Annotated in this window: 50 protein-coding genes and 2 tRNA genes (2 of these 52 running past the window's edge); 35 read left to right on the forward strand and 17 right to left on the reverse strand. The window is 38.2% G+C overall.

The features are described from left to right. On the forward strand, positions 1-695 hold the 3' portion of the coding sequence (locus AABB81_RS14940; protein WP_342161362.1) for a mechanosensitive ion channel family protein. Its footprint begins 136 nt before the window's first position; the window shows 695 of its 831 coding nt (coding positions 137-831); the start codon falls outside the window, past its left edge; it ends in the stop codon at positions 693-695. A 15-nt stretch (positions 696-710) separates the two neighbouring features. Here the strand turns inward: AABB81_RS14940 and AABB81_RS14945 are convergent, their stop codons facing one another. The 3 genes from AABB81_RS14945 to AABB81_RS14955 all read right to left on the reverse strand — a co-directional run bounded on the left by AABB81_RS14945 (position 711) and on the right by AABB81_RS14955 (position 4249). Then, positions 711-1505, reverse strand: coding sequence for an SDR family NAD(P)-dependent oxidoreductase (locus AABB81_RS14945; RefSeq protein WP_342161363.1), 795 nt, complete (start codon positions 1503-1505; stop codon positions 711-713). 1 nt (position 1506) lies between these two features. Further along, positions 1507-3195 (reverse strand): sodium:solute symporter, encoded by a 1689-nt coding sequence (locus AABB81_RS14950; protein WP_342161364.1) that lies wholly within the window; start codon positions 3193-3195, stop codon positions 1507-1509. Between the two features lie 70 nt (positions 3196-3265). Beyond that, on the reverse strand, positions 3266-4249 hold the full coding sequence (locus tag AABB81_RS14955; protein ID WP_342161365.1) for a phytanoyl-CoA dioxygenase family protein: 984 nt from the start codon (positions 4247-4249) through the stop codon (positions 3266-3268). A gap of 156 nt (positions 4250-4405) precedes the next feature. Here AABB81_RS14955 and AABB81_RS14960 point away from each other — a divergent pair, with 156 nt between their 5' ends. After that, complete coding sequence (locus AABB81_RS14960) at positions 4406-5251, forward strand: helix-turn-helix transcriptional regulator (RefSeq protein WP_342161366.1); 846 nt, start codon at positions 4406-4408, stop codon at positions 5249-5251. An 82-nt stretch (positions 5252-5333) separates the two neighbouring features. Here the strand turns inward: AABB81_RS14960 and AABB81_RS14965 are convergent, their stop codons facing one another. Beyond that, positions 5334-6488, reverse strand: a complete 1155-nt coding sequence (locus AABB81_RS14965) for a tetratricopeptide repeat protein (protein ID WP_342161367.1) — start codon at positions 6486-6488, stop codon at positions 5334-5336. Between the two features lie 291 nt (positions 6489-6779). Between AABB81_RS14965 and AABB81_RS14970 the strand changes: the two genes are divergently transcribed. From AABB81_RS14970 to AABB81_RS14990, 5 genes are all read left to right on the forward strand, one after another. Next, a complete protein-coding gene (locus AABB81_RS14970) occupies positions 6780-8546 on the forward strand; it encodes a cyclic nucleotide-binding domain-containing protein (RefSeq protein ID WP_342161368.1) in 1767 nt (588 codons plus the stop codon). 279 nt (positions 8547-8825) lie between these two features. Continuing rightward, complete coding sequence (locus tag AABB81_RS14975; protein WP_342161369.1) at positions 8826-13688, forward strand: S8 family serine peptidase; 4863 nt, start codon at positions 8826-8828, stop codon at positions 13686-13688. A gap of 15 nt (positions 13689-13703) precedes the next feature. Next, a complete protein-coding gene (locus AABB81_RS14980; RefSeq protein ID WP_342161371.1) occupies positions 13704-15683 on the forward strand; it encodes an adenylate/guanylate cyclase domain-containing protein in 1980 nt (659 codons plus the stop codon). Positions 15684-15785: 102 nt separating this feature from the next. Further along, the gene (locus AABB81_RS14985) at positions 15786-16388 is read left to right on the forward strand and encodes an HD domain-containing protein (protein ID WP_342161372.1); all 603 of its coding nucleotides are present in this window, start codon (positions 15786-15788) and stop codon (positions 16386-16388) included. A gap of 383 nt (positions 16389-16771) precedes the next feature. Next, the gene (locus tag AABB81_RS14990) at positions 16772-17641 is read left to right on the forward strand and encodes an SDR family oxidoreductase (RefSeq protein WP_342161373.1); all 870 of its coding nucleotides are present in this window, start codon (positions 16772-16774) and stop codon (positions 17639-17641) included. A 294-nt stretch (positions 17642-17935) separates the two neighbouring features. Here AABB81_RS14990 and AABB81_RS14995 read toward each other — a convergent pair whose 3' ends face one another. Beyond that, complete coding sequence (locus AABB81_RS14995; RefSeq protein ID WP_342161374.1) at positions 17936-18733, reverse strand: hypothetical protein; 798 nt, start codon at positions 18731-18733, stop codon at positions 17936-17938. A gap of 503 nt (positions 18734-19236) precedes the next feature. On the opposite strand from AABB81_RS14995, the gene AABB81_RS15000 reads away from it, so the two are divergent. The 9 genes from AABB81_RS15000 (at position 19237) to AABB81_RS15040 (ending at position 28372) form a co-directional block, all read left to right on the forward strand. Beyond that, positions 19237-20850 (forward strand): hypothetical protein, encoded by a 1614-nt coding sequence (locus tag AABB81_RS15000; RefSeq protein WP_342161375.1) that lies wholly within the window; start codon positions 19237-19239, stop codon positions 20848-20850. Positions 20851-20860: 10 nt separating this feature from the next. After that, positions 20861-22072, forward strand: coding sequence for a radical SAM protein (locus AABB81_RS15005; protein ID WP_342161376.1), 1212 nt, complete (start codon positions 20861-20863; stop codon positions 22070-22072). Between the two features lie 722 nt (positions 22073-22794). Then, the gene (locus AABB81_RS15010) at positions 22795-23226 is read left to right on the forward strand and encodes a carboxymuconolactone decarboxylase family protein (protein WP_342161377.1); all 432 of its coding nucleotides are present in this window, start codon (positions 22795-22797) and stop codon (positions 23224-23226) included. A gap of 531 nt (positions 23227-23757) precedes the next feature. Further along, complete coding sequence (locus AABB81_RS15015; RefSeq protein ID WP_342161379.1) at positions 23758-24270, forward strand: DUF3124 domain-containing protein; 513 nt, start codon at positions 23758-23760, stop codon at positions 24268-24270. A gap of 133 nt (positions 24271-24403) precedes the next feature. Next, the gene (locus tag AABB81_RS15020) at positions 24404-25093 is read left to right on the forward strand and encodes a DUF1538 family protein (RefSeq protein WP_342161380.1); all 690 of its coding nucleotides are present in this window, start codon (positions 24404-24406) and stop codon (positions 25091-25093) included. Between the two features lie 15 nt (positions 25094-25108). Beyond that, on the forward strand, positions 25109-25897 hold the full coding sequence (locus AABB81_RS15025) for a DUF1538 domain-containing protein (RefSeq protein WP_342161381.1): 789 nt from the start codon (positions 25109-25111) through the stop codon (positions 25895-25897). Continuing rightward, a complete protein-coding gene (locus AABB81_RS15030) occupies positions 25887-26234 on the forward strand; it encodes a P-II family nitrogen regulator (protein ID WP_342161382.1) in 348 nt (115 codons plus the stop codon). The genes AABB81_RS15025 and AABB81_RS15030 overlap by 11 nt, the downstream gene beginning before the upstream one ends. 111 nt (positions 26235-26345) lie before the next feature. After that, positions 26346-26747 (forward strand): CBS domain-containing protein, encoded by a 402-nt coding sequence (locus tag AABB81_RS15035; RefSeq protein WP_342161383.1) that lies wholly within the window; start codon positions 26346-26348, stop codon positions 26745-26747. 593 nt (positions 26748-27340) lie between these two features. Continuing rightward, positions 27341-28372, forward strand: a complete 1032-nt coding sequence (locus tag AABB81_RS15040) for a phosphotriesterase family protein (protein ID WP_342161384.1) — start codon at positions 27341-27343, stop codon at positions 28370-28372. 758 nt (positions 28373-29130) lie between these two features. Here AABB81_RS15040 and AABB81_RS15045 read toward each other — a convergent pair. Next, positions 29131-29216: transfer RNA gene (locus AABB81_RS15045), tRNA-Leu, on the reverse strand. A gap of 63 nt (positions 29217-29279) precedes the next feature. Continuing rightward, a tRNA-Gly gene (locus AABB81_RS15050) sits at positions 29280-29351 on the reverse strand. A gap of 205 nt (positions 29352-29556) precedes the next feature. Here AABB81_RS15050 and cyoE point away from each other — a divergent pair. The 7 genes from cyoE (at position 29557) to AABB81_RS15085 (ending at position 34377) form a co-directional block, all read left to right on the forward strand. Next, on the forward strand, positions 29557-30441 hold the full coding sequence (gene cyoE, locus AABB81_RS15055) for a heme o synthase (protein ID WP_342161385.1): 885 nt from the start codon (positions 29557-29559) through the stop codon (positions 30439-30441). A 6-nt stretch (positions 30442-30447) separates the two neighbouring features. Beyond that, the gene (locus AABB81_RS15060; protein WP_342161386.1) at positions 30448-31008 is read left to right on the forward strand and encodes a cytochrome c oxidase subunit 3; all 561 of its coding nucleotides are present in this window, start codon (positions 30448-30450) and stop codon (positions 31006-31008) included. A 124-nt stretch (positions 31009-31132) separates the two neighbouring features. Continuing rightward, complete coding sequence (locus AABB81_RS15065; RefSeq protein ID WP_342161387.1) at positions 31133-32110, forward strand: cytochrome c oxidase subunit 3; 978 nt, start codon at positions 31133-31135, stop codon at positions 32108-32110. Between the two features lie 16 nt (positions 32111-32126). Further along, complete coding sequence (locus tag AABB81_RS15070; protein WP_342161388.1) at positions 32127-32474, forward strand: cytochrome C oxidase subunit IV family protein; 348 nt, start codon at positions 32127-32129, stop codon at positions 32472-32474. Between the two features lie 65 nt (positions 32475-32539). Further along, entirely contained in the window at positions 32540-33190 is a 651-nt protein-coding gene (locus AABB81_RS15075; RefSeq protein ID WP_342161389.1) for a hypothetical protein, read from the forward strand. A 25-nt stretch (positions 33191-33215) separates the two neighbouring features. Continuing rightward, positions 33216-33851: an SCO family protein gene (locus AABB81_RS15080; RefSeq protein ID WP_425287349.1), complete on the forward strand. Its 636-nt coding sequence runs from the start codon at positions 33216-33218 to the stop codon at positions 33849-33851. 7 nt (positions 33852-33858) lie between these two features. Further along, entirely contained in the window at positions 33859-34377 is a 519-nt protein-coding gene (locus AABB81_RS15085) for a DUF420 domain-containing protein (RefSeq protein WP_342161390.1), read from the forward strand. Positions 34378-34421: 44 nt separating this feature from the next. Here AABB81_RS15085 and AABB81_RS15090 read toward each other — a convergent pair whose 3' ends face one another. Next, entirely contained in the window at positions 34422-35210 is a 789-nt protein-coding gene (locus tag AABB81_RS15090; RefSeq protein WP_342161391.1) for a hypothetical protein, read from the reverse strand. Between the two features lie 158 nt (positions 35211-35368). On the opposite strand from AABB81_RS15090, the gene AABB81_RS15095 reads away from it, so the two are divergent. From AABB81_RS15095 to tsaB, 4 genes are all read left to right on the forward strand, one after another. Continuing rightward, positions 35369-37063 carry a tetratricopeptide repeat protein gene (locus AABB81_RS15095; RefSeq protein WP_342161392.1) on the forward strand — a complete coding sequence of 565 codons (1695 nt, stop codon included), beginning with the start codon at positions 35369-35371 and terminating at the stop codon, positions 37061-37063. Positions 37064-37196: 133 nt separating this feature from the next. Next, entirely contained in the window at positions 37197-37412 is a 216-nt protein-coding gene (locus AABB81_RS15100; RefSeq protein WP_342161393.1) for a hypothetical protein, read from the forward strand. Between the two features lie 76 nt (positions 37413-37488). Beyond that, positions 37489-38937 (forward strand): TolC family protein, encoded by a 1449-nt coding sequence (locus AABB81_RS15105; RefSeq protein ID WP_342161394.1) that lies wholly within the window; start codon positions 37489-37491, stop codon positions 38935-38937. Positions 38938-38959: 22 nt separating this feature from the next. Then, positions 38960-39655, forward strand: a complete 696-nt coding sequence (gene tsaB / locus AABB81_RS15110) for a tRNA (adenosine(37)-N6)-threonylcarbamoyltransferase complex dimerization subunit type 1 TsaB (RefSeq protein WP_342161395.1) — start codon at positions 38960-38962, stop codon at positions 39653-39655. A 66-nt stretch (positions 39656-39721) separates the two neighbouring features. Here the strand turns inward: tsaB and AABB81_RS15115 are convergent, their stop codons facing one another. Together AABB81_RS15115 and AABB81_RS15120 are read right to left on the reverse strand one after the other, a co-directional pair. Continuing rightward, the gene (locus AABB81_RS15115) at positions 39722-40072 is read right to left on the reverse strand and encodes a DUF1304 domain-containing protein (protein WP_342161396.1); all 351 of its coding nucleotides are present in this window, start codon (positions 40070-40072) and stop codon (positions 39722-39724) included. Positions 40073-40083: 11 nt separating this feature from the next. Continuing rightward, on the reverse strand, positions 40084-42207 hold the full coding sequence (locus tag AABB81_RS15120; RefSeq protein WP_342161397.1) for a thioredoxin domain-containing protein: 2124 nt from the start codon (positions 42205-42207) through the stop codon (positions 40084-40086). Between the two features lie 257 nt (positions 42208-42464). Here AABB81_RS15120 and AABB81_RS15125 point away from each other — a divergent pair, with 257 nt between their 5' ends. Together AABB81_RS15125 and trxA are read left to right on the forward strand one after the other, a co-directional pair. Next, entirely contained in the window at positions 42465-44729 is a 2265-nt protein-coding gene (locus AABB81_RS15125; protein ID WP_342161398.1) for an inorganic phosphate transporter, read from the forward strand. A 234-nt stretch (positions 44730-44963) separates the two neighbouring features. Next, positions 44964-45323 (forward strand): thioredoxin, encoded by a 360-nt coding sequence (gene trxA, locus AABB81_RS15130; RefSeq protein WP_342161399.1) that lies wholly within the window; start codon positions 44964-44966, stop codon positions 45321-45323. A 67-nt stretch (positions 45324-45390) separates the two neighbouring features. Here the strand turns inward: trxA and AABB81_RS15135 are convergent, their stop codons facing one another. Further along, a complete protein-coding gene (locus tag AABB81_RS15135; RefSeq protein WP_342161401.1) occupies positions 45391-46380 on the reverse strand; it encodes an aspartate-semialdehyde dehydrogenase in 990 nt (329 codons plus the stop codon). A 199-nt stretch (positions 46381-46579) separates the two neighbouring features. Between AABB81_RS15135 and AABB81_RS15140 the strand changes: the two genes are divergently transcribed. Continuing rightward, the gene (locus tag AABB81_RS15140; protein WP_342161402.1) at positions 46580-47848 is read left to right on the forward strand and encodes a peptidase U32 family protein; all 1269 of its coding nucleotides are present in this window, start codon (positions 46580-46582) and stop codon (positions 47846-47848) included. Positions 47849-47883: 35 nt separating this feature from the next. Here the strand turns inward: AABB81_RS15140 and AABB81_RS15145 are convergent, their stop codons facing one another. Next, positions 47884-48069, reverse strand: coding sequence for a hypothetical protein (locus tag AABB81_RS15145; protein WP_342161403.1), 186 nt, complete (start codon positions 48067-48069; stop codon positions 47884-47886). A gap of 35 nt (positions 48070-48104) precedes the next feature. On the opposite strand from AABB81_RS15145, the gene AABB81_RS15150 reads away from it, so the two are divergent. Together AABB81_RS15150 and AABB81_RS15155 are read left to right on the forward strand one after the other, a co-directional pair. Beyond that, positions 48105-48827, forward strand: a complete 723-nt coding sequence (locus AABB81_RS15150; protein ID WP_342161404.1) for an SDR family NAD(P)-dependent oxidoreductase — start codon at positions 48105-48107, stop codon at positions 48825-48827. A 6-nt stretch (positions 48828-48833) separates the two neighbouring features. After that, positions 48834-49226, forward strand: a complete 393-nt coding sequence (locus tag AABB81_RS15155) for a pyrophosphohydrolase domain-containing protein (RefSeq protein ID WP_342161405.1) — start codon at positions 48834-48836, stop codon at positions 49224-49226. A 43-nt stretch (positions 49227-49269) separates the two neighbouring features. Here AABB81_RS15155 and AABB81_RS15160 read toward each other — a convergent pair whose 3' ends face one another. Continuing rightward, positions 49270-50340 carry a branched-chain amino acid aminotransferase gene (locus AABB81_RS15160; RefSeq protein ID WP_342161406.1) on the reverse strand — a complete coding sequence of 357 codons (1071 nt, stop codon included), beginning with the start codon at positions 50338-50340 and terminating at the stop codon, positions 49270-49272. Between the two features lie 215 nt (positions 50341-50555). On the opposite strand from AABB81_RS15160, the gene mnmC2 reads away from it, so the two are divergent. The 3 genes from mnmC2 to AABB81_RS15175 are packed head-to-tail and all read left to right on the forward strand — an operon-like array spanning position 50556 to position 53468. Continuing rightward, complete coding sequence (mnmC2, locus tag AABB81_RS15165) at positions 50556-51233, forward strand: tRNA (5-methylaminomethyl-2-thiouridine)(34)-methyltransferase MnmC2 (RefSeq protein ID WP_342161407.1); 678 nt, start codon at positions 50556-50558, stop codon at positions 51231-51233. Between the two features lie 38 nt (positions 51234-51271). Continuing rightward, positions 51272-51946, forward strand: coding sequence for a phosphatase PAP2 family protein (locus AABB81_RS15170; RefSeq protein ID WP_342161408.1), 675 nt, complete (start codon positions 51272-51274; stop codon positions 51944-51946). Then, positions 51936-53468, forward strand: coding sequence for an ArnT family glycosyltransferase (locus AABB81_RS15175; RefSeq protein WP_342161410.1), 1533 nt, complete (start codon positions 51936-51938; stop codon positions 53466-53468). The genes AABB81_RS15170 and AABB81_RS15175 overlap by 11 nt, the downstream gene beginning before the upstream one ends. Positions 53469-53690: 222 nt before the next feature. On the opposite strand, the gene obgE is transcribed toward AABB81_RS15175, so the two are convergent. The 4 genes from obgE to secDF form a co-directional block, all read right to left on the reverse strand. Next, positions 53691-54692 (reverse strand): GTPase ObgE, encoded by a 1002-nt coding sequence (gene obgE / locus AABB81_RS15180; protein ID WP_342161411.1) that lies wholly within the window; start codon positions 54690-54692, stop codon positions 53691-53693. A gap of 41 nt (positions 54693-54733) precedes the next feature. Then, a complete protein-coding gene (locus AABB81_RS15185) occupies positions 54734-55306 on the reverse strand; it encodes an adenylate kinase (RefSeq protein WP_342161412.1) in 573 nt (190 codons plus the stop codon). 42 nt (positions 55307-55348) lie between these two features. Continuing rightward, positions 55349-55888 (reverse strand): phosphoribosyltransferase, encoded by a 540-nt coding sequence (locus tag AABB81_RS15190; protein ID WP_342161413.1) that lies wholly within the window; start codon positions 55886-55888, stop codon positions 55349-55351. A 140-nt stretch (positions 55889-56028) separates the two neighbouring features. Beyond that, positions 56029-57671: the 3' portion of a protein translocase subunit SecDF gene (secDF, locus tag AABB81_RS15195; RefSeq protein WP_342161414.1), read on the reverse strand. The gene runs 1330 nt beyond the window's last position; 1643 of the gene's 2973 nt are visible here — the last part of the coding sequence; its start codon lies beyond the right edge, outside the window; it ends in the stop codon at positions 56029-56031.

Consider the following 57671-nt stretch of genomic DNA (forward strand, 5'->3'; position numbering starts at 1 on the left):
TGATGAGAAAACAAGTGGTCAAAAAATTTGATACAGGTACTGCTTATGCCATTTATCAGATCATCAAGTATTTTATTTGGGTGATCGCTTTTGGATTAATTCTTGAGAGTATTGGAATCCGTGTAACTGTTTTGATTGCAGGTTCGGCGGCGTTACTGGTGGGTGTTGGTTTGGGCTTACAGCAAACTTTTAACGACGTTATTTCGGGAGTTATCCTACTATCAGAAAGATCCATTAAAATAGATGATATCCTTGAGATTGACGGGGATATTGTAAAGATACAGGACATCGGTCTCAGAACGTCCAAAGGATTAAACCGCGATCAGATTTCCATTATTATCCCTAATTCTCTGATCACGACCAATAAAGTGATCAATTGGAGCCATCAGACCAGGCACAATCGCTTTAGAATAAATGTAGGTGTTGCATACGGGTCTGATGTTGACCTGGTATCAGAAGTGCTTAAAAGCAGTGCTTTGGAAAACAAAAACGTAGATCAAATAGACGGGGTTGAGGTGCAGTTGTTGGATTTTGCTGATTCCTCCCTCAATTTTCAGTTGTTGTTTTACAGTGATGAAATTTTTAGAATAGAAAGGATCAAAAGCGACATCAGAAAGGTCATTGCAAGAAAATTTAAGGAGAACAACATCGTGATTCCGTTCCCTCAAAGAGATCTGCATATCAAAAAGGACTAAACCTTGTTGGTAAAATCACAATATACCCGGCACAGAACCTCCATCGACTTTAATGGCAGCTCCGTTTGTGGCAGCACTCAAGGGGCTGGCTAAAAAAAGTGCCATATCTGCTATTTCTTTGGGTTGGGCGAAGCGCTGAAGAAGACTGGTTGTTCTGGTTTGTTTAAAAAATTCCATGGCCACTTCCTTCTCTGTTTTGTTTTCCAATCTCGCCCTGTCGCTTAAAAATTTAACCGCGCCTTCGGTTAAAGTAGATCCAGGAATCAGTGAATTCACGGTGACTTTAGTGCCTTTGGTGGTTTGGGCCAGGCCCCTCGATAGTGTCAACAACGCGGCTTTTGTGGCACTGTAGGCAATGAGGTCTTCAGGAACCAGTTGGGCACATTCACTCGAAACAAAGAGAATTCTACCCCAGTTTTTGTCAAGCATTTTAGGCAAAAAATATCTTGATAATTTCACGGCGCTCATCACATTGACCCGGAACATTTCCAACCAGTCCGAATCGCTTGTTTCCTCAAAACTTTTAGAGGCAAAAATCCCTACATTATTAACGAGAATATCGACACGGTCAAGCTGCTGTTTGATTTGATCGATTGCTTTAGGATCATTAAAATCAGCGACAATTCCCGAAACCGAAGCCGTGGATACAGATTGCTTTAACTTTGAAATGGCTGCCCTTAATCTGTCGCCACTTCTGCCGTTAATGACTACTTCGGCACCTTCGTCCAAAAACCCCTGGGCCATGGCAAAACCTATGCCAGACGTCGAACCTGAAATAAATACCTTTTTATGCTTAAGTTGTAATTCCATATTAATTGATTATTCCCAAGGGGCTGAATACGATCCAGAGCAGCAAAACACAGGCAATTAGAATTAGCGTGAGTACTGTATCGGTAGACCATTTGAATTTAACATTCAATTCATTTTTACTAAAAGTCACCAGTTTTAGGAGTTCTTCTTTTTTAGGAGTTCCCCATTTGCTAAAAAGCATGAGTACCAAAACGCTAAAAATAAATAAAAAGATAGCATAATGCAGAAAGTTGATGTCGAGCATCAATTGCAATAAACTGCCTGATTTAATTTCCAGGAGGCCTTCCTTGCTCATATATTCGGTAAACAGGCGTAGCATCCCCAGGGCAAACCCAGACCATAAAGCGATGATGGCACCTCTGGCATTGATCCATTTAAAAAACAGCCCAAAAAGAAAAACAGCAGCGATAGGCGGTGAGATATAGGCCTGTACACTTTGCAAGTAATGGAACAGTCCTCCGCCCATTAGGGTTTTCATAAAAGGAATCCATATAAAACTGGCGATTACCAAAATAAGCGTTGCCACTTGACCTACCCAGACAAGTTCTTTTTCACTGGCGCCAGGCTTATATTGTTTGTAAAAATCAAAAGTGATCAAAGTCGAAGAAGAATTAAAGGCCGAAGACAGGGAACTCATCAGGGCAGCAAGTAATCCTGAAATAGCCAGGCCTTTCAGACCAATCGGTAAAAAGTTATTGATCATGGCAGGTAAGGCATGATCGGGATTTTCAAGCGAAAAGCTGAGCATTCCTTTCTGAGCCAATGCATAGGCTATGACTCCCGGGATAAAAAATATAAAGACAGGAAGCAGTTTCAGGAAGCCTGCAAAAAGGGAACCTTTTCGGGCATTACTGATGTCTTTAGCCGATAAGGTACGTTGCACGATAAACTGATCGGTACACCAATACCAGACCCCTAAAATCGGAGCGCCAAAAAGCATGCCTGTCCAAGGATAGGAGCTGTCGTCAGCCGGTCTCCATAAATTAAAGAAACTTTCTACCGGAGGATTTTCAGGCTTGGTTGCCGCCTGGGCAATGGTATCAAGCATGGAATCCCAGCCTCCTATCTGCATCAAACCAAAATAGGTTACGGCGCCCGTTCCTGCCAAGAGAATAAAGGTCTGGATCATATCGGTATAGATGACTGCCTTTAGGCCCCCAAGCACGGTATAGAAACCTGTGGCCACTATGGTGATGATGGCTCCGGTCCAAAAGGAAATGCCCATGGTCTCAAAAACCAGGGCACCGGCAAAGATGATCAGTGAGATCTTGGTAATGACATAGGCAAGAATTGAAACTACCGAGAGATAATTCCTGCATGCTTTGGAATATCTGATTTCGAGAAATTCGGGCATGGTATACACACCCGATCTAAGGTAGAAGGGTACAAATACCCAGCCTAAGAGTATCAACATAAGGGCAGCGATGATCTCAAAATTAGCCTGAGGCATTTCGGCCCTGGCCCCTGCACCCGAGACGCCGATGATGATCTCAGAACCTATATTTGAGGCGAACAAGGAGGCGCCGATAACGAACCAGCCGGCACTTTTACCTGCCAGAAAATAGTCCTTGGAATCCCTCTCGCCTTTATTTTTACCACTTCCCCTGGATACCCACCAGGCGATCCATAATATAAGAGCAAAATAAAGGAGAATGATGCCCAGATCAACAAAGTGCAGGTTTCCCAACATGAATGAGGTTTTAAAAGTTTGGTTCAGTGTATGTTAAAGTAAATGTAGGAATTATTTATGAATTTATCTCCTACCAGTTTTTCAGTCCCAGCAACTTTTCACCTAATTCATTTAATTCAGCACGCTCGTATTTTAGCTGTTCAAAATTCCTTGGATCACCCGGGAAAGCGTAACCACTGGGTGCAATTCTGTTTTTCCAGGAATTGATTCGCCATTGTCTTAATTCCTCATTTTCTTCCTCTGCGGGCATCATAGAAATATACTGAGCGATTCTCACCTTGTCTTTTGAGTGATTTGGCCTGATCCCGTGTGGTTCTGTACTGTTAAAGATTAATAGATCTCCGGCATTGAGTTTCACTTTAACGATGTGTTCTTGCAAATTGCTTACATCGGGTTTAAAATGATCCCTGTCTTCGGGCTGGCTGAGTTTCCAGCTGTCATAATTTCTATACAACCATGGAATACATTGAAAACCACCCATTTCTTCGTCATTCTGATCAGCGAGGGCCAAAACGCCCTGAACATTTTGAGGCTTGGTTTCGGGATCATAATCCCAATGAATAAATCCTTTGTATTCATACCCCGGCCTGATTGGAAAGTTCAGGTTGGCGCGATCTATCGTGACCCAAAGTTTATCGGTACCCCAGATATCGGTAAAGGCCTCATAAACTCTTTGATTTTGCCTGTTGTTCCAAAGTGCCTGATTGTTGTATACCTCTACCATCCCTGTTCCGGCAAGTTCTTTCATTTCAATCTCGGCCCGTGGAGCCTCATACCAGGTGTCAGGATCATTTTTATCTTTTTCTTCAAATTCCCAGAGAAAATCAGCAGTTTGCGTGGCTTGCTCTTTTGAAACGGCATTTCTGATGATTACATAACCGTTTTCAAGCCAGAATTCCCAGTCCGCCTCAGAAAGTACTTTAAGGGGCCTGCCATTTGAACGGTCATTTAATTTTTGAACACTGCTTGTAGCGGTAGATGGATTGCCTGGAATCTCTTTGTGATTTTGATTAGGGCTCTCCCTTTCATTGATTTTTTCGTTTTGATACTGCATAAGTCATCCTTTTTAAGTTTCACATCATCGTTAATATGTCAAAGATATACTCAGATAATTTATATGGCTACGCCTATAATGATTCTAATTTGAACTATATTAACATTTTTAGTAGAATGAATATTGATATTAGTGAATAATGTTTAAATTACGGTTATGAAAACCGAATTGGAACATATTAATCCTGAAAAGGGAAGTTCGATTAGCCTTATGGTAAACCCGGATTTAAGCGATTTTTTCTTTTGGCACTTCCATCCCGAATACGAATTGGTTTTTATCGAAGGTGCCGACGGGAACCGGCATGTAGGAAATCATATTTCCCGATTCAAGGGCAGCGATCTGGTGTTGATTGGATCTTACATTCCCCATCTGAATTTTGACTATGGTATCAAAACACCCTATGAAAAGATCGTTGTCCATATACAACCTGAATTTTTAAAAACAGCTTTTACCACGACACCGGAACTTTTTCCAATTCATGAACTCATGATGCTATCCAGACATGGAATCGCATTTGGAGAAGAGACCAAGACTCGTATTGGTGAGAGGTTAAAAAAACTGAACGGGCTAAACAGGTTTGAACAGTTTTTAGACTTGCTAGACATACTTCATATCCTGGCGGAGGCAGATGATAAAATCATATTACACCCTGAGCCGGTCAAAAATCAATTTAATACCAAGGACAAAGATCGCTTGGATAAAATTCATGCCTTTATCGACGAGCATTACCAAAGAAAGATTGATATAGATGAAGTCGCTGATCTAAGCCATTTATCCAAGCCTGCGTTCTGCCGTTATTTTAAGAAGATGACCCGGCTTACTTTTACGCAATTCGTGAACCATTACCGTATTGATAAATCAAAAAAACTTTTGCTTTCCGGAAAGAATGTTACAGAAACTTGTTATTCGAGTGGGTTTGAGAGTTTGTCTTATTTTAACCGGACCTTTAAAAAGATCACTGGAATGAACCCCATTTCTTTTCGCTCAAGGTATCAAACCTGAGGGTATGGGAAGTGAGGTGATCAGCTCCCATCGCCTCGGAGCTGATCACCTCACCTCCGAGGCGATGAGAGTTCTAAATCAATCAATAGTTCCTGTAAAAGGCTAGCAACCTGCTGTGCAGTTGTTGATGTATAGGTTTTGTAAATTCAACGAATAGTTGTTGCGGCGGGGCAGGGTTGATCATTTTGTTGTTACAGATGGCAACCTGTTCATTGGTAAGGGCGCGTTGATCGCCGTTGTACTGACCCCATTCGTGGAACCATACAAACTCGCCGGGAAAATCCTGATACACTAAATCCTTGTCATCCATGCCATTTTTGGTAATAGACAGATTTACAAGCCCTCTGGAGATTACCTCCATTCTAAAGAGGGCTACTTCAGCATTTACACTTCCGATTACTTCTTTTTTTCGCCCGCTGTCGAGCGTGATTTCACCGACTACGACACTGTCTCGTTCCATTTTTTCTATACGTTCTTTGGTGTGTGTTTCGCCAACAATAAAATCCTCAAAATTCACTTCAAGTATTTGATCGGGGTTTTGAAGGTTGTTTTTTGCGGCTTGTTCGGGCGTATAGAAACGGATAAACTCGTTATTTTCTATTTGCTTTAAGGTATTTTCAACCTGCCTGTAAAAAACATCGGCACTTATTTCGTAGGTTCTGGATTGTACAGGCTTTAGATTGGCTACCACATGTAAAATGGATCTGTGGTATGCTTCATCTATTTTTTCGCCTACGTTTTTATACCCGGGAATAAACTTATCCGCCTCCAGAAAATAGTAATAGGCCTTTTTCGCATTTTCTCTGTTGCCCATTGACAATTGATACATTCCGGCATCATATTGCTCTTCGGCGGCGTCGGGTTTAATTTTATCCAGTGTTTTATAATATTTTTTAGGATTGCTGATCACCTGTTTTGCTCCCGGCGAACGTTGAATGCTTTCATACATTTTATTCAGCCTCTGATAAGTATACACGGCTTTTGAAAACTTAAAATCAATATTTGCCTGATCTTCATTTTCCAGCTTATCCATCAAGGTATTAATCGCTTGAGGATATGCATTTGCCAGTGTTTCGCGTGCTGTCTTGTTATTAGGGCTTTTGCGCAGTTTTTCAACCGAACGCATCACTGAATCGTAATAATTTCCTTTTTCATATTGACTTTTTGCAGTAGTACAAGCGACTGTAACTGCGATCAAAAAGATCAGCATGCCCAATATATTCTTTAAAGACTTCATCTTTTCTATATTTAAAATAGGTTCATTTTACTAATGTCAACTTTTTAGATAACGAAAAGGATGTTCATATATTGAATAGCGGAAAAAAAATTCCATAAAATATTGGTTTACTAATTTTTAGGAAAATATTTTATGACAAAAGTCATAAAAAGGGAAAATTACTTTTTATAATTTTAAAAAGCTGATTGTCGGCTTGTTCTAAGTGTTATCATTGTATAATATTTACCCTGTAATTTGATGTTGAAATTCATTTCAGTTCTCCAGGGATTTTAATCTATTAAACTCTCCTCTATGGCCAGTGGATCGAAAATGGAATTTGAGCTTGTAAATGGATCAAGTATTGCCGTTATCGGTGGAGGGCCTGCAGGGAGTTTTTTTACATATTACGCTTTGGATTTTGCCAGCCGTCTTGATCTGGATATCCGGATAGATGTGTATGAGGCAAAGAATTTCTCCAAAGTCGGATCAGGGGGTTGTAATCATTGCGGAGGGATTATTTCTGAATCTTTGGTTCAAAAGTTATCCACCGACGGGGTTATCATACCTTCTGAGATCGTCCAAAAGACCATTAATTCATATACGTTACATGTTGAACAGGGTGATGCCATTATTCACACCCCAAGTAACGAGCATCGCATCGCTTCAGTGTTCAGGGGATGCGGGCCTAAAGGTTGCACAGATACTTCCAAAAGAGGTTTCGATCATTTTTTGTTGGGGCTTTGCGAAAAAAAAGGTGCCAATGTAATCAGGGAAAAGGTGTCAGCCCTTGAAAGGATGGAAGACGGAATCATTGTGAAATCCAGAAATTCTGAAAATAAAAAATATGATCTGGTTGTCGGAGGTGTAGGCCTTGGCAAACAGGCTTTGACTATGTTCAAAAAAATCTGCCCTGAATTTATTCCGCCTAAAGTCACCAAGGCCTATATCAGTGAATTCTTTTTGAAAAAGGACGAGGTCAGCAGTCATATTGGAGAGTCGATGCATGTATTCTTGTTGGATTTACCCCAAATAACCTTTGGAGCCTTGATCCCGAAAGAGAACTATGTGACCCTGGTTTTATTGGGTAAGGATGTGGACCAGGATGTAGTTGAAAAATTTATTTCCAGCGATCAGGTAAAGGGTCTTTTCCCCAAAGGCATAGTGTTGAAAGATACTGCACCATGTAAGTGTTATCCTCAAATCAATATAAAACATGCCCTGCATCCCTATGATGACAGGGTTGTGCTCATTGGAGATTCAGCTTCCTCCAAACTGTATAAAAATGGCATTGGAGCAGCTTATATTACCGGAAGGGCCGCGGCAAAAACAGCTATTTTTAAAGGAGTTAGTAAAAAAAGTTTCAAAAAATTCTATGCGCCTGTTTGTCGTGACCTGGATGTAGACAACCTGGTTGGAAAATTTATTTTTCTTGTTACCAGGGTCATTCAAAAATCTTCTTTTTTGAAAAAAGGATTGCTGCATCTTGTCATGAAAGAACAAGCAAGCAAAAACAGTAAACGATTGATGAGTACTGCCCTGTGGGATACGTTTACAGGAAGTGCCGGCTATAGGAATATACTTCGGCGCTTTTTAAATCCTGTGCTGCTTTTCAATTACCTAAGAAGCATATCTTCGTCAACCTTGACTTTCCGCCAGTCAAAACATGAAATGCATCAAAAAGCAATTGGACATTTGTATAAAAATGGAGAAGTGATCATAAAACAGGGAACAACAGGTGACTGTCTTTTTGTGATCCAGGAAGGAAAAGTTGAAGTCATCTTTGAAAAAGAGCAAGGTGAAGTTAAGATCGCCGAATTGGGCAAAACTGAATTTTTTGGGGAAATGGGCCTGTTTGAAAAAGATGTTCGCTCATGCACAGTAAGGGCTTTGGGAGATGCGATGGTTTTAACTGTAGACAAAAAGAATTTTTATAAATCGATTCAGGAGGATGCTTCACTGGCATACAGACTTTTAGAAAAAATGTCGAACAGGTTAAGAGAGGCTAATATGAAGGCTTACAGCAGAAACCTGGATCAGGATAGTGAGGTCTTCCTTGAGAAGGAAAAGGAGCTACAGTGAGGATTGGTTACAATTGATAACAGTATCGTTATTCTTATCAAGCCAGTCTTCCTGATTGATTACAAATAAAGGATTATCAATTCATTTAAAGAATGAATGTGCGATCCGTTTGAACGGTTAGAAAATTAAAAGCAGGGTTTGGGATAACTAAATCGTGATTTCGTCCTATATGACTTTGAACGCTGCTTTTTATTTTCTTTATTGTATCTTGATTATTGGTACAAATGATTTAACATACATAAATATTTTTGCTATTAATGACCTAAATCCCCCTCAAAAATGACAAATTACTACTCATTACTTAAAAGCAGAGCAATTTCCTGTGGTAGTATGTTTTCAAATTACCCCCTGGCTCTTTTGAATAAGAATTGGATTTTTACCTTCCTTCTTTTATCATGTTTTACTTTTTCGGGATATGCCCAAAAAGATAAAGACATCAAACCTGTTCTTTATTGCGTGAAGGATCTTGGAAACGGATTGTATCAGGCAAGTTTTAGCTATGAAAACCCCACCAATAAGGAAGTTGTCATCGATGAGAATGGAAGTATCATCAAGTCGAATAATGGAAAAAAAGTAGCAAAAGGCTTAAATAAATTTAAACCTGGGGCTCATGACAAGGTCTTTACAAAAGAATTTGGCCCGAATGATTATGTTGAGTGGACCATAAACAGTAACGGCAACTCCCATACCGTCACGGCAAACGCAAATTCTGCAAAAAAATGCGAACCTGATGACGGATTTATTTTCCCGGTGATAGGAAATGGAAAGTCATTTGATATTATTGGCCAGGAACTTACATCACTCTGTGAAGGAATTGCAGGGGAAGCACCATCGCCTTTTATTTTTCAACTGGATAATGACGGCAAGGTGCTTGTTGAAATCATACCGACTGAAGGCGAGTTTGATACTGTCATTGATTTATTGGTAGATGGAATTACTCCAAATTGTTCTACGATTCCTTCTCCCTTTAGTATAGACAAAAAAGATTTTTTATTGTACAATGACGACCCAAATACAACTCTAAAAGATGATTTGGCTGGCTTAACAGCAATTGATGTATTTATGGCCAAGAACGTATTATGTTATTTAAACGATTATTCATGCGTGATAAACTTTGCAAGACCCGTATATCCGGCCTTTAATAATTCTGGATTGGCACTTTCTCAGGGTGATGCCGCTCAGACCTCCGATATGGTCCGCGAGTCCTTCAGAATGATCAACAGTGAAGGAGAGATTGTTCCGGTAGATGGAGCCGGTATTAAAGTAGGAGTTATGTCAAATAGTTATGACAAACAACCTGCCACCGAACAACTCTCAAAGGCCTCTGTTGATGTGCAAATTAATGGTGACCTTCCAGGGACAGGCAACAAGTACGGATATACAACTGTTGTAGATGTAAAGAAAGAGAGTTCAAATGATAATGAATCTGATGAAGGAAGAGCTATGTTGCACATTTTACACGATGTGGCTCCTGGGGCAGAATTGGCGTTTCACACAGCCACTGCCTCTCCTCGTGAATTCGAGAATGGTTTTAACAGCTTAGCCACTGACTGCGATATCATTGTTGATGATATCACTTTCATTACAGAACCTTTTTTCGGGACAGGTCGTATTTCGAAAGCAATTCAAACTTTTGTCGGCAATCCGGGAAAATTTCATTTTACCTCAGCAGGAAATTTTGCCAACAAAGGTTATGATAGCAGATTCAATGCTTCTTTAACTGCACCTCTTACCAATTTTACTTTTTCAGAAAGTGAAACCAAAGCCCATGTTTTTGGAATTAACCCTGACGGATCTGAAGACTATCTGCAGAAAATAAGCGTGGAGCCCGGAACGTATTTAATTGCCTTGCAATGGAAAGAAGGAGTGGCTTCACAGGTAAATAGTGAAGGCGCGCTTCAAGATTTAGATATTTATATTGTTGATGATTTTGGCCGATTGCTTGTTGGGAATAACAGGGTCAATGATGAAGGAGACCCAACCGAAGTTATTGTTTTCCGGGCCACCGGAACAGGAACGGCCAATATATTAATAACCAGTGCGAATGGCGCTACTAATGTGCCTTTTAGATATATTGCTTTTCGAACTATGTCAGATGATTTTCAACCTGATGGACTTAAATTTGATCAATATTTTGGAAATGGAGCATCTACTGTAAGTGGTCATGCTATGACACCTGAATCGATAACGGTAGGAGCCGTCGATTTCAATGAAGCTGAGAACCCGGTTGCAGAAGTTTTTTCTTCTTTTGGCGGACCACTTTCGGATGGGTCATATAATGAAATTGATTTAGCTGCGCCGGATAGAGGGAATACCAATGTTGGGTCTATCGGATCAGACCTTGAAGGCGATGGCTATCCAAACTTCATAGGAACTTCAGCTTCAGCTCCTCATGCTGCGGGTGCCGTTGCATTGCTAATGTCTGCATTACCAAACTGGTATCCGGATGGATTAGATTATGTTACCGGATCATCTAAGAACAATCTGTTGTCTGATGAGTCATTTAAAGTCTTACAATTGTTTAAAGAAACGGCTTCATTATCGGGCGCTAATGATCCTTTACTTGGGTCCGGATTGATCAATGCGAATAAAGCATTTAAGAGAATTGCTGCACAAACTGCAAGAATCAATTACCTGACAATTTTGCCAAACCCGGATGGTAGCGACCCTGATCCGGGAGCAAAGCCGGTCACAGTGAGTATAATTGGAGAGTTTTTCCCGGATACACCTATTGTTAAATTTGACGGAGAGCCAATAGTTATTGTTGAGATTATCGAAAATGAAGATGGCACGACAGAAATCAAAGCTGAAGTTCCTGAATTCACTGGAAACCCTGATCTCGTTGTTTACACAGAACCATTGAATGACGGACTTGCAGGGGGAGGTGATTCTAATCCTAAAAAATTATTGCCGGATGGCACTATTGCTTTAAATATCATTGCGAATGATGTTGCCATTGAATACGGGCAGGAAATAATTTATGGATATACTGTTGAAGGGCTGCCGGTAGATGAGAATGGAGAATTAGTATCCTTTGAGTCATTATGGGATGACCCGTCTGAAGTACCGCTTGTTCAGTTTACCCCTCAGGTCACAGAATTGACATATCTTGACGTAAATAATTATGCCATCACACCTACTTTTGAATCACCCCTGACAGATGAGCAAAAAGCCAGATTTAAAATCAAATTTATAAACGGCGAATTAGCTGTTTCCAAAAAAGATCTGACAATTGTCCCTGATGATGAGACCTATACTTACGGACAACCAATTAATATTAAACTCAACTATGTGTTTAATACAGAAGGATTAGCTGATGAGTTGGATTTTTATCAACTCATTGAAAACAAACATCAATTAGATTTTTATTCATCTGAAACCGTATCAGCAGGAAATAGTTACCTGTTATTTAATGAATTCAGAGCCTTGATAAATGAATTCAGGGCACTTATAAATGATTATAACATAGAAGCTTTCTTAGAAGGCACGAGTTGGTTGACAACGGAGAAAACAATAGAAAATGAATTCAGGGCACTTATAAATGGTGTTGGGGTTATAGGGCTGGACAGAGACCATTTCACCAATTATTTGGATTCCCCGGAAGGAGGAATAAATAATGAATTCAGGCCTTTAATAAATGAATTCAGGGCATTAATAAATACTGCAGACTTATTTTATGGAGTAGTTTATCTGGAAAATGAATTCAGACCCCTTATTAATGAATTCAGGCCTTTAATAAATGAATTCAGGCCATTGATAAATGATGGCTCACCAGAACCTCAAACTAATAATACGTCATTTTCAATTGTTCATGTAGAGGATGGTCCGACAGATGATGAACCGGAACGTGAGCTTTCAGACCTTTATTCTTCAAACTTGATTACAGGGATAGATGTTTATGAAGAAAGCCATTATATTTTTCCGGGTACGGTCCTCAATGAAATAGAAGCTAATTTCAATATTAACTATGCTTCCGGAAGATTGACCATTGAGCCCGCAGTTTTGTCTGTAATGACTGATAATTTCAATATTTCGTATGGCGAGACACTAACGGTAGAAAATTTGGTGCAACATACAGTTTTTGACGGTTGGGTTTATGAAGAAGACATATGGACAGTTTTTCCCGATGATGAGGTTCCCTATGAATTTGTTAAGGATGATGTCACTTATCAGTTGAGTGAGCTAAATGTACTGGAACCCGGTAACTATGAAATTAAAATTAAGGATCTCAAGAACTACAATGTTCAATATACAGAGAATCACGGATTTTTAACGATTATTCCGGCCACATTGCATGTAGCGATAACACCTGATAACCTGACCATTACACAAGGTGATATTCCACAATTTTCGACTTCTATTACAGGTTACGCCAACGAAGATGGGGAAAATGACGTTTTTCCCGATGGAATTCATTATTATTACATTGGTATGGATAAAGATAACTTTGAAATTCATGACACCAGCGTTCCCGGATCTTATATCGTAAAAATTAAAGATCCTGCTTCTGAAAATTACCAGATAGTATATGATAGTGAAAATCTTGTATTCATTAACTCGATTGATGCTATAAGGAAAATAAGAACATATGCAGATTGCGTGAGTTATGATCCTGATCATGAAAGTGGTTTAGACTATAAGGTAATTTATCGTTATGAAAACGACAATAGTGATGCTGTTTATGTTCTTACAGGCCCCGACAATAAACTAACCGGTGGGTCGTTTGCAGGTGAATTGCCAATCCTCTTTATGCCGGGCAGTGGAACTTTTGAAATTCGATTTGATGGAAATCAACTAACATGGAGTCTTACAACCAACGGAAGTACAAACAATAGTTCGGTCTCGTCATTAAATAATGATGGAACGGGTGAATGCGATGCTAAAATTGATAACTCCTATGAGATTTACCCAAATCCACTGATGGATCCATATTTATTGACAATTAAGCAAAATACACCTGAAGAAGCCCAGATATATGTTTTAAATCTTTATGGAATTATGGTAACGGAGGCCTTGAGCTTTGATGGAATTAATCTTGAAATGAATATTGATTTGTCGTCTGAATTAATACACCCCGGTATGTATTTTATAAAAATAAGCAGTGCTTCAGGAACAAAAACATACACGATTTTAAAAGAATAAAAATGTATAGTAGTTATGTTTAATAAAACAACTCTTGTTTTTTTAATTCTTTTTTTACAGGGATTTGTTCTTGCTTTTTCACAAAACAACAGAATAGACAGCCTGAAAGGTTTGGTTGATAAACAATCAAAAGATACTTCAATGGTAACTGCTCTAAATGCACTTTGCGTTGAATACCTGACTGAAGGAAATTTTGCAGAGTCATTTAAATATGGAGCTGAAGCCAACGAACTTGCCACAAAATTGAATGATCTTGAGGGTAAGGCCTATGCCTTGAAAAATATTGGTATAGGTTACTATTATCAGGGAGAATACATTACCGTTTTTGATTATTGGACACAATCTTTGGAAACTTTTGAGGCCATGCGCGACACTTTGGGAATGTCAAATATGTTGAATAATTTGGGAGGTGTTTATTTAAGCCAAGGAAGCAGTGATAAAGCCTTGGAGTATTTTTTAAAGTCCCTGAGTTTTGCTGAGGCAATGAATGATCCATTGAGAATTACTTCAGTTCTTCCAAACATTGGTGCCGTGTATGGGCAGATGGGAGACTATGAAAAAGCGATTAAATATTTTAACCAAATGGAGCAATATTTGGAGATTCTGGATGACCCTCAAATTACTACTTATTATTTGATGGGGATAGGAGAGATTTATGTAAAAATGAATAATTATGAAAAGGCTTTGAAATATTATGAAGATGCTTTGGTTTTGAATAAAGATTCTGAAAGATATCCTCATAATTTGACCATGTTGGGAACCATTGAATCTAATTTAGGCAATGATGAAAAAGCAATTGATTATATGAAACTGGCCTATCAAGAAGCTACAAGCCGAAACCAGCAATGGGATGTGGTTGAAGCATTAATAGCTTTGGGTAGAATTTATCAAGACAAAGATTTTGAATTATCTGTTAGTAGTTTTGAAGAAGCTGAAGAATTGGCTAATGAAAATCCAATAAACAGATCATTGCGGGATATATATCAAGGGTTGGCTCAAAGTTATTCCAATCACGGGGATTATGCAAATGCATTCAAATACCAAACAAAGTATCTTGCCCAAAAAGATTCCTTATTTAATTTAGAAACAGACGATAAAATTCGCGGTTTGCAATTTGATTTTGATTTGTCTAAAAAGGAAGATGAAATAGGGTTGTTGGAAAAGGAGGCCGAAATACAGGAATTACAGAAAAGGAGACAAAAGAATGTGATTTATGCAACCGGAATCGCCTTATTCTTAATTGTTTTACTTGCATTAAGTCTGTACCGAAGGTATAAATTTACTCAGGAAACAAACCTGATCATTGAAACAGAGAAGAACCGTTCCGAAAGCCTTTTACTGAATATTCTACCTGAGGAAACGGCTCAGGAACTGAAAGAAAACGGAAAAGTAACAGCCAAAAGTTTTGAAGCGGTTACCGTTTTGTTCACTGATTTTGTTGGTTTCACGGCATATGCGAAAAACCTGAAACCGGAAGAACTGGTAAACAGCGTGGATTATTATTTCTCGAAGTTTGACGAGATCATAGAAAGACACGATATAGAAAAGATAAAAACAATCGGAGATGCCTATATGTGTGCAGGAGGATTGCCCGAGCCTGACGAGAACCATGTTTTTAACGTAATAGAGGCGGCTTTTGAAATAATCGAATTTATTAATCAGGCCAAGAGTACCGATTTGATGGGCCACCAGGCATTCGATATCAGGATAGGGGTCAACACAGGCCCTATTGTTGCAGGGGTGGTGGGAACAAAGAAATTTGCCTATGATATATGGGGAGATACGGTAAATGTTGCATCTCGTATGGAGACTAAATCGGAACCGGGGAAGATAAATGTGTCGGAAAGTACTTATGAGCTGATCAAGGATAAATATGAATGTGAATACAGAGGTGAAATTGATGTGAAGAACAAGGGAATGATGAAGATGTTTTTTGTAAACGGACCTAAGAAACCGGCGAGTGAAAAGACCAAAACTCAAGAACAAAGAGTTTAGATTGTTCCAGTGAGTTAAAATATAATGGCATAAAGTGCCGTTAATTTATTTTGGACTGTCCTGATTATAGAATGGGCATATGCGAATTCTAAAATTATAAAAATGAAAGGTTACAACAAACTGAGAAAAAAATCCTGGGATTTGTTGAATTCAGGCCTTCCTCAGGAGCTTTATTATCACAGTATTCGTCACACGAAAAGTGCATTAAAGAATTGTGAGGCCTACATCAGTTATTTTAACATAAACAGTTATGATTCAAAATTGTTAAGGATAGGCATTTTGTTACACGACATCGGATTTACCGTTTCAATTGACAATCATGAGGTAGAGGGAGCTAAGATTGCTGCCAAGCTGATGAGACAATATGATTTTTCTAAAAATGACATTGAGGTAGTCACAGGGCTCATTATGGCCACCAGGATGCCTCAGCGTCCGACAAACCTGATGCAAAGGATCATTTGTGATGTAGACCTCGACTATTTGGGCAGAAAGGATTTTTATGAAATAAGTGACCTTCTTTACCGTGAATTGCTGGAAAGATCTGAATTATTTGACAGGTTGCAATGGAACAGGATCCAGATAGAATTCCTCGAAAAGCATTCTTATCATACTGAATTTGCTAAAAAAAGAAGACAGGGCCCAAAGGAAAGACGCATAGCAGAATTAAAATACATGGTCTCTTCAAGCAGAAGAAAAATAGTTTGAAGTGAATCGAATTAGTCTTTAATTATTTTTCTTTATAAAGGCCGTATTCCATAAAGAAGGCTTCGAATGATTGCATTCGTTTTTCTGATTAATGTACTGTCAGCCTTCTTTTGTTTTTTTGGCCGACAACCAGCATTTGTATTTTGAGATCTTAAAATCCCTCGACTTTGATGTGCCTTTAAAGTCTGATTAGGCTTAAAAATGCGTGCGTGATTTCTATAGACTTATTAAAAAGTGCTTTTTGATAAAAATTTGGTGAAGCTCGGACAATATTTTATGACTTTGGTCCTAGATGAGTTGAAATGGCATCGAAAATCATATATTTTCAATATTTCATTAAAACAAGATCATTATCAAGCACATTAATATCTAAAACAAAATATATGAAATCAGTAATTATTACAGGAGCAAACAGAGGAATCGGACTTGACACAACGCTGGCATTTGCCAAAGCAGGTTATAAAGTATATGCAACCATGAGGAACCCTGACGGAGCTACTGCTTTATATAAAAAAGTAAAGGAAGACTCGCTTAGTGTTATTATGATGGCCATGGATGTGAATTCTGATGAATCGGTAAATGAATGTATTGATCATATTCAAAGAGAGAATGGTCCGGTTGATGTTATCGTAAACAATGCGGGTATAGAACGACATGGGGCAATAGAAGAAATGGATTTATCGGTATTTAGAGAAGTCATGGAAACAAATTACTTTGGTGTTATTCGATGTGTCAAAGCGGTATTGCCTTTAATGCGTGAATCCAAAAAAGGATGTATCATAAACGTGGCATCAGTAGCGGGCCATATTTCAAATTCTCCCCTGGCGCCTTATTCAGCATCAAAGTTTGCACTGGAAGCCTTTAGCGAGGCATTGGCACAAGAGGTAAAATCGTTTAATTTAAGAGTAGCCATTATAGAACCTGGAATTATCAATACCGATATGGCCAATGACATCAAGCACGGAGAACCTAATTCGCTATATCCTCAATCTTTTAGATTTGGAGGAATGTTCAGTGCTTCACTTGAACATCCTACCCCACCAACTTTAGTAGCCGATACGATTCTTGAAGTTGCCGAAAGTGGAACCTGGAAACTGCGACATCCGGTTGGACCCGACGCTCAGCCATTCCTTGAATGGAGGGCTTCAATGACCGATGAACAATGGGTAGACTGGAATGCCGCTTCCGATGAGGAATGGTATAATGCAGTGCAGGAAAGCTTTGGTTTAGACGCCAGGGCCAAAGTGAAATAAAAACAAACCCGATCATAGAAATTAATCAGGAATTGATCCGGATAATCATTAAGGTATCCTCCGGCTTTGAAAAAGGCTTGGGGATACTTTTGTGTAATATGACTTTTATCGCATGAATATCATCAGGTTCCTCATAGGCAAGGGTCATTTAGCTTTTTTACATCCGGTATGACCCGTCTTCAGAAGCGGTCCGGGTAGAATCAAATCGAAAAAGAAGTCTGCAGTTCGGCAAAATGCCAAGCCAAAAAAGCTTAGAGAAGCTTTAGGGTAATTTTTGACCGACACGTAAAAGGATTATAGGATTGAATCGATTGACTGTTTTTCTTTTATGTTCAGATGGAACATGGTTTCTTTTGGTTTTATGATATTCGAAGATGAGTTTTTGATCTTTTTTCTTGTCATCTTCAAACGCAGATCGACCAGAATAGCTCCCAGAAGATAACCTACTAAAAAGAATAAACCCGATATCACAACAATAAGCAACATTTGATTCCAGAAAAAGTCAATATTCATTTCGGCAGTTTCCTTAACCTCGATCCAGCCATATTTATCCAAAACGAAAAACGGGAATTTAAAATATTGAGCCGTAGCTGTTCCCATTGATTCAAAATTCAAAACCATAAAGCGAATTGAAGAAAAGATATAGGCAATAATCGCTACTCCAAACCCAATCATCGGGGCATAAACATTTTTGAATGCTAACCAAATGGAATCGTTTAAATGGGCTTCTTCCAATTTGCTTTTGCCTCTAAACCACTTTTTTAAACTAAAATTACGCCGGAATATTTTAATATACTTATATGAAAACAGGATCCAGAAATAAACCAAAACAATAGGGGTAATCACCACCAAGAACGTGGTAACATACAAGAGGAATACAGTGACAAGATCAGCGATGGATTGATAATTAAGCTTGGCGGATTTAGAATTCTGTTTCTCCAAATATTGAATGGAAGAAATAAACATCAAAGAATTTTCGGCAGTTTGAACAGGAGCTTCCTGAATATGCATTAAATTCAAAGATCTGATTTGAAGAGCGCTGCAATTTGAATTTGCAGTAATGATAAAAAATATGACGAATGCCCACTTCATGTAGTCAATTTTATATTCTTCAAGTTAAGTCTATTTAAAAGAATTTACAAATCAAACAGGACCAATGGCCCCATTTCCTTAACCAAAGTATGTGTTTACTTATCGAAGGAGGTTTGTTGAGGTTTCGATGTGTCGTTATAAAGCCTGTCCTGAAATGGAATCTTCTCATTAAATATGGTTGAAATTTCGAATACGATTCGCGTGAAGCTGTTTTTTAAAAGCTTATAAAAGTCAAAAAAGTAAAAAGTCAGGCCAGTATTTGCAGAAAGCATCAAATCAATTTTACTGTTTTATGGCCTTTATAAAGACAGTTGATTGATGCTTATCAATTGTTCCATTGATCAGGATCACTCTTTTTTTTACGCTTAACGCCTACTTTTAATCATCTGCTTATACCAAATATTTATGGTGAGGTTTAAAAGAGAACAGAATAACTTTATAAATACTTTACATGGTATGAAGGTAATCAAAGAGATAAGAAATCATAATGTAAACAGTAAATCATGAAATCAAAAAGTACTTTTATACGTCATAAAATTACACCCTGCTTCTTGATGCTTTTGGTATTGTTCCATTCGGTTGGATGTAAATATTACAAAGTAGATTCGGTTGAAACAGAAGAGTTCGTAAACATTCTGAATATGGGAGAAATCCATAAGTATTTTGTAGTTCACTCTGGCAATGTGTTGTATTCTCTAAGTAAAATCGAGGCAGATGCCTCTGCAATTTCAGGTAATCTTCAAGCTGCTCATGACGACGTTTATTATACTGAAGAAAGAAAGAACCGCATCAAGAACAATGAGAAAAATATCGTAAACGAAGTTCATATTTACCTGAAAAAAGAAACTGATCAAATAAGTCCCGGCTATGTTGAATTACCCCTCACTGACATTGATGAGATTAGGATTATTGATCGCAATACCGGGAAAGAAATTGCGGTTTATGCACTTGTTACAGTTGGAGCCATTGCCATCGTTTCAGCGATTGTGGCGCTTACTAAAAGTTCCTGCCCTTATGTATATGTGAACAATGGCGAATTATTTGTTTTTGAAGGAGAAACTTTTGGTGGAGCAATTGCAAAGAACCTGGAGAGAGAAGATTATATGCCCCTGCCATCTATCAAGGCTACCGATGGTACTTACAGCATCAGGATAAGCAATGAGCTCAAAGAAAGGCAGTACACTAACTTGCTTGAATTGGTGGTTGTGGAACACGCATCTGAACAAGATGTTTTATTGGATAAGAGTGGTAACCCTCAATTAATAGGAAATATAAGTAAGCCTTTTTTAGCGAATTCCTCCAGCGGTGAAGATATACTTCCTTTACTGGATAGAAAGGACGCTAAGGTCCATCTTTTTAATGATCATGACTACTCAAAAAATGAAGTGCTTATGAAGTTTAAAAAACCGGAAAATGCCTCACAAGCGAAACTCGTTATAAAAGGGAAAAACACATTATGGTTTGATTATTTATTTGGTGAGTTTCTCAAAATATTTGGAGGATATTATGCTGATTGGATGCAAAAACAGGCAGAATCATCAACAGCCTACAGAATGCAGAACATTATTGATAATGATTTCCCTCTTTTTATATCAATAAAGAAAAATGGAGAGTGGCAGTTGGTGGATTACCTGTTAACAGTTGGGCCTCTGGCTCCAAGGGAATTCGTTGTACCGGTTGAAATTTCCGATATACCAAGCGATGAAATTGAGATCAAACTGCATACAGGATTTATGTTTTGGGAACTTGATTATGCAGGTGTTGATTTTAGCGAAAATACAGATTTGAAAAAAAGGGTCATAAAGCCTTACCTGGCAGTAGGAACGGGATCAATGGACTGGAAAGCTGCATTGGAAAATGCTGACGATACATATATGGTTCAAGAAAATACAGGTGACGTAACGGAGATACTGTTTGAAATACCGGTTTCTCTTCAGGTACAACCACACAGTACCTTTCTTAAAACACAAGGATATTATGAATTGATCCGTGATTTTGAAGGGCTTCCCGAACTTGTACAACTGAAAAAATTTAAAACACCGGGCCATTTTTCAGATTTTTCAAGAGAAAGGTACTTAAACGTTGTCAACATAGAATACGGTTTAGCCAGTAATTAAATTGACCGATATGAGAATTATGGAAGCTCAAAATCTTGCTGCAAATTCGGAAATTGATCAACTACCTCAGCCTTCACCCATTATAGTGAATAAAGCATCCTTAAGAACATTGAAAAGAAAGGTTTTTCTGCAATTGTTTAGAATTCTCAATCAAAAAACCAGAAACCCGATTAAATCAATGCTTTTATTGGATCAATTCAAAAAGAAATATCAGTCAATTTTTGGAGAAACTATGTTGTCAAAGGCTTCCAAGGTAGACAATCGATTCTATTTCAGATTAGGGTCCCCGGGGTTTCCTTCAACAGCCTCAAAAAGGGTGCATCAAAATGAAATTTCGAGATTGCTCTCTCCAGGATCAAATTATGGCCTGCGAACACTTTTTATTGCTATTACAAAACAGTGCCCTTTGGATTGCGAACATTGTTTTGAGTGGGATAATTTAAATAAAATGGATCAACTCAGTACCTCCGATATAATCCGGATTGTTCATGAATACCAAAATTACGGAACAACGCAGATTATGTTTAGTGGCGGCGAACCGATGATGAGGAAAAATGACCTTTACAAGATTTTGGATAAAGCATTACCGGGAACTGATTTTTGGATCATAACCTCTGGGCTGGGCCTGACTTTGGAAACTGCCCAAGTTCTTAAAAAGCATGGTTTGACCGGGGTGATGGTGAGTTTAGATCATCATAAAGCAGAAAAGCATAATCAGTTCAGGGGGAATAAGAATGCGTATAAATGGGCTACGGAAGCTGTGATGAATTCAAACAAAGCAGGATTGGTAACGACTCTTTCTCTGTGTGCTGCAAGAGAATTTGTGAATGAAGGCAATTTCTCAGGCTATATGAACCTGGCAAAGGACCTCGGCGTTACTTTTGTTCAGATTCTAGAGCCAAGGGCCGCAGGAAGATATAAGGGGCTTGATGTAAAGCTTGGCGATAAGGAATTGGAAATATTGGATCATATTTATTTGACATATAACTCCTCCTCAAAATTCAGGGAATATCCCATTGTTAATTCTTTGGGTTACCACCAGCGAAAGGTTGGTTGTTTTGGAGGAGGAAATCGCTTCTTTTATATAGATACAGATGGGGATGCTCATATATGCCCCTATTGCACGGAGAAAACCGTAAGCGTACTCCAAAATACTCCTGAAGAAGTAATCGGGAAAATGGCAGAAAAGTCCTGTCATGTTTTTGAAAAAAGTGTGGTATAACACCACAACTTTTGAATAAACAGGTTGTTAAGGATTTTCCCTTTTTACCAACAAGTTTTGCAACTCGCTTTTCATTATTTCATAGATCTGGTCTACAAACCCTTCATTATACTCCATTAACTTGGTTACCTGGTCATTTGCAAATTTAAGATGAGCAACACTGTTAGGTGTCGTCAGCAACAGTTCCTTTGAAACAGTTTCCTGGGCATGGGCCTGAATACCAACACAGAGAAATGTAAATCAAGAAAAAGAGGGTCATAAATTTTTTCATGGTACGTCAATTTCAGTGAGGCAAAAATTTAATAAAATTTGTACACTAAATTAAAAATATAAAACCGGCTCGCTACGCGTGTTTTTTTTGTCATCCTGGTAAATTGTATTGAAAATTTAGGCAAATAATTATTTGTAACGATTATAAACTACTAAAATATAGGCTTTTAGGCTATTAATTTTACAGAATATTTGTACCTTAAGAACACTTTATACTTAAAGTATTTATTCCTTTGAATTATTCAATAAAATGACATAAAAAAAATCACTGCTTTTTGTTTGCTTGGAGAAGAAAATAGCATCTAATTTGAACCTTTATCTTAAATGAAAGGTTAATACTTCTCATTTATTATATAGTTAAGTTTTATTAAATATTCTTTTTCACATAATTAAACGATTTAAAAATGAAACAACTAATCAAAAAAACAGTCCAAGGATCAATTTTTATTATTATGTTATTCTTAATTACAGCTAATTTATCCGCACAGGAAACAGAGGCATATAAAAAGGCTAAAACTGAAATTGAGCAAACTTTTGGCGCTTTCCCATCATGGTTTGCGGCCTACCCTGAACACGCCCTTCCGGAAGCTTGGGAGCTCTACAAGACATTAAAAGGACCTAAGAGCAGTATTTCTTCGAAAAATGCTGAGTTAATTCAACTTGCTGTAGCTTCTCAAATACCTTGTGTATATTGTGTTTATTTTCATAGAATTAGCGCTAAAGCCTTTGGCGCCACTGATGAAGAAATAAATGAAGCGATAGCGTTAGGAGCAGAAACAAGGCATTGGAGTATGATACTGCAAGGGTCAGGAATTTCTTTTGAGGAATTCAAAGCTGAATTTGATGAAGCCATGAAATATATGGCCGAAAAGGAGAAAAAATAGTTTCTTTTCTTAATTCTCCAAGAATAAATTTTCTTAAAATCGCAAAAAGCAAAAAGACCAAGCTGAATAAGCTTGGTCTTTTATCATTAGTACTCCAAACGCATCAATTCTCGAACTGTTTTTATGAAAACCTAAGTGAATTCTATAATCTTAAACTATTGTTGGCAAGTGAAAGGGTTTTTATAAATGAGTCTGAATCAACCATTTTAACTGATAATCCAAAGAATAAGAATACACCATTAGAGAATTAAACCAGATTATAGTAGTTATTATCTGCATTGTAAAAAACACATTAGACAGAAATAGCTAATGAACACAACATTAATTAGCGCATTTTTATTCGTCTAAAAATCGATCTATAACAAGCTGAAAATAAATAGAGAATAAGCCATAATAAAGCTGAAATTTAACATCATTTTGCACAGTTGGTTCATATACAATACCGACGTGTTTTTTGAAAACGAGCCTTAGAAATTCAATTATCTATTTGAATATGATTTGTATCTTTAAGAATAATTAAAAAAGTATAAAATGAGAAAAATTATAAAACTTTTATTTTTATCCTTGGTTTTTCTTTCTTGTGAAAATAACGACGATAAAAGCCTTGATAAACAGGCAGATTGGAAGAGTAGGAAATCAGATATTACCAATTTCAATGATTACATTCAGGGTAAGACCTATCTTCCGGTTTATTCGCATATTTACCATATCCACGAGCATAAAACTTTTGACCTTACAATTACAATCAGTATTCGCAATGTGTCTATGACTGATTCAGTTTATATTTTGAAAGCTGATTATTACAATACTGTTGGAATGAACGTCAGGCGATATTTAAAAGATCCAATTTTTTTACAACCGTTGGAAACTGTTGAAATAATTATCGAAGATCGTGATATGGAAGGGGGTTCTGGTGCTAATTTTATATTTGACTGGGCAGTGGAAAATGATAAAAACCCTCCTTTGTTTGAGGCAGTTATGATTTCACCATATGAGCAACAAGGATTAGCATTTTCAACAAGAGGTGTAATAATATTTGAATAAAATTAACCAATTAGTTAAAAGTTTAATTCTTGTAGTTGGCCCTTGGGTATGCTTACGGTAATTAAAGTAAAGAAAAAAATTGAAGTATAAACATTACACCTTAGCCATACTGAAAAAATTGAGACTTTCGCTTATGGATTTGATTCCTATAATCGTGGTGGTTGTGTTTTTTCAAAGTGTTGTTATCCGGCAGCCATTTCCTCAAATTGGAGAAGTTATATTCGGGTTCCTGTTTGTAATAGTAGGTTTGATGTTGTTCATTGAAGGTTTGGAGATTGGATTGTTTCCAATTGGTGAGTCTATGGCTTATGCGCTAGCAAAGAAGGGAAGCCTTGTATGGCTATTGATTTTTTCCTTTGCCCTTGGGTTTTCTACAACAATAGCCGAACCGGCCTTAATTGCAGTGGCAAAAGAGGCTTCGGTAATATCTTCGAGTGCAGGATTAATTGAAAGTGATGAAAAAACGATGTATTATTATGCTATGGGTTTGCGATTGACTGTTGCTTTTTCAGTTGGCTTAGCCATCGTAATTGGAGTATTGCGGATTCTTAAGGGTTGGCCTTTGTATTATTTAATTATCGGTGGATATATTTTGGTTATGTTGATGACTATAATAGCTCCCAAAGAGATCATTGGTTTGGCATATGACGCAGGAGGGGTTACGACCTCTACAATTACTGTTCCGTTAGTGACCGCTTTAGGGGTTGGACTTGCTACTGTGATCAAGGGAAGAAGTCCGTTAACAGATGGTTTTGGACTGATTGCATTTGCTTCACTTCTGCCAATGATCTTTGTGATGGTATATGGGTTATTTTGGTTTTAAGAAATAGATAGAATAATGATAGATTATGTGATGGATTTTGTTCTGGTATTGTTTGCTACACTGAGAGATGTATTGCCTATTTTGGTGGTGATCCTTTTTTTTCAAATAGTAGTGCTAAAACAACCCATACCACATCTTAAAAAAGTGATTCTTGGAGGGATTTATGTAATAATTGGACTTGCTCTTTTTTTAATGGGATTAGATAAAGCTCTTTTCCCCATAGGCCAGATCATGGCAACTCAATTATCTGATCCAGAATTTATAGGAACCACATTAGGCGGGCCCTCAGATTGGCGATCGTACTACTGGATTTATATTTTTGCGGCATTAATAGGTTTTTCTACGACTATTGCTGAACCGTCGCTTATTGCCGTTGCAATAAAAGCCGATGAGGTTTCTGCCGGAACAATAAGTCAAATAGGGCTTCGTGTTACAGTGGCATTAGGAGTAGCTTTTGCATTGGCGCTCGGAACATTCAGGATTGTTACAGGAACTTCATTGTTTGTATACATCATGGCAGGATATATTATAGTAATTATTCAGACATTTTTTGCTCCTAAAAAGTTGATTGCCCTGGCCTATGATTCTGGAGGAGTTACTACGTCAACTGTAACTGTTCCGTTAGTTGCAGCACTTGGATTAGGATTGTCGAGCTCAGTGCCAGGTAGAAACCCCGCGATTGACGGATTTGGGCTCATCGCATTTGCCAGCTTGTTTCCAATTATTACAGTATTGGGATATGCACAAATCATGGAATTAAAAACACGATTATTCAAAATAAAAATAAAAAAAGATGAAATTTAAATTAATAATGGCCTTTGTCAAGCCCAACATTACTGATACTGTCGTTGACTCGATGAAAGAAGCAGGAGCCACAGGAGCGACTATTATACCTGCCCGAGGCACAGGTATGCATGAAGCAAAGTCCTTTTTTGGGCTTAGTATTGAGGATAAAACTGATATTCTTGTGTTTCTTGTAGAGGAACACGTAGTAGAAAAGCTTATGAAAGTTATACAGTTAGCGGGTAAATTTGATGAGCCGGGAACGGGTATTGCTCTTGTTTTACCCATTGAACATATAGCTGGCCTCGATAGTCAAATGAAAAAGTTCAAAGATCAGGCTCGTGATAAGTATTTTTAGAGCAAATGAATATAGTATTTCTCATCTATTAATTGCGTGAAATGCATAGATCAACGTTTTAGCTTTTTCAGAAAAAACATAAACGGATATAACTAAAAAAATAGAATATATATGGATACAAAAAGAAGTTTTCAGAGTGCCAAGGATGTCATGACGAAAAACATAGTTTTCGTAGATGGTATGGCTACTGCCAAAGAGGCGGTTGAAATAATGCGTCAAAAAAATGTTGAAGCGTTAATAGTAAAAAAGAGACATAAACAAGATGCCTATGGGATTGTGATAGTTCATGATTTTATAAAAGGTGTTATTATAGCCGAAAAAACTTCAGAGGAGGTTAATATCTTTGAGATTATGACCAAGCCAGCGATAAGCGTACCGGCTAATATGGACGTACGCTATGTTGCAAGTTTACTTATGAAGGTTGGTCTCAGGATGGCTCCTGTTGAAGAAAATGGTGAATATATAGGAATGGTATCGCTGTCCCATCTGATTTTGGACAACTTACTATTCTAATATTTAAAACTACTGAAAACAAAATTTCAGTACTGATATATAAAAGGAAAGGGGTTGTTGAAAAATGCATACTATCAGTAATTATCGTATGCTCCAGATGACTATTCCTTCGCTGAGTCCCTGTCCGAACGAAGTTAGAAAAAAGACACATCCGCTGCACGTCTGATTTTTTTTAATCACAGGGTTAATAGAAAGTGAAGAATTTTACTTAAATCAGCTGAAAAGCCCTGTAATAAGTGAAAATATGATGATTAATAACTTACCAAAACTCACCTATTAGTCTCAATAGGCAGGCGCCCAGCAGAAAAGATAGTATTTAGTTAGATTCAAAATGAGCTAAAATAATTACTGGTTATTTATCATCATCTTTATCGTAGATCGATTCATACGGTCTACATAAAGAAATGAACGAAGGCTTCACGTTTTTTATAATGGTTAACTCAATTTAAAAATCAATAATTCATTTGGGACATTTTTTATTTCCCTATAAATATCAAATGTTATATAATTCTTGAAAATGAGATCTTAACTTTACAGGCCTGATCTAAATGGTTTTTTATAGATTCTTAAATTTAAAATAAAAGCACCTTTCAATGAATAAGCAAATAAAATTCAATACTTTATTTTTTATATTATTAATAAGCTTCGGATCTTCAATAGATGCTCAAAAACTATTAATACAAGATGTAAGAGAAGTTCACCCAGTAGACTCAAATGCAGTATGGTTAGCACACGAGCATATTTTAGTTGACTTTATAGGGGCAGACAGTATACAACCAAATAGCTGGAACCATGATTCAATACTTGATGAAGTAATTCCTTCTCTTGAAGAACTGAAAGAATTTAATGTAAATTATTTTGTTGATGCCACTCCTAATTACTTAGGAAGAGATGTATTGCTTCTTGAAAAAATTGCTCATAAAACAGGAATTAGGATAGTCACAAATACAGGTCTCTATGGCGCTCGAAACAATAAATTTATCCCTAATTATGTTAGGGAAATAACAGCAGATAATCTTGCTAAAAAGTGGATAGAGGAATATCAAAATGGAATAGATGGAACTTCTATTAAACCTGGCTTTATTAAGATTGGCATCGATGACACTATTCCATTGAATGCTATACATCAAAAGTTAGTAAAAGCTGCTGCCCTGACTCATTTAAAAACTGGTTTAACAATAGCATCACACACCGGGAGAGCGATAGGTTTATGGCCACAATTGAACATACTAAAAGAAATGGGAGTTTCACCAGAGTCTTTTATTTGGGTGCATGCCCAAGAAGAAAACAACAATGACAATTATCTAATAGCTGCCGAGATGGGATGCTGGATAAGTCTTGATGGCTTAGGCTGGGAAATAGAAAAACATGTTGAAAAAATAGTATATGCTAAGAGAAACGGAATTTTAGATAGAATTTTAATTTCGCAAGACTCAGGGTGGTATGATCCGCAAAAAGATAATCAAACTATCAGGCCTTATACAAATATTTTTAAGAAACTATATCCAGAGCTAAAATCTAATGGGTTCACAGATGATGAATTCAACTTATTGATTTCAATCAATCCGTCAAAAGCATTCTCTATAAAAGTGAGAAACCAACCTTTAGATAAAAATAATGACTAATACTTCTCAAAATGGCAGATCATATAATGATTGGGGAGTTAAAGCCCCACAGGCTGTATAAAAGACACATCCGCTGCGCGTCTGATTTTTTTCTTTTTATCCAAGATTTGCAGGTTTGTTGAGAAATGTTACGGGAATTAGCTTCGCTGAGTCCCTGTCGGGTAAATTAACAAAAGAAGATCCAGCCGCTATGCGTCTGGATTTTTTTGTTTCCATTCACGCTTTGCAGGTTAGATTAGGACGTATTGCTGGAATTAGCTTCGCTGAGTCCCTGTCGGGTAAATTAACAAAAGAAGATCCAGCCGCTATGCGTCTGTATTTTTTTGTTTCCATTCACGCTTTGTAGGCTAGATTAGGACGTATTGCGGGAATTAGCTTCGCTGAGTCCCTGTCGGGTAAATTAACAAAAGAAGATCCAGCCGCTATGCGTCTGTATTTTTTTCTTTTTATCCAAGATTTGTAGGTTAGATAGAAGGCATTGCGGGAATTAGCTTCGCTGAGTCCCAGTCCGAACGAAGTCAAACAAAAGACGCATCCGCTGCGCGTCTGTAATTTTTTGTTTCCATTCACGCTTTGTAGGTTAGATAGAAGGCATTGCGGGAATTAGCTTCGCTGAGTCCCAGTCCGAACGAAGTCAAACAAAAGACGCATCCGCTGCGCGTCTGTATTTTTTTGTTTCCTCTAAGCCCTTAAAAGCAAGCTTTACGGTCTTTTCAGAAACAAAAAAACCAGGTTAAAAAACCTGGTCTTCTTTCATGTACTCGGAGCGGGACTTGAACCCGCACGAACATTACTGCTCATTGGATTTTAAGTCCAACGTGTCTACCAATTCCACCATCCGAGCCTATTGAATTGGTTGTTTTACATTGAGCTGAAGATAAAATATAGAATCACTTCAAACTCTGTGAGCGAAAGACGGGATTTGAACCCGCGACCCTCACCTTGGCAAGGTGATGCTCTACCCCTGAGCTACTTTCGCATTAGTTTTAGTCAATGAACGCACAATTTTTAAACTGCTTACCTAACATTCAACTTATATACAGCATCCGGATAGGCAGGCGCAAATTTAAAACATTTTCATAAATCCCAAAGCTTTTTCGCTCATATTTTTAATATTTTTTTATGCGGTTAATCTTAATTAATGGATATATTTGCAGCGATTTTAAAAACAGGCATTTACCAACTTGGAAACGGCAGTCGTCAGACATAATATCATAGATGATCTCAAACAATTAACAAAGTTTGGATTGTCTTTAAGCGTGGTTTTTTCTTCCATTGCGGGATACCTGCTGGCAGCTGATATCGTCGATTTTAAAACGGTTTTTTTATTATCCATAGGAGGATATTGTATGGTTGGCGCCTCCAATGCTTTTAATCAGATCATTGAAAGGGTGCCGGATGCGATTATGAAAAGAACAATGGACAGGCCTATTCCTGCCGGAAGGATTTCTGTTAACCTGGCCATGTTTATTGCTGTTACCATGACTATTGCAGGATTGGTGATTTTATACAGTATTAATGAAAGGACCGCCTTATTCGGAGCTATCTCCATTTTTCTCTATACTAGTGCCTATACGCCCTTGAAGCCCATTACACCTTTATCGGTATTTGTGGGTGCTATTCCGGGGGCCATACCTTTTATGCTGGGTTGGGTTGCTGCAACGGGTCAGTTTGGGATTGAACCGGGAATGCTTTTTATGATACAATTTTTCTGGCAGTTTCCCCATTTCTGGGCTATAGGCTGGCTTCAATTTGACGAATATAAAAAAGCGGGCTTCAATTTGATGCCAACAGGTGAAAAAAATAAAAAAGCTTCAAAACTGATCATCATTTATACGGTTTTGATGTTGATCGTTTCGATCTTTCCTGTTTTTGGCTTAACAGGCAGCCTTTATCTATTACCGGCATCTGCAGTAATCATTTTTGCATTAGGCCTGGTCATGCTGTATTACGGAGTTAAACTGCATCAGGAGCAGTCTGATAAAATGGCGAGAAAATTGATGCTTTCAAGTGTTTTATATATAACTTTGATCCAGATTATTTTTGTGATCGATAAATTTTTACACTAGCAAACTATGGAACAAAAAACAAAAGAGAAGGCGTATAAGCAGATGCTGTGGATATCCATGATCAGCATGACCATGATGTTCGCCGGCCTTACAAGCGCCTATGTGGTCAGTAAGGCAAGAGAAGACTGGGTTAGTTTCGAGTTGCCAAGTGCATTTTACATCAGTACACTGTTTATCCTTATGAGCAGTTTAAGTCTTTTTCTGGCTAAAAAAACGCTTTATAATGGTGATCAGGGGAAAACTACAAGTTTACTGGCCCTGACCTTGCTCTTGGGCATTGGTTTTGTATTTTATCAATTCAATGGTTTTAACCAGCTTATCGAAGCGGGTCTTTATACAACGGGTCCGCAAAGTAATGTAGCTTCATCTTTTCTCTATGTGATCACCGGGGCACATTTGCTTCACATTTTTGTGGGGATTATTGTTTTGTCAAGGATGCTATATCGCAATATGACCGGAAAGTACACTGTTCAGGACCATTTGGGGTTTTCTTTGGGTTCGATTTTCTGGCATTTTGTGGATGCTTTATGGATTTATCTTTTTATCTTCTTCTATTTTATCCGCTAAAGCCAACATTTTTGCCTTATTGATTCTATTTATCAATTATTTTTATATTTTTGCTGCTCGGGATAAAACATGATAAATATCAGTTTTATCGTATATAAAAGATCAATTAAATTAAACTTTTTATATGGAGGCAATTGTTGCTGACTCCCCTAAGGGAGGCGCTTGGAGCGGAGGAGGAAGTCAACCTTTCGGTTCGAGTTATGGTAAAATGATGATGTGGTTTTTTATCATGTCTGATGCCCTTACGTTTTCAGGATTTTTAGGAGCGTATGGTTTGATACGTTTCAAATTCCTTGATTCCTGGCCAATTGCAGATCAGGTTTTTACGCATATTCCTTTTATACATGGAGATTATCCGATGTATTATGTCGCCTTTATGACCTTTATTTTGATATTTTCGTCGGTAACCATGGTATTAGCCGTGGATGCAGGAAAACAGATGCAAAAAGGAAAAGTTATCGTCTATATGGGCCTTACCATTATCGGTGGTTTAATCTTCCTTGGTTCACAAGCCTGGGAGTGGAAAACATTTATAAACGGAAGTTACGGAGCCGTGCAGCTGGAAGACGGAAAGATCGTTCAGTTCGTGAATGGATCGGGCCAGCAGGTCAGCCTTGAAAGCTTCGCATCTCATACACCGACAGAAAGGGTACAGCATAAAAAGGAAAATGGACTGTGGTTTGAGTATGAACCATCCTTGCCACCTGTTACGTTACAGCAGGTAAAAGAAGGGTTTGCGCAGAATCCAGACATATCTATGAAAACCGAACTGATCAATCTCGAGACCAAAGAAAAAACAATTGTTTCAAGAGAAGAAGCCAATAAATTTTTAGATAAAGCAACCAGAGTGGTTCAAGGAGCCAATCTAACAGAAAATGAGTACGGAAAGACCTTGTTTGCAGATTTTTTCTTCTTTATTACTGGGTTTCACGGGTTTCACGTTTTTTCGGGAATCCTAATCAATATCATTATCTTTTTTAATGTGATTGTTGGAACCTACGAGCGAAGAGGCCATTATGAAATGGTTGAAAAAGTAGGTCTTTACTGGCACTTTGTTGACTTGGTTTGGGTATTTGTATTCACCTTCTTCTATCTGATATAATAAACATAAATAAACAATGTCGCACGCGAAATCACATACAGCATTAATTTGGAAAGTATTTGCATTCCTTTCACTGGTTACTATCGTTGAGGTATTTCTTGGTATAGTAAAACCGGCTTCTTTAAATCTTACCCAATTTTTGGGCACAAGCATTTTGAATTGGATCTTCCTGATCCTTACCCTTGTAAAGGCCTATGGCATTGCCTGGTATTTTATGCATTTGAAAGACGAAAAGACCTGGTTTAGAAGGGCTATAGTCTGGCCGGTTGTTTTCCTTATTGGATATTTAGCATTCTTTTTGCTCTATGAAGGAGATGCCATCGGAATGATTGTTCAGGAATGGACCAGATGGTCTTATAATTAATCTTGATTAAAATGAATCTATAAGTGTTTTGAATTTTCAAAACACTTTTTTTATACCTTTACTTTATGGCAAGACCTGGTAAAAATAAACTTGTTTTATCCATTCTCTTCTTTGGACCCTTATTGTTTTATCTTTTCCTGTTGACAGGAACAAACAACTTTGCAAAATTGCCGAGACTTACTCCAAATGTGAATGAGGTAGATCATTTTTCAAATTCTGATTCGATTGCGCTAAAAAATAATATAAGCATTCTGTGCTTTCTTGGTGCTGACCCCTTACAGCATAAAACCAATGCACTCAACCTGAATGAAAAAATCTACAAGCATTTTTATGGTTTTAAAGGATTTCAATTTGTCGTGATACTGCCAAAGGGATCTGAAGCACATGCGGCACAATTAAAAAAGGAGCTTGGGGCTACGTATAATGTAGATAAGTGGCACTTTTTATTTGGCGGGGAAGATGAAGTAAAAAACATGTTTGAAAGCCTGGATACTTCTTACGAATTAGATGATCAGTTGTACAGCCCATATGCATTTATTATTGACAGGGAGTTGAACCTGAGAGGAAGAAATGATGAGGAGGCAGCCGAAGAAGGACTTTTGTATGGTTATAATGCAGAATCAGTAGCCACAGTGCATCAGGAAATGGTAGATGACGTTAAAGTAGTAATGGCCGAATACAGACTGGCTTTAAAAAAGAATAAGAGAGAAATTTAAGTCTGGTAACTCAATAAGTATCATCATGAAAAAAAATTCTTATATCGCAATCACATTTATTATTTTGATCTTTGGTATTTGGGCTGTTCCTAAAATCATTGGGAGGTTTAGCGGTGACGAACTGATGAAATTCGAAAAAGTACCCGACTTTGAATTTACAGATCAGAATAATGAGCTCGTTACCAATGAGAATTTTAAAAACAAAGTGTACGTCGTCGAATTTTTCTTTACCTCATGTCCTACGATCTGTCCCAGAATGAATGAAAATATGGTCAAGATCCAAAATGAGTTCTATGGGAATCCTTCATTTGGAATAGCTTCAGTTTCTATAGATCCTGAACGCGACTCCCCCGAAGTGTTAAAGGCTTATGCCAGGGAGAAGGGTGCCACCCTTAAAAACTGGTATTTTTTAACAGGTGATAAAAGTGATGTGTATTCATTTTCAAATGATGGTTTTCGATTATATGCCGGGGAGAACAAAGATGTTGAAGGCGGATTTGAACATTCGGGTTTGTTTGCTCTTATCGACAAGGATGGTTATATCAGGTCAAGAACAGTTGTTAACGGTGAGATGGAGAATCCGATCAAATTTTATAACGGATTGGATGAAAAGGAAATCCAGTGGTTAAAAGAAGATATCAATATTCTCTTAAAAGAATAGTTAAACCATGGAAAGAACAAAAAAGTATAACAGGTTGATCGTTATATTATCGGTAGCTATACCACTGGTGGTGGCTGCTTTATTCGGTGTAAAAGTGGATGTCGAATTACCGGTGTTTTTACCTCCCATTTATGCCGGAACCAATGCAATTACGTCCGTCATTCTCATCATTGCCTTTTGGGCCATTCGAATCAAAAATATTCAATTACACAAGCGGCTTATGGTAACGGCAATTGTTTTGTCTGTTCTTTTTTTAGTCATGTATGTGCTGTACCACATGACATCTGATTCAACTCCTTATGGAGGAAAGGGTTTTATAAAATATTTGTATTACTTTATCCTGATATCGCATATCCTGCTCTCTGTAGTTGTGATCCCTTTTGTACTGATTACATTTGTTAGAGCGATTACAAACGATATTGAAAGGCATAAAAAAATTGCCAGAATCACACTGCCTTTATGGCTTTATGTCACTATTAGCGGGGTTATGGTATATTTTATGATCTTGCCTTATTACAACGTATAAAACTGTCAGGCTCTTTGGAGCCCGACAGTAGTAAATGATGGTGTTTATTTTTTATGCGTATTGATTAAGGTGGCTATATACACAAATTTCATGTCTCTGCTGGCTACCCCTTCACTCATTTTCTTTTGTTGCTCGGCCGTCGGGGCTGGTCTGTCAGCAACTGTTGGAGGATTTAACATTTGATCATAATCTTTATACATGTCTACAGTAATATGCGAAGCATAAGTGTCGCTTCCATAAGGAACCATAAACCTCAGTAAACCCCAATTGGCTCTAATACCATTATCAACATCTCTTTGATGCATGGGTTTAAAAATTTCTGACTCCATTTTTTCGTACTTCGCATAATTATTCATGTTGACCTTCATCATGTTAATGGCTGCTACAGTCCCTATTGGCATTTCAAAATCATCTTCTGTTCCATCGATCATTTCAAGGTAAATTCGAACAGCAAGATCTCTTGTCTTCGGGGTCATGGTCATGTGTTTGTCCACATCATCATCCGACATATCAGGATAGGCAGCTTTTACCGCGGCATTAAAATCCCCTGCATTGCTCATCATCTTTACGGGATCATCAAATAGTGTAACAGTCAGGTACTGAAAGTGCTGGTCCTCACCTCCGGGTTGTAACCTCCAAAGGTCCCAGCCGGTGATATCGCCATTTTTAACCCTTTGTTCGTGAATTTTTGCCCAAAATTCCTCGGTTTCCATATAGGCGCTTTCCTGTTCGTTATCTACTTTCATAAATTCGAACAACAGATAAAGTTTTTCCTGTGCGGTCATTTGAATGCTTAAAAATAGCAGGACCACTACTAGCATAAGTTTTTTCATAATAGTTTGGTTTAATTAGTTTATATGATCAATATACACCTTTTTTTGAAAAGTTTCTAATTTTTTGAGTATATTAAGCTGGTATTCAGTTCAAAAGAATATGAACTTGTTATAACTTAACTACGATTTTCAACTGACCTAACTTAATTTCAAATCCAATGAAAACAAAATTGAGCCTATTTATCCTTTTTTTTACGAGCTTCCTGATCGCTGTATTTTATGTAAAATTTGGCCGTGTAAATGTTCATGTTCCTGCTAAGGCTGCAATGAATGCGGTAAAATGTACCTCGACAAATTTCCTTTTGGAAGATATAGATTCAACAAGACAGGTTGCCCCTTTGATTGATAATTTAGGAGCTCATTCTTTTCCGATAAGAACTAAGGTAACTGAAACTCAGGTATTTTTTAATCAGGGTCTCAATCTGGCTTTTGCTTTTAACCATGCAGAATCGCATCGATCGTTTTTGGAGGCGTCCCGGCTAGACCCTTCTTCAGCCATGGCATTTTGGGGGCAGGCTTATGCATTGGGGCCTAATATCAACGATCAGGTTCCTGATACCGAAAGAAGGATTAAATCATATGAAGCCATTCAAAAAGCACTGTCTTTGAGTGACGGTATACATGCCAAGCACAAAGCACTTATACTGGCATTGTCTGAAAGATACAGCTCAGATACCCTCGCTGATATAAAAACCCTTAACATGGCTTATATGAAGGCAATGATCAAGGTTGCAGACGATTTTCCGGATGACGCCGATATTTTGACCTTATACGCCGCATCCATCATGAATACGGTTCCCTGGGACTACTGGGATTCAAAGGGTAATCCCACGACCAATATCCCTGCGGCAAAGCAAGCTTTGGAAAAGGCGATGAAATTGAATCCGGAGCATCCCGGAGCACATCATTATTATATCCACATGGTAGAATTACCGAAACCTGATCTTGCGGTTCCAAGCGCTGAGAAGCTTGCAACATTAATGCCGGGAGCCGGGCATATGGTACATATGCCTGGTCATATTTATATGCGGGTCGGCAGATATAAAGAAGCTGTTGAAGCCAATCAGGCAGCAATTTTGGTGGATGAAGAATATATTTCTCAATGTTATGCACAAGGGCAGTACCCCCTGGGTTATTATCCGCACAACATACATTTTTTATGGTCTGCGGCGAGCATGATGGGTAATGAAAAGTTAGCTATTGAAGCTGCAAAGAAAACAGCTGAAAAGGTTTCTTTGAGCTATTTGGAGGAGGAACAATTCTTTCAAAATTTCGCTGCTTCACCCTTGCTGGCCTATACCAGGTTCGGAAAATGGAATGATATCCTTACAAGCCCTGATCCCGGGGATTCATATACCTATCTAAAAATGATATGGAACTATACAAGAGGAATTGCCTTTACGAGAAAGGGAAACATCAAAGAGGCTAAAGAGGAGCTCCTGCAACTTAAAAACAGAGATAAGGAACTCAGGCAAGAAAACATTGCAAAGGTTGCTTACGAAGTGTTATATGGAGAGATTTTGGCAGCTTCTGGTGACCTGAAACAAGGAATAGAACATTTGAAGATAGCTGTTAGTTATGAAGATGAATTGCCCTATGACGAACCAGCCGTCTGGTATATTCCTACCAGGCAACATCTGGGACGCCTTTTACTGGCTGATGAACAATTCGAAGAGGCAGAAAAAGTGTATCGGCAAGACCTTGATTATTATCGTCAAAACGGATGGTCTTTGACAGGCTTGTATCAGAGTCTTATTGGCCAGGGAAAATCAGAGGAAGCGGCCAAAACCAAAGAAGAATTCAATATAGCCTGGGAAAATGCTGACATTGAGATCAGCAGTTCTGTTCTATAAATTCCTGTCTCGCAGGTAAATTTTAGAAAGGATTAGAGATTCTGTTTGGCTGGTTTTAGCTATTGCCGTAATTTTGCAATGCTTTTAATGTGGCTGGTGTTGTAAGAAACTCCTAGCCTGTAAATCAAGCTTCATGTTTAGAAAATCTCTTGTTGTTGTATTCGTTTTGGGATCCCTAAATTCGTTTGGACAATGTGCTATGTGCCGCGCAGTGGTTGAACAGGGTGGAGAAGAGGTGGCAGAGGGCATTAACTCCGGTATCGTATATCTTATGGCATTTCCATATTTGCTGATTTCTGTGGCTTTATTTTTATTTTATAGGAGTTGGAAGAAATCTTCAATAAGATAATTTTCAGGAAATAGTGTAACAAATTTTTTGAGACTTCGTCTTATTATCAAAATTCATTTATTGAAATTTCACACCTATGAAAGTACAACTTACCCTGATCTTGATTTTTAGTTATTTTTTATCTGTTTATGCCCAAGAATCAAATCCGAATATGAAGAAATGGACACTGAGCGAATGTGTAAACTATGCCATTGAAAACAACATCACTGTCAAGCAGTCTGAAAACAATATAGCCCTGGCCGAAGTTGATAAAAGGGGGGCCATTGGGAATTTTATTCCTAATTTGAATTTCAATAGTTCTGCGGCCTGGAACTCTGGTCTTACTACAGACGTCACTACAGGTGTATTGATCAATCAGACAACTCAAACAACAAATGGGGGTATCTCAGCCGGTGTTCCTATCTGGAGGGGTTTAAGAAATCAGAATGAATTAAAAAGGGCGGAGTTAAGTATATTGGCATCCCAGTACCAACTTGATAAGACAAAAGATGACATATCCCTATTTGTTATCAATGCGTATCTGGAAGTTCTTTTTAGTAAAGAAGCTGTAAAAGTAGCGATTCCACAGGTTGAAATCACCAGGGAACAGCTGGCAAGAACTAACCAGCTGGTTGAGGCCGGTACGGTTCCTCGCGGAGATTTGCTTGATGTTGAGGCTACCCTGGCTAATGACGAGCAAAATTTAATCATCACACAAAACAGGGTAAGACTTTCCAGAATATCTTTGGCTCAATTACTGCAATTGGAAGATTATGAAAATTTTGACATTGCCAATGAAGAAATTGAAACCTTACCACTGCTCAATTTGGCAGATTATTCGGTTGACAAAATATTGGAAAAGGCCATGCAGACCAGAAATGAAATCAAAGTGGCTCAAGCCAATATTGAAATTGCAGAGAGTGATGTGAAGTTGGCAAAGGGGGCCATGCAACCAACTCTATCAGGTTTTTACAATTGGAATTCCAGATACTCAGACAGAGATAGAATCACAGGAGTCGAAATCGATCCGAACAATCCAACCCAGATCATTGGGCAGGTGGAAACCACAGGTGACAATGTGATTTCGCCCAATTTTATACCTGTTACCGGTTTGGCTGATGGCTTTTTTGATCAGATTGACCAGAATAAAGGTAGTGCCTTTGGATTGTCACTACAGATCCCTATTCTCAATGGATTCAATGCTTCGAATAATGTGAGAAGGGCAAAGATCAATTATGAACAGCAAAAGTATCAGTTGGAACAGGAGGAACTGGATCTTGAAAAAATCATCCATCAGGTATATGCCGATGCGCTGGGTTCTTTAAAATTATATGAAGCTTCAAAAAGATCCCTGGAAGCGAGGGAAGTTTCCTTTACATATGCCCAGGAACGTTTTGACGTAGGGGTCTTAAACTCTTTTGATTACAGTCAGATAAAAAATCGACTTGTAACAGCGAATTCAGACTTTTTAAGAGCTAAATACGATTTTATTTTTAGGGTAAAATTACTTGAATACTACTACGGGGTACCTGTTGAAAATTTATAATAATGTATAGCGATAAATTATTTTGGGAATCATTCTGAACATAGAAACGGCCACGAAAAACTGCTCAGTAAGTGTTTCCAAAAACGAAGAAATACTTTCATTGAAAGAACTGAACGAAGGTAAATTTTCACATTCCGAAAAATTGCACTCTTTTATTCTTGAAGTCATAGATAATGCAGGGTTGTCTATGGATGACCTTGATGCTGTAGCAGTCAGTAAAGGGCCGGGTTCATATACAGGACTTAGGATAGGTGTATCGGCTGCAAAGGGTCTCTGTTATGCTTTGAACAAACCGTTGATCTCAGTTCCAACCTTAGAGAATATAGCATTGCAAATCTCACTCAAAGAGGATGAATTGGCTGTTCCATTGTTAGATGCAAGAAGAATGGAAGTTTACAGCGCCGTTTACGATAAGGATCATCGTCAGATAAGAGCTACTAAGGCCGAGATTATTTCTGAAACATCCTTTCAGGGTTTTTTAAAAAAGGGGATTGTTTATTTTGCAGGAGATGGAGCCGAAAAATGCAAAGAAGTCATCAGGCATGAAAATGCACGCTTTTTGTCTTCAGTTTACCCTTCTTCCAGGGAAATGTCCATCATTGCAGCACGTAAGTTCAAATCGGAAGACTTCGAAGATGTGGCTTATTTTGAACCCTTTTATCTCAAGGATTTTGTAGCAGGAAAACCTAAAAACTATTTTAAAACAGCATCGAGATAAGAAAATAATTTCTTGAATGAAGTTTAGCAATGCTTTTGGCTTTTCTCTAAAAGCAAACTCATGTAATTAAAACAAGAGGATTAGCAAAGCCACAATTGCCGGAACAGCCTGTATATAAAAGAGTTTTATCTTCTTCGTTGAATAAGCTCCGTAAACCCCGGCAATACTAACACAGATCAGAAAAAAAACGATGACATCCGTTTTGTCGGAGAACAATCCCCAGATCAATCCCGCAGCCAAAAAACCATTGTACAATCCTTGATTAGCCGCCAATACCTTTGAACTTTCAGCTTGTTTTTTTGAGAGGCCAAACGCTTTTATTCCTGTGGGCTTGGTCCAGTAGAACATTTCAAGTACCAAAAAATAGATATGTTCCAAGGCAATTGTTGCCGCCATGATGATAAATAGGGTTTTCATGGCAGGTATGTTTAAAATGAAATGTTCATTTGCCCAAGGGCCTTCTCAGTTTCCTTTACAGGTAATTTACAGGCTCCGTCAACACAAACAAAAATTGTGGTTTCGTTTTCGTTGTATTTATACTGGAGCAGGGGTAATGAACTTTCCTTTACACTCCCTACGATCAACTTATTTGGAAAATACTGCTCATTTAATTCTTTTAACCTTTGAGGAGCCTCTGAACCAACAATGGCCACTTCATAAAAGTCTCCCAAATAATTACTGTATAAATTCAACCAGTTTGAAGCTCCCGATCCATAAGTAACAGCCGCTTCCTTAACATTGTTCAGCATGGTTTTGGCATTCTCTGCATAGTGCCTATTCCCGTAATAGTGACCCAGCTTAAAAAGGTTATTGGCCATAATTGAATTGGATGATGGGATGACATTGTCATCAGATTCCAATTTTCTTGCAATCAGCCCTTTTTCTTTATTGGAAGTAAAGAAGAACATTTTGCTGCTATCGTCATAAAAATGGTCAAAGCAGTAGTCGGTTAACTGTTTAGAGGTTTGCAGCCAGTTTTCGTCTAATGTAACTTCATATAAACTGATAAAAGCATCTGCAACCGTTGCATAGTCTTCAAGGTAGCCTTCAATATTACTTTTTCCGTTTTTAAAATTCCTGTAAAGCCCCCCATCTTCTTTCATCATATTATTGACGATGAAATGTGCATTTTTTAGTGCCATGACCAGAAACTTTTTCTCCTGAAAAACACTGTAGGCATCAACATAAGCTTTGAGCATCAGCGCGTTCCATGAAGTTAGTGTTTTGTCATCGAGTCTTGGCCTGTCTCTTTTGTTTCTTTCTACTGACAGAAGGTTGTGCCATTGACTGAGTTTTTCTTCAAGCTGAAGAAGGCTTATCCCGTGTTCCTTTATAAATTCTTCCTTGGAGATCGATCGGATCAAATGATATTTGTTTTCTTCCCATTTGCCATAGCCATTGATATTGTAATAGCTGGCAAAAAGTTCAAAATCATCACCCAGGATTGACTGCAGTTCACCTTTCTTCCAAACGTAATAAGCACCTTCTTCCAATTCACCATCCTCATTATAACTGTCGGCATCCAGGGAAGAGTAAAAGGCCCCAATATCCTTGTAAAGCTCTGCTTCAACGAATTCTGTGGTTCTGTAAACAATATCCTTATACAACGGATTCTTGGTAACTAGATAGGCTTTGGCATATAAAGAAACCAGCTGAGCGTTATCGTAAAGCATCTTTTCAAAATGAGGTACGTGCCAGTGATCGTCAACAGAGTACCGGGCAAAACCGCCTCCTACCTGATCAAAAATTCCTCCATAGGCTATTTTAGTCAGGGAAGTATTCACATAGTCCATAATCTGTTGATCGCCGCTTTGTAGAGCATATCGTAATAAAAAATGCAAATTTCCAGGCATTGGAAATTTCGGCGCTCCGGTTCTTCCGCCATTTTTTAAATCCATGGTAGGCAGCCAATTCTCTATGGACTTCTTCAGTTCTTCTTTGTCAAAACTAGCAGCTTCTTCATTTAACCGGATCAATCCTGATTGTTGGATGCCTTCTGTAAGTTTAGTCGCATATTCCTCGGCTTTTTCGGGTTCATTTTTGTACAAGTCGGCCAATTGATTCAAGGCATTCATCCAGTTCTCCTTTGGGAAATACGTACCACCCCAAATAGGCCTTCCATCAGGTAAGGCAACACAGTTCAAGGGCCAGCCGCCTCTGCCTGTAAGTAACTGCACGGCATTCATGTATACCTGATCAACATCGGGTCTTTCCTCACGATCCACTTTAACGTTGATGAAATTCTCATTCATGATTGCCGCTACCGTTGAATCCTCAAAGCTTTCATGTTCCATAACATGGCACCAATGACAGGCCGCATAGCCCACAGAGATTAAAAGTAGTTTGTTCTCTTTTTTTGCAAGCTCGAGGGTCTCGTCATTCCAGGCATACCAATTCACGGGATTATGGGCATGTTGTAAGAGGTAAGGACTGGTTTCGTTTATAAGGCTGTTGGTGAATTTATTGTCCTGATACATGGTTTGGTCTTTAGATTTTTTACAACTGTTAACAAGCAAAATAACTGATAGCAGCAGAAACATTGTCTTATACATAAAGCAAATTTTGACAAATATAAGACCATTTGGATGATATTAATTGTTAAAATTAGGCGGTGCTCAAATATAAAAGAAAATAAAAATTATATATTTTTGATGTCATGACTATTGAAAAGATGAATGATTAAAAAATGATTGATATGTAATCAAAGCGTTAAATTAAGGTTAGGCATAATTTTTAAATGGTAACATTTAGTTAACATAGAAACCTATTTTGTATCATAGATTTGCATCATAATTCTAAGCCTAAAATAATGGAGAATATCTATATTTTAATGTTGGTTGCTTTGATCGCTCTTGCGGCGGTTGATCTGGTAGTAGGGGTAAGTAATGATGCCGTGAATTTTTTGAATTCAGCGATTGGATCCAAAGTAGTATCCATGAAAACCATAATGATTGTGGCGAGTTTGGGAATTGCGGTGGGCGCAGTTTTTTCGAGTGGTATGATGGAAGTTGCCCGGAAGGGAATTTTTAACCCAGGAGAGTTTTACTTTAATGAGATCATGATCATTTTTATGGCGGTTATGATCACGGATGTTTTGCTGCTGGACTTTTTTAATACGCTGGGAATGCCGACCTCAACGACAGTTTCGATAGTGTTTGAATTATTGGGAGCGGCCGTTGCCATGGCCCTGATCAAAATTGCGGTTTCAGATACCGAATCCATAGCTAATTTGAGTCAATATATCAACACTGAAAAAGCTGTTTTAATAATCTCCGGAATATTTCTCTCGGTTATTGTGGCATTTTCAATCGGGGCTCTGGTACAATATCTTTCCCGTTTGTTTCTTACTTTTAATTTTGAGCAGAAACCCAAAGTTTATGGAGCACTTTTCACTGGTATAGCCTTGACTTCAATTACATACTTTATTTTTATGAAGGGTCTTAAGGGTACTGCATATTATAAGGATATCGAAGGCATTTTAACCGGTAATGAAGTGTATATTATTCTGTTAGCATTCTTTATTTGGACTTCAATGGCCTATGTACTGACTAAATATTTTCACATAAACCTGTATAAGATCATTATTACCGTTGGAACTTTTGCGTTGGCACTGGCTTTCGCGGGCAATGATTTAGTAAACTTTATAGGTGTTCCGATGGCGGCATGGAATTCTTATGAGGCCTGGAGTGCCTCTGGGGTTTCAGCCAGTGAATTTAATATGAGCGTACTTGCCGGAAAAGTTCCTACCCCTACAATATTTCTGCTTATTGCAGGAACAATCATGGTTGTAACGCTTTGGTTTTCATCCAAAGCCAAGAAGGTGGCGGCAACAGAAGTTAACCTGGCCCGACAAAGTGAAGGCCATGAAAGATTTCAACCGAATTCACTTTCAAGAGTCCTTGTCCGTTCAAGCTTAGGTATTATTAATGGCCTGGGTTTTCTGCTGCCTAAAAAGATGAGCGAAGGAATTAACAAAAGATTTGAAAAACCCGTTGTAAACCTTCCAAAAAAGAAGGTATTTGAGTTACCTGCTTTTGATGCTATCAGGGCTTCTACTAACCTTATGGTCGCCGGGATTTTGATCTCCATTGCAACTTCATATAAATTACCATTGTCAACCACATACGTAACTTTTATGGTCGCCATGGGTACTTCGTTAGCTGACAGAGCGTGGGACAGAGAAAGCGCTGTTTACCGTGTTGCTGGGGTGTTAAATGTGATTGGAGGATGGTTCTTTACTGCATTTATTGCATTTGTAACGGCAGCTATTTTTACTTATTTGATTCATTTAGGAGGTATCTCAGCGATTAGCTTGCTTTTATTGCTGGTTCTTTTTATTCTTGTTCGCAATTTTGTAAAACATAAAAAGGAAGAAAATCAGGCGGCTCTGAAGAGAGTTATCAAAAGGGAAGAATTAATAACTGCAAAGGAAGTTATCGAGGAAACTTCTGATCATATTTCAGAGGTGGTTTCAAGAGCCAATAAATTGTATACCAATGTAGTCACTAACCTGTCACATCAAGATCTTGGCAAACTCAAAAAGACAGACAAACATGTGCTGAAATTAAATGATGAGGTTGATATGTTAAAAGATGAGGCCTTTTATTTTATAAAATCTTTAGATGATTCTTCTGTGGAAGCCAGCAGGTTCTATTTGTTGGTTTTGGGTTATCTTCAGGACGTGTCTCAATCTATCAGTTATATTTCTAAAGCTAGTTACAAACATGTCAATAATAACCACAAACAGCTTAATAAGAGCCAGATCGAGGATTTGAAGATTATAGATGATCTCCTGTCAACGATGTTGAAAGAAATTTCTGTCATTTTCCATGAGAGGAGGTTTGGGGACATTTCAAAAATTATTGACGAGAAGCAGCAGCTTTTTGACCATGTTTCAAAATCTATTGAAAAACAGATTGGCAGAATCAGGACTGAAGAATCAAGTGCCAAAAACACAACTTTGTATTTTGGGAATTTATTAGAAACGAAAGATCTTATTTCTGCAATCATGAATTTGCTGGAGTTATACCAGGAATTTCATTATAGCATGAAAAAGGCTAATATCAAAATTTAGCCTTTCCCATATCATCATCCCGCCTGTCGGCGGGATTTTTTATTCTAAGGTTTACATTGAACAAGTTTATCCACGGTTCTGTATTCGTATTTTGTAATGTAAGGAGATATTAAACGACTGTAACAATAGTGACCGACATAATGTCAAAAAATGCGTCACTTTGTACCTTAATTGAAAGTGGTATGCGTATTGCTGTTAATTTGAAAATAAGATTTAATATTTAAAATAGTTATTATGACTGAGTTGTTAACCAAAGAGACATTTTTAAAGAAAGTGTTTAATTTTGAAGATAATAAAGAATGGAAATTTGAGGGTGACAAACCTTGTATTATAGATTTTTATGCTGATTGGTGCGGACCATGTAAAATGGTGGCTCCAATTTTAGAAGAGTTATCAGAAGAATATAAAGATAAAGTGGATATTTATAAAGTTGATACTGAAGCTGAAGCAGAACTATCTGCTGCTTTTGGTATCAAAAGTATTCCTTCTATGTTGTTCTGCCCTTCCAACGAGCAGCCTCAAATGGCACAGGGAGCCTTGCCAAAACACAATCTTGAGGAGATTATCAAGGATGTTTTGAAAGTAGAAAAATAAGCAGGAAATTACTCCGTAAAAAAAAGGCTGTTTTCATCGAAAACAGCCTTTTTTTATGTATTCAAGATTAAACCAAACCTTGTTTGATAAGGTATTCAGCAATCTGAATAGTATTTGTCGCGGCACCTTTTCTCAGGTTGTCGCTCACTACCCACATGTTCAATGATTTCGCCTGAGATTCATCTCTTCTGATACGGCCCACAAAAACATCATCTTTTCCTTCTGCATAGATAGGCATAGGATATGTATTGGTTTCCAAATTGTCTTTCACTACCACCCCATCGGTTTCGTGAAGTAACTGCCTGAGTTCATTGATGTCGAAATCCCTTTCAAATTCAATGTTGATGCTTTCAGAGTGGCCTCCTGCCACAGGTATTCTCACTGCGGTGGCGGTCACTGCGATACTGTCGTCATTCAGTATTTTACGGGTCTCATTAACGAGTTTCATTTCTTCCTTGGTATACCCATTTTCTTCAAAAACATCACAATGAGGTAAAGCATTTCTGTGAATAGGGTATGGATAAGCCATTTCTCCTTTAATTCCCTTGTATTCATTTTCAAGTTGCTGAACGGCTTTAACACCTGTACCCGATATAGATTGATACGTGGAAATCACCAGTCGTTTGATACCGTATTTCTTATGCAATGGTGCCAATGCTACAACCATTTGAATGGTCGAACAGTTTGGATTGGCAATAATTTTATCTTCCTTGGTTAATTCCCCGGCATTGATCTCAGGAACAACCAGCTTTTTACCCGGATCCATCCTCCATGCAGATGAATTGTCGATTACAGTGGTACCGGCAGCTGCAAATACAGGCGCCCATTCTAATGAAGTACTTCCCCCGGCTGAGAACAAGGCAATATCCGGCTTTTGATCTACAGCATCCTGGAGCCCAATTACGGTATGTTCCTCGCCTTTGTAGACAAGGGTTTTACCTGCTGATCTCTCTGAGGCCACTACTAATAATTCCGTTAAGGGAAAATTTCTTTCTTCCAGAACTTTTAACATCACGTTTCCTACCATTCCGGTAGCACCTACTACTGCAATTTTCATTTTATTCAATTTAATATTTTCAATTTTCAAGCTGCAAATATGCTAAATAAATACCGATGTTGACGGATCTCTGTTTAGTTAAATGTCAAATTGTTTAAATTATATCAAATTTAAGGCCAGGCGCTTAATTTTTAACAGATAATTATTGATTAAATAATAAATCGTAATTTTGCGGCTCTTAAAAAACTAAGAATAGGTTATGATATTAAACGGAAATAATAAAATTGAGTTGATGGCACCGGCAGGAAATTTTGAGTCCTTGCAGGCAGCCTTGGATAATGGAGCTGATTCTGTTTATTTTGGAGTGGAGCAATTGAACATGAGAGCAAGGGCCTCCATCAACTTTACACTTGACGATCTCATCGAGATCTCTGCAAGGTGTAAGACAAAGAATGTCAGGACATATCTTACCTTAAATACAATCATCTACGATCATGATCTCAGTATTGTAAAAACCTTGCTGAAAAAAGCAAAGGAAGCTGATATTTCGGCAGTAATAGCAATGGATCAGGCAGTTATAGCCATGGCCAGACAAGAAGGGATCGAAGTGCATATCTCAACTCAGATCAACATCACCAATATTGAAACCGTGAAGTTCTATGCCATGTTTGCCGACACGGTTGTATTGAGCCGTGAATTAAGCCTGCGTCAGGTGAAGAAGATTACTGAACAAATTGAGAAGGAACAGATCAAAGGGCCATCAGGAAGGTTATTGGAAATAGAGATTTTTGGGCATGGAGCGCTATGTATGGCTGTATCAGGTAAATGCTATATGAGCCTGCATTCCCATAATTCTTCAGCCAACCGCGGGGCCTGTAAACAAAATTGCCGGAAAAAATATACGGTAATCGATCAGGAAACCGGTTTTGAAATGGAACTTGACAATGAATACATTATGTCGCCTAAAGATCTTTGCACCATTGATTTTCTCGATCAGGTGGCGGATGCAGGGATAAAGGTACTGAAGATTGAGGGTCGTGGCAGGGCTCCCGAATATGTTGCCAGTGTTATTAGATCCTACAGGCAGGCTATTGATGCTTTGTCTGAAGGAACCTATGATAAAGAAAAAGTAATCGGCTGGATGCTGGAGCTTGAAAAAGTCTATAACAGAGGTTTCTGGAATGGTTATTATCTTGGCCAAAAGCTCGGAGAATGGAGTAAAGGATCGGGGTCGCATGCTACCCAGAAAAAGGTTTACATCGGTAAAGGAATACACTTTTTTCCAAAGGCGAATATCGGAGAGTTCAAACTGGAAGCTTTTGATCTTAAGATAGGTGATCAGATTTTGATCACAGGTCCAACAACAGGAGCAAAAGAACTAACGATCAAAGAAATGTATGTCAATGATGAAAAGGGGGAAGTTGCCAAGAGGGGCGATAACATTACCTTGCCTCTTGAATTCAGGATTCGACCCAGTGATAAATTGTATAAAATAGTGGCTGTTGAAAAACCGGTTGAGACCATTTGATTTTCAGGCTGAATTTTGACCCTATGTCCAAATGATCAGTGCAACCAGAAAGTAATGGTTGCGAAAAGTGCAATGGCTAAAAAAATACCGAGGGCCACAATCCAGACTTTTTTATAATATAACTTGTGCAGTTTTACATCTTTCCGGTAGCTAAATACCATCAGGATAATAAAAGAAACAGCAAAGATGGCTGCGAAAATAAGTTGTCCTCTACTAAACATTTTAGTTATATTTAAGGCTGCAAAGGTAATACAATATGAGTAGAAATGCGATCGTTTTTGGTGCCACTTCAGGTATAGGTAAAGAACTGGCGAAACTTCTTGTAAATGATGGTTACAATGTATTGGTGACCGGCAGGCGCCAGGAGATGCTCGCTGCTGTCAAGGATGAAAATCCTGATAAATACATGACAAGGAGGCATGATATTACTGATCTTGAGGAAACAGAAAAACTTTTTAAGGAAATTCCTGCTATTTTTGAGACAGTTGACCTTATTGTGCACAATGCGGGAATAGGGGAGAATAATTTTAACCTGGAATGGGAAAAGGACCTGCCTACTTTGGAAACCAATGTAATGGGGGCAACAAAAGTATACCAGCTTTCATATAATTACTTTAAAAATCAGGGTTTTGGCCATCTGGTAAGTATTACTTCCATTGCCTCGCTAAGGGGCAACCGACATGTTCCGGCTTATCATGCTTCAAAGGCATTTCAGGCAAGTTACATGGAATCTTTATGGATGAAGGCCCGTAAAACAAAGAAGGCCAAAATATCAATTACCAATATTCTCCCTGGATATGTTGATACAGATATTATTACCGGGCCAACTTTTTGGATGGCTCCGGTTGATAAAGCGGTTAAGCAAATCTATTTGGCTATAAAGAAGAAGAAGAGAAAAGCATACATAACCAAAAGGTGGAGGTTGGTGGCTTTGATGATGAAAATTGTTCCGCCTCAGATTTTAATAAAATATTTATAGTTTCAGATGAAGAATAAAATAAAGGCAGTTCAGGATTTTCACGAAGCATTCGGGTTAGGTGTGCAGCATCAGCCGGTGGCAAGGTTATCAGAACAGAAGTTAAAGCTCCGATTTGATTTAATGGATGAAGAGAACAGGGAATACCTTGAAGCTGCCGTAAATAATGATTTGGTTGAAGTAGCCGATGCGCTTGGAGATATGCTGTATATACTGTGCGGTACTATTCTGGAGCACGGGATGCAATATAAAATTGAAGAAGTATTCAACGAAATCCAGAGAAGCAATATGAGTAAGTTAGGCGCCGATGGCAATCCAATTTATCGCGAGGACGGAAAGGTCATGAAAGGCCCCAATTATTTTAAACCCAATATAGATTCAATACTGAATGCAGCGCCTTAGTGCAAAAAGCAAAAGGGCCTCATTGTAAAATGAGGCCCTGATATTATTTCACACTGTATCGCCAGCCAAATTTATCCGCAGAACGATTGTACTGGATATCGGTAATCTGTTTTTTCAATGTAGCAGCAAATGTATTGTCCAACTCAGGAAGGACATAGTCTTTTTCCTGATAACCAAAACCTGAAATTGGCGAAATAACTGCAGCAGTACCGGCACCGAACATTTCCTTAAGGCTGCCGTTATCGGAGGCTTCAATGATCTCATGAACTGAAATATTTCTGACCTCAACCGCAATTCCCTGATCTTTGGCTATTTCAATAATACTTTTTCTGGTTATACCGTCTAGTATCCTGTCACTTGTTGGCGCCGTGATCAGCGTGTCGTTGATCCTGATAAAGATATTCATGGCCCCGGCCTCCTCAATGTATTCATGAGTTGTATCATCGGTCCAGATCACTTGCTGATAACCCTTTTGAATCGCAAGATTCGTCGGGTAGAACTGACCGGCATAGTTACCGCCTGCCTTGGCAAATCCAACCCCGCCATTAGCAGATCTCGAATAATGCTGTTCGATCAAAACCTTGAGTTTCCCACCAAAATAGGGACCTGACGGTGAGCAGGCAATAATGAATTTATATTTGTCCGAAGGAGAGGCATGGAAGCCATTTCCCGAGGCGAATATAAATGGCCTTATATACAGAGAGCTGTCTTTTGTAGTTGGAATCCAGTCTTTTTCAAGCAATAACAGTGCCTCCAGGCCTTCCATAAAATAAGCTTCAGGAAGTTCAGGCATGGCGAGTCTTTTAGATGATATATTCAATCTTTTCTGATTGTCAAAAGGCCTGAACAGCCATATGTCGTCCTGCGCATCTTTATAGGCTTTCATCCCTTCAAAAACAGATTGTCCATAGTGGAATATTTTCGCCGAAGGATCTAGGCTTATGGCCCCGTATGGCACAATTTTTGGAGAGCTCCATTTACCATTTTCAAAATCGCAAACAAGCATGTGATCAGTGTACACCTGTCCAAATGGAAGATTGTTAAAATCCACCTGGTTTATTTTTGAATTTTTTACCTTTTGTATGGTGATCTTTTGACTAACTTCTAAACTCATAGTTCTGATATTTTAAACAAAAGTAATTATTATCGCTTAAAAAATGGAAAATTGGCTGCTTTTTATACTGAGTATAATCGGTTAAGAGAAAGACGCAATCTGGGCCTTTCGTATTCTCTATCGTTTTGTTCTAAGCTGTATGTCTGCAACGAATTATAAAGATAAGATCGATTGAAAGTATTTTTATTCTTTACCTTTGCAGCGATTTCAAACGAATGGAAAGAAAAATTATAAAAACCTCAGATGGTTCGCTAAGCGTTTATTTACCCGAATGGGATGAAAACTATCATTCGAAACATGGAGCGATTCAGGAAGCTTATCACGTTTTTATCAGAAACGGATTGGATCTCTTTAAGGATGGGAGCAGGCTAAGTATTCTTGAAATGGGATTTGGAACAGGCCTTAATTGTTTTATCAGTTTGCTCGAAGCCATAAAAAGGGATTTAAAAATTGATTATGTGGGGCTTGAGGGCTATCCTTTGGAAATTGAAATGGTCTCTGAACTGCATTATCCCAAACAGCTGGGGGCTGAAGAACAGGTTAAGGCGTTTGATCTCATGCAAACAGCCGAATGGGATGTTCCCATAAAGCCCATCTCAAATTTCTCATTGACTAAAAAAGAAATGATGTTTGAGGATTTTCAGGGAAAAGAAGCCTTTGATCTGATCTATTTTGATGCCTTTGGCGCAAGAGTACAGCCCGAATTGTGGACTGAACACATTTTTAAGAAGATGTATGATGCTTTAACCAAAAACGGCATACTTGTTACATATGCCGCCAAAGGAAGTGTTAGGAGAGCGATGCAGGCTGTTGGGCTCCGGGTGGAGAGATTGCCCGGGCCTCCGGGTAAAAGAGAAATGTTGAGAGGAGTAAAAGAAGCTGGTATAGTGTAAATATAAAGAACGGCAAGTGTGTTTTAATTGATAAAAGAGTGAGATATTTAAAGCAGTTATTAGGTGAGAAAAGCGTCCTTTTGTTGATGTTGCCATTTCTTTTGGGCATTGGCTTTTTGATGATCAGTTTCGGAAAGGGGCCATCTCATTTATTGGTGAATAAATGGAATTCCCCGGCAGCCGATATTTTTTTTAAGTATGCAACCCATCTTGGCGACGGTGCCATATTCGCTGTGGTCATTGTGATTTTGGCATTTGTTAAATTTCGATGGGCTCTGTACGAACTTGTTGCGGCTTTAATGACGCTGGTATTCGTTTTTATAGCGAAACAATTGATATTTAAAGGTATGCCGAGGCCTACAGCCTATTTTGAAAACGCTGAAGTACTTCATCTTGTAGAAGGAGTTAAGACCCATGCAATGAATAGTTTTCCATCGGGCCATACCATTACGGCATTTGCTGTTTTTGTGATCCTGATACTCATCGTAAAAAACAATTTCCTCAAAATCCTCTTCGCGATCATTGCGATTCTGGCAGGTTGGTCACGAGTCTATTTGTCACAACATTTTCTGGGGGATGTTTTGTCCGGGGCCCTGATCGGATCGATGATTGCAGTATTTAGCTGTTCCCTTGTCGATAATTTGAGTATATTTAAAACGGCTTGGATCGATAAAAATCTGTTGCAACTATTCAGTAAAAAGCATGACGAATAAGCAAAAGCTGGGTTTATTAATCATTATTTCCACCTTGATCAGGGTAATAGTTGGGTCTTATATACAACTTGGAAATGACGAAGTGTATTACTGGACCTATGCCAGGTATCCTGACTGGAGCCATTTTGACCATCCTCCCATGGTTGGTTTTTTTGAGCAGTTGTTTTCTCTCAATCTTTTGTTTGAGTCGGAATTGGCATTGAGACTCGGCTTTATAATCTCCGGGACCCTCAGCACGATATTATTATACTTTATTGGAAAGGAAGTCAAAGATGAAAGAACTGGATTGCTGGCAGCAATTCTTTTTAATACAAGTATTTATGGTTTTATTATCAGTGGTTTATTTATCATGCCTGATGGCCCTCTTGTATTGTTTTGGATGACTTCCCTTCTATTTTTTATCAAGTATCAAAAAGCAACGGAAAAATTTAAAATTAACCTTTTCCTGAGCATATCGATGATTAGCCTTTCCATGGCTGTCTATGCCAAATACCAGGCGGTGTATCTGCTTTTCGGATATGGCCTTTACTGGATCTTGTATAAAAGGGATCAGCTAAAGAATCCGGTACTTTATCTCAATATAAGCTTTACGGCTCTTATTGTTTTTATCATTGTATACTGGAATTACCTCAACAGTTTTAGCGGAATGAGTTATCATTCAGAACGCGTAACCCTTTTTAGCCTCAATTTTAACCTGGATTCCTTCCTGAGGGAAGTTGTAGGACAGATAGCCTATAATAATCCGTATAACTATATCATTATACTGATCGCTTTGTTCTCCTTTAAAAACAAAAGGTTTATAGATTTACAGTATTTCTGGTTATTCCTGTTTATCAGTTTGCCCCTGATTGTTACAACCCTTTTCTTTTCGCTCTACAGGGATACCCTTCCACATTGGTCGGGAGTATCTTTTCTTTGCCTGGCAGTTTTGGCTGCGGCTTATCTTTCTGAACGGCCGCGAACTCCTTTACTGTACTTCACATTATGTATGGTTTTTTCTCTTGTTTTAATTGGAATGGGCGTGGTGAACAGAGGTTGGGTCATAGACTCCGCCTTCGACTCAAAAACAGAAAGTACAAAATTGGGAAAGAATGACCCCACCCTGGATATGTTCGGTTGGGATCAGTTTAGAAATGAACTGGAGCATCTTGAAACTGATCGATCTGAATTGGCGGGGCTGCCACTGATTTCAAACAAATGGTACCCGGGATCTCATTTGTTCTATTATGTTGCCCGCCCAATGGAAAAGGATCTATATGTTCTTGGTGACATGAAGGATATGCATAAGTATTATTGGATCAATCAAACCCGGCCTCCTTTAAAAGAGGGTCAGAACGGGATTTATATCACTTATAGCAGAAATTTTAAGGACCCCAGAAATACCATGCAGGACTATTTTAGCGAGATGGAATTGTTGCGTCAATTTCCGGTTCTGAGATCAGGAAAAACAGTTGAATACGGCTATATTTATTTGCTTCGAGGTTATAAAAACAGTAACTTAGGGGGTGAAGTTAAAGAGTGATGTTATGACTGATACGAAATTCATCAAACGCAAAAAACCGAATTATGTCAGGATGATTATTTTGGTTGTGATTTTACTGCTGGTCATATTTTTGTTTTTCAGTATAGAGTCGTTGTTATCGGGTTTATTTGAAATTAAGGAATAGTTGATAGCTTCCTTTGGATTTCCCCCATTACTTCCTAAACTGAAAAACAGACAAGAACTATTTTGGTTTGTAATGCCTCAAACAACGCTTTCATTCAGCATCTCCCAAAGTTTATCTTTTAACTCCACCAGCCCGGTTTGATCAAAAGAGGAGATAAATACATGTGGCAAATCTTTTGGGATTTCATCAGTCAATTCTGCTTTCAATTCTTCATCGAGCATGTCAGACTTTGAGATAGCCAGAAGCCTGTCCTTATCCAGTAATTCCGGGTTGTGTTTTTTGAGCTCATTCAAAAGAATATCGTATTCTTTTTGAATATTCTCACTGTCTGCAGGAATAAGGAATAAAAGGCTTGAATTCCTTTCAATATGCCTTAAAAATCTATGACCCAAACCTTTTCCTTCTGCCGCCCCTTCTATAATACCGGGAATATCGGCCATAACAAAACTTTTAAAATCACGGTATTCCACAATTCCGAGGTTAGGCTTTAGCGTCGTGAATTCATAATCGGCAATTTTTGGTTTTGCCGAAGTAAGTACAGACAATAAAGTTGATTTACCTGCATTAGGAAAACCAACCAGTCCAACATCGGCCAAAAGTTTTAGCTCAAGCTGATACCAACCTTCCTTTCCTTCAATTCCGGGTTGAGCGTACCTCGGCGTCTGATTTGTTGCCGATTTGAAGTGCCAGTTTCCTCTTCCGCCCATACCTCCTTCGCAAAGGACGATTTCCTGGTGATCTTCAGTGATCTCAAAAAGCACTTCCTGAGTTTCCCCGTCTTTTACAATGGTGCCGAGAGGAACATGTACATAGACATCTTCACCGTCCTTTCCGGTGCTTCTGTTTTTGCTTCCTGCCCCGCCATGATCGGCCTTAAAATGTTTTTTGAATTTAAGATGGAACAAGGTCCACATATTTTTATCTCCACGCAGGATCACATGACCTCCGCGTCCTCCGTCTCCGCCATCAGGACCTCCCTTTGTGATGTATTTTTCCCTGTGCAGGTGCACTGAGCCCTTGCCTCCTTTTCCGGAGGCGGCAAAGATTTTAATATAATCAACAAAATTCCCTTCAGTCATAACGGTTGTATAGCGGTTATTTCACAGTAACGGATGATCCGTTACAGGCTGTCTATTACCTTTTCAAGTTTCGACGTAATTTCAGATATAGTACCTACGCCATCCACTCCATAATATTTACCCTGCTTCTCGTAATACTCTTTTAATACGGCAGTTTTCGATTCGTATTCATTGAACCTGTTTTTGATCTTGCTTTCATCCTGATCGTCCGAACGGCCACTTGTTTTACCTCTGTTCAGCAACCTTTCGACCAGCAAGTTTTCGGGTACTTCAAGCGCGACCATCCCACTTATACTTGTATTTTTTTCCTTAAGGAATTCATCAAGAGACATTGCCTGAGACTCCGTTCTTGGAAACCCATCGAAAATAAAGCCTTTTGCCCCGGGGTTATTATTCACTTCAGCCTTGAGCATGTCAATGGTCACTTGATCGGGTACCAAATCCCCATTATCCATATAGGATTTTGCCAGCATGCCCAAATCGGTTTTGTTTTTAATATTAAACCTGAAAACGTCACCTGTAGAAATATGAATCAATCCGTATTTATTTTTTAATACTTCTGCCTGAGTGCCTTTACCTGCTCCCGGAGGTCCGAATAAAACTATATTTTTCATGATAATTAAATTATATCTGGAGTTATGAGTTTACGAATCAATTTATAATTTCAGTTGATATATGTCTGACAAGTTTCTTCCAAGGCCATCATAATCAAGTCCATAACCTACAATAAATTTATCTTCAATAGATTTGCCAATATAATCAATAGGTAATTCTTTCCTAAAAACATCCGGTTTAAAAAACAGGGTCGCAATCTTTAGTTGTTTTACATTCTTGTCGCGAAAGATCTCATGGATCTCTGCAAGGGTATTACCCGTGTCGATAATATCTTCAAGGATGACAACCGTTTTACCGGTAAGATCTTCATTTATGCCTACCAAATGTTTTATTTTCCCGGTGGAATTCACACCTTCATAAGATGCCATTTTAACAAAGGTTATATGACAATCATGAGGGTAATTTCTCACAAAATCGGCAGCAAACATAAACGAACCATTGAGAATCCCTATAAAAACAGGAACCTCATCCGGACCAATATCTTCTGCGATCTGATTTGCCAGGAACTTCACATAACTGTTTATTCTGTCACGATCGATAAAAGACACGAAATGTTTGTCATGAATTTTTATACTTTCCATTGATAACAAATAATTTTAAGACTTTACTATCTTAATTTGATAAGAAAATGCAAAAATAGGTAAAAACTAAAAACCTTTCAGGAAATATCTCCTAAAAGGTTTTTATAGTTTTACCATCCTTCAACAGAGGATACAGATTTTTAGTTCTTTTTCTTTTTATCCAGTTTTTCCGTTGTATCATACATGATAGGAGACGCGATAAACAAAGACGAATAAGTTCCAACAATAACCCCTATGATCAATGCAAACATAAATCCTTTGATTGAGTCACCTCCAAACAAAAATATTGCCAATAACACGATTAGTGTCGTCAAAGACGTATTTACTGTTCTTCCCAATGTACTGCTCAAGGCGGTATTCACTGTTTTAGAATATTTCCACATTGGATGTTTATTGCTAAATTCACGAATACGGTCAAAAATAACCACGGTATCGTTAAGCGAATAACCAACGACTGTAAGGATAGCCGCGATAAATGATTGCCCGATCTCCATATCAAATGGAAGGATCTTATAGAATAAGGAGAAAATTGATAATACGATCAACACATCATGGAAAACCGCAGCAACTGCTCCTAAACTATATTGCCATTTTCTGAACCTGATCAGGATATATATAAACACCACGATTAAAGAACCAACAATGGCCCATAAAGCAGCTTGCTTGATATCATCGGCGATGGTTGGTCCAACCATATAAAATTCCATAATACCTACACTTAGCTCTTTATCTCCGGGCTTGAACTGTTCAAAACTGATATCCTGCGGCATAAATGATTTTAAACCATCAAATAATAAGTGCTGGATTTCATCTTCTACGGCAACCCCGTAATCATCAATTTTATATTTGGTTGTAATTTTCAACTGATTAGCCGAACCAAAAGTTTTTACTTCAGGAGAACTTCCGAAAGCATCTTTCAAGGTGTTGGCAATTTCAGGAGGGTTTACATTCTCAACAAACCTTACCGTATAGGTTCTACCTCCTTTAAAGTCTACTCCATAATTTAAACCATTAGTGAATAATGAGCCCAAACCTATAATTAAAATAATCCCGGAGATGGTGTAAGACATCTTTCTCTTTTTAAGGAAGTCAATGTTAATGTCCTTGAACCAGTTCTTGGTAATATTTGTATTAAAAGTAAGTTGTCTGTTATTGTTAATATACCATTCTATCAATAGCCTGGTAATAAAAATTGCTGAAAATAATGAGGTTACAATACCGATCATTAAAGTAGTGGCAAACCCTTTTACAGGTCCCGTACCAAATACATAAAGAATGATCCCTGTAAGCAAGGTGGTAATGTTCGCATCAAGAATGGACGAAAGTGCTCCTTCAAAACCATCGTTAACCGATTCTTTTAAACCCTTGCCTTTGTTTAATTCTTCTTTTATCCTTTCATAGATCAGCACGTTGGCATCTACAGACATACCAATGGTAAGTACAATACCGGCAATTCCTGGAAGTGTCAATACGGCTCCGAAAGAAGTAAGTACACCAAAGATAAAAAGTATGTTCAAGGCCAGTGCAATATCTGAGAAAATCCCGGCCTTTCCGTAGTAAAAGATCATCCATAACAATACAATGACCAGTGCAATGATAAATGAAAAGGTACCACTGTCAATGGCCTCTTGTCCTAAAGAAGGACCAACAACATCCGATTGGATTATTCTTGCTGCTGCCGGAAGTTTACCTGATTTTAGAGCATTGGCCAAATCCTGGGCTTCATCAATGGTAAACTGACCCGTAATTGAAGTTCTTCCGGTAGTGATCGCATCATTAACCC

It is taken from the genome of Lutimonas vermicola (assembly GCF_038433205.1).
In the GTDB taxonomy this organism is placed as follows: Bacteria; Bacteroidota; Bacteroidia; order Flavobacteriales; family Flavobacteriaceae; genus Lutimonas; species Lutimonas vermicola.

What these genes read in the sequence shown, in the direction of transcription:
- AABB81_RS14945 (WP_342161363.1), bottom strand. Translation starts at nt 1,505, where the DNA reads ATGGAATTACAACTTAAGCATAAAAAGGTATTTATTTCAGGTTCGACG.
- AABB81_RS14950 (WP_342161364.1), bottom strand. Translation starts at nt 3,195, where the DNA reads ATGTTGGGAAACCTGCACTTTGTTGATCTGGGCATCATTCTCCTTTAT.
- AABB81_RS14955 (WP_342161365.1), bottom strand. Translation starts at nt 4,249, where the DNA reads ATGCAGTATCAAAACGAAAAAATCAATGAAAGGGAGAGCCCTAATCAA.
- AABB81_RS14960 (WP_342161366.1), top strand. Translation starts at nt 4,406, where the DNA reads ATGAAAACCGAATTGGAACATATTAATCCTGAAAAGGGAAGTTCGATT.
- AABB81_RS14965 (WP_342161367.1), bottom strand. Translation starts at nt 6,488, where the DNA reads ATGAAGTCTTTAAAGAATATATTGGGCATGCTGATCTTTTTGATCGCA.
- AABB81_RS14970 (WP_342161368.1), top strand. Translation starts at nt 6,780, where the DNA reads ATGGCCAGTGGATCGAAAATGGAATTTGAGCTTGTAAATGGATCAAGT.
- AABB81_RS14975 (WP_342161369.1), top strand. Translation starts at nt 8,826, where the DNA reads ATGACAAATTACTACTCATTACTTAAAAGCAGAGCAATTTCCTGTGGT.
- AABB81_RS14980 (WP_342161371.1), top strand. Translation starts at nt 13,704, where the DNA reads ATGTTTAATAAAACAACTCTTGTTTTTTTAATTCTTTTTTTACAGGGA.
- AABB81_RS14985 (WP_342161372.1), top strand. Translation starts at nt 15,786, where the DNA reads ATGAAAGGTTACAACAAACTGAGAAAAAAATCCTGGGATTTGTTGAAT.
- AABB81_RS14990 (WP_342161373.1), top strand. Translation starts at nt 16,772, where the DNA reads ATGAAATCAGTAATTATTACAGGAGCAAACAGAGGAATCGGACTTGAC.
- AABB81_RS14995 (WP_342161374.1), bottom strand. Translation starts at nt 18,733, where the DNA reads ATGAAGTGGGCATTCGTCATATTTTTTATCATTACTGCAAATTCAAAT.
- AABB81_RS15000 (WP_342161375.1), top strand. Translation starts at nt 19,237, where the DNA reads ATGAAATCAAAAAGTACTTTTATACGTCATAAAATTACACCCTGCTTC.
- AABB81_RS15005 (WP_342161376.1), top strand. Translation starts at nt 20,861, where the DNA reads ATGAGAATTATGGAAGCTCAAAATCTTGCTGCAAATTCGGAAATTGAT.
- AABB81_RS15010 (WP_342161377.1), top strand. Translation starts at nt 22,795, where the DNA reads ATGTTATTCTTAATTACAGCTAATTTATCCGCACAGGAAACAGAGGCA.
- AABB81_RS15015 (WP_342161379.1), top strand. Translation starts at nt 23,758, where the DNA reads ATGAGAAAAATTATAAAACTTTTATTTTTATCCTTGGTTTTTCTTTCT.
- AABB81_RS15020 (WP_342161380.1), top strand. Translation starts at nt 24,404, where the DNA reads ATGGATTTGATTCCTATAATCGTGGTGGTTGTGTTTTTTCAAAGTGTT.
- AABB81_RS15025 (WP_342161381.1), top strand. Translation starts at nt 25,109, where the DNA reads ATGATAGATTATGTGATGGATTTTGTTCTGGTATTGTTTGCTACACTG.
- AABB81_RS15030 (WP_342161382.1), top strand. Translation starts at nt 25,887, where the DNA reads ATGAAATTTAAATTAATAATGGCCTTTGTCAAGCCCAACATTACTGAT.
- AABB81_RS15035 (WP_342161383.1), top strand. Translation starts at nt 26,346, where the DNA reads ATGGATACAAAAAGAAGTTTTCAGAGTGCCAAGGATGTCATGACGAAA.
- AABB81_RS15040 (WP_342161384.1), top strand. Translation starts at nt 27,341, where the DNA reads ATGAATAAGCAAATAAAATTCAATACTTTATTTTTTATATTATTAATA.
- AABB81_RS15060 (WP_342161386.1), top strand. Translation starts at nt 30,448, where the DNA reads ATGGAACAAAAAACAAAAGAGAAGGCGTATAAGCAGATGCTGTGGATA.
- AABB81_RS15065 (WP_342161387.1), top strand. Translation starts at nt 31,133, where the DNA reads ATGGAGGCAATTGTTGCTGACTCCCCTAAGGGAGGCGCTTGGAGCGGA.
- AABB81_RS15070 (WP_342161388.1), top strand. Translation starts at nt 32,127, where the DNA reads ATGTCGCACGCGAAATCACATACAGCATTAATTTGGAAAGTATTTGCA.
- AABB81_RS15075 (WP_342161389.1), top strand. Translation starts at nt 32,540, where the DNA reads ATGGCAAGACCTGGTAAAAATAAACTTGTTTTATCCATTCTCTTCTTT.
- AABB81_RS15080 (WP_425287349.1), top strand. Translation starts at nt 33,216, where the DNA reads ATGAAAAAAAATTCTTATATCGCAATCACATTTATTATTTTGATCTTT.
- AABB81_RS15085 (WP_342161390.1), top strand. Translation starts at nt 33,859, where the DNA reads ATGGAAAGAACAAAAAAGTATAACAGGTTGATCGTTATATTATCGGTA.
- AABB81_RS15090 (WP_342161391.1), bottom strand. Translation starts at nt 35,210, where the DNA reads ATGAAAAAACTTATGCTAGTAGTGGTCCTGCTATTTTTAAGCATTCAA.
- AABB81_RS15095 (WP_342161392.1), top strand. Translation starts at nt 35,369, where the DNA reads ATGAAAACAAAATTGAGCCTATTTATCCTTTTTTTTACGAGCTTCCTG.
- AABB81_RS15100 (WP_342161393.1), top strand. Translation starts at nt 37,197, where the DNA reads ATGTTTAGAAAATCTCTTGTTGTTGTATTCGTTTTGGGATCCCTAAAT.
- AABB81_RS15105 (WP_342161394.1), top strand. Translation starts at nt 37,489, where the DNA reads ATGAAAGTACAACTTACCCTGATCTTGATTTTTAGTTATTTTTTATCT.
- AABB81_RS15115 (WP_342161396.1), bottom strand. Translation starts at nt 40,072, where the DNA reads ATGAAAACCCTATTTATCATCATGGCGGCAACAATTGCCTTGGAACAT.
- AABB81_RS15120 (WP_342161397.1), bottom strand. Translation starts at nt 42,207, where the DNA reads ATGTATAAGACAATGTTTCTGCTGCTATCAGTTATTTTGCTTGTTAAC.
- AABB81_RS15125 (WP_342161398.1), top strand. Translation starts at nt 42,465, where the DNA reads ATGGAGAATATCTATATTTTAATGTTGGTTGCTTTGATCGCTCTTGCG.
- trxA (WP_342161399.1), top strand. Translation starts at nt 44,964, where the DNA reads ATGACTGAGTTGTTAACCAAAGAGACATTTTTAAAGAAAGTGTTTAAT.
- AABB81_RS15135 (WP_342161401.1), bottom strand. Translation starts at nt 46,380, where the DNA reads ATGAAAATTGCAGTAGTAGGTGCTACCGGAATGGTAGGAAACGTGATG.
- AABB81_RS15140 (WP_342161402.1), top strand. Translation starts at nt 46,580, where the DNA reads ATGATATTAAACGGAAATAATAAAATTGAGTTGATGGCACCGGCAGGA.
- AABB81_RS15145 (WP_342161403.1), bottom strand. Translation starts at nt 48,069, where the DNA reads ATGTTTAGTAGAGGACAACTTATTTTCGCAGCCATCTTTGCTGTTTCT.
- AABB81_RS15150 (WP_342161404.1), top strand. Translation starts at nt 48,105, where the DNA reads ATGAGTAGAAATGCGATCGTTTTTGGTGCCACTTCAGGTATAGGTAAA.
- AABB81_RS15155 (WP_342161405.1), top strand. Translation starts at nt 48,834, where the DNA reads ATGAAGAATAAAATAAAGGCAGTTCAGGATTTTCACGAAGCATTCGGG.
- AABB81_RS15160 (WP_342161406.1), bottom strand. Translation starts at nt 50,340, where the DNA reads ATGAGTTTAGAAGTTAGTCAAAAGATCACCATACAAAAGGTAAAAAAT.
- mnmC2 (WP_342161407.1), top strand. Translation starts at nt 50,556, where the DNA reads ATGGAAAGAAAAATTATAAAAACCTCAGATGGTTCGCTAAGCGTTTAT.
- AABB81_RS15175 (WP_342161410.1), top strand. Translation starts at nt 51,936, where the DNA reads ATGACGAATAAGCAAAAGCTGGGTTTATTAATCATTATTTCCACCTTG.
- obgE (WP_342161411.1), bottom strand. Translation starts at nt 54,692, where the DNA reads ATGACTGAAGGGAATTTTGTTGATTATATTAAAATCTTTGCCGCCTCC.
- AABB81_RS15185 (WP_342161412.1), bottom strand. Translation starts at nt 55,306, where the DNA reads ATGAAAAATATAGTTTTATTCGGACCTCCGGGAGCAGGTAAAGGCACT.
- AABB81_RS15190 (WP_342161413.1), bottom strand. Translation starts at nt 55,888, where the DNA reads ATGGAAAGTATAAAAATTCATGACAAACATTTCGTGTCTTTTATCGAT.